46 protein-coding genes and 1 pseudogene (2 of these 47 cut by a window edge) are annotated in these 57517 nt (G+C 66.8%); 24 read left to right on the plus strand and 23 right to left on the minus strand.

Annotated features, from left to right (window positions below):
- Positions 1 to 447, plus strand: partial view of a methyltransferase gene (locus ACCD06_RS09540; protein ID WP_413340285.1) — the 3' portion only. The gene continues 576 nt to the left of window position 1, outside the view; 447 of the gene's 1023 nt are visible here — the last part of the coding sequence; its start codon lies beyond the left edge, outside the window; the stop codon is at positions 445 to 447.
- Positions 448 to 490: 43 nt separating this feature from the next.
- On the opposite strand, the gene ACCD06_RS09545 is transcribed toward ACCD06_RS09540, so the two are convergent.
- On the minus strand, positions 491 to 1474 hold the full coding sequence (locus ACCD06_RS09545) for an aldo/keto reductase (RefSeq protein WP_413340287.1): 984 nt from the start codon (positions 1472 to 1474) through the stop codon (positions 491 to 493).
- A 95-nt stretch (positions 1475 to 1569) separates the two neighbouring features.
- On the opposite strand from ACCD06_RS09545, the gene ACCD06_RS09550 reads away from it, so the two are divergent.
- Positions 1570 to 2220, plus strand: a complete 651-nt coding sequence (locus ACCD06_RS09550; protein ID WP_413340289.1) for a TetR/AcrR family transcriptional regulator — start codon at positions 1570 to 1572, stop codon at positions 2218 to 2220.
- On the opposite strand, the gene ACCD06_RS09555 is transcribed toward ACCD06_RS09550, so the two are convergent.
- The 5 genes from ACCD06_RS09555 to ACCD06_RS09575 all read right to left on the minus strand — a co-directional run bounded on the left by ACCD06_RS09555 (position 2192) and on the right by ACCD06_RS09575 (position 6708).
- Entirely contained in the window at positions 2192 to 3052 is an 861-nt protein-coding gene (locus tag ACCD06_RS09555) for a helix-turn-helix domain-containing protein (RefSeq protein WP_413340291.1), read from the minus strand. The genes ACCD06_RS09550 and ACCD06_RS09555 overlap by 29 nt on opposite strands.
- 51 nt (positions 3053 to 3103) lie before the next feature.
- Entirely contained in the window at positions 3104 to 3661 is a 558-nt protein-coding gene (locus tag ACCD06_RS09560; RefSeq protein ID WP_413340293.1) for a YbhB/YbcL family Raf kinase inhibitor-like protein, read from the minus strand.
- A gap of 91 nt (positions 3662 to 3752) precedes the next feature.
- Complete coding sequence (gene hemB, locus ACCD06_RS09565) at positions 3753 to 4757, minus strand: porphobilinogen synthase (RefSeq protein ID WP_413340295.1); 1005 nt, start codon at positions 4755 to 4757, stop codon at positions 3753 to 3755.
- 117 nt (positions 4758 to 4874) lie between these two features.
- The gene (locus ACCD06_RS09570) at positions 4875 to 5795 is read right to left on the minus strand and encodes a metallophosphoesterase family protein (protein WP_109074792.1); all 921 of its coding nucleotides are present in this window, start codon (positions 5793 to 5795) and stop codon (positions 4875 to 4877) included.
- 19 nt (positions 5796 to 5814) lie between these two features.
- Positions 5815 to 6708 carry a diacylglycerol/lipid kinase family protein gene (locus ACCD06_RS09575; protein ID WP_109074793.1) on the minus strand — a complete coding sequence of 298 codons (894 nt, stop codon included), beginning with the start codon at positions 6706 to 6708 and terminating at the stop codon, positions 5815 to 5817.
- 283 nt (positions 6709 to 6991) lie between these two features.
- Here ACCD06_RS09575 and ACCD06_RS09580 point away from each other — a divergent pair, with 283 nt between their 5' ends.
- From ACCD06_RS09580 to ACCD06_RS09610, 7 genes are all read left to right on the plus strand, one after another.
- Positions 6992 to 8053: an enoyl-CoA hydratase/isomerase family protein gene (locus tag ACCD06_RS09580; protein ID WP_413340296.1), complete on the plus strand. Its 1062-nt coding sequence runs from the start codon at positions 6992 to 6994 to the stop codon at positions 8051 to 8053.
- Between the two features lie 265 nt (positions 8054 to 8318).
- On the plus strand, positions 8319 to 8792 hold the full coding sequence (locus ACCD06_RS09585) for a MarR family winged helix-turn-helix transcriptional regulator (RefSeq protein WP_045580172.1): 474 nt from the start codon (positions 8319 to 8321) through the stop codon (positions 8790 to 8792).
- A 279-nt stretch (positions 8793 to 9071) separates the two neighbouring features.
- Positions 9072 to 10364, plus strand: coding sequence for a cation:proton antiporter (locus ACCD06_RS09590; RefSeq protein WP_413340299.1), 1293 nt, complete (start codon positions 9072 to 9074; stop codon positions 10362 to 10364).
- 210 nt (positions 10365 to 10574) lie between these two features.
- Positions 10575 to 11804 (plus strand): ABC transporter substrate-binding protein, encoded by a 1230-nt coding sequence (locus ACCD06_RS09595; RefSeq protein WP_109074806.1) that lies wholly within the window; start codon positions 10575 to 10577, stop codon positions 11802 to 11804.
- Between the two features lie 123 nt (positions 11805 to 11927).
- Complete coding sequence (locus tag ACCD06_RS09600) at positions 11928 to 12815, plus strand: branched-chain amino acid ABC transporter permease (protein ID WP_109074807.1); 888 nt, start codon at positions 11928 to 11930, stop codon at positions 12813 to 12815.
- A 4-nt stretch (positions 12816 to 12819) separates the two neighbouring features.
- Entirely contained in the window at positions 12820 to 13818 is a 999-nt protein-coding gene (locus tag ACCD06_RS09605) for a branched-chain amino acid ABC transporter permease (protein WP_413340302.1), read from the plus strand.
- A gap of 237 nt (positions 13819 to 14055) precedes the next feature.
- Positions 14056 to 14718 (plus strand): phasin family protein, encoded by a 663-nt coding sequence (locus ACCD06_RS09610; RefSeq protein WP_109074797.1) that lies wholly within the window; start codon positions 14056 to 14058, stop codon positions 14716 to 14718.
- A 116-nt stretch (positions 14719 to 14834) separates the two neighbouring features.
- Here ACCD06_RS09610 and ACCD06_RS09615 read toward each other — a convergent pair whose 3' ends face one another.
- The gene (locus tag ACCD06_RS09615; protein WP_109074798.1) at positions 14835 to 15677 is read right to left on the minus strand and encodes a 23S rRNA (adenine(2030)-N(6))-methyltransferase RlmJ; all 843 of its coding nucleotides are present in this window, start codon (positions 15675 to 15677) and stop codon (positions 14835 to 14837) included.
- Between the two features lie 70 nt (positions 15678 to 15747).
- Positions 15748 to 16431 carry a transglycosylase SLT domain-containing protein gene (locus ACCD06_RS09620; RefSeq protein ID WP_109074799.1) on the minus strand — a complete coding sequence of 228 codons (684 nt, stop codon included), beginning with the start codon at positions 16429 to 16431 and terminating at the stop codon, positions 15748 to 15750.
- 588 nt (positions 16432 to 17019) lie between these two features.
- On the opposite strand from ACCD06_RS09620, the gene ACCD06_RS09625 reads away from it, so the two are divergent.
- Positions 17020 to 18375: a tetratricopeptide repeat protein gene (locus ACCD06_RS09625; protein ID WP_109156369.1), complete on the plus strand. Its 1356-nt coding sequence runs from the start codon at positions 17020 to 17022 to the stop codon at positions 18373 to 18375.
- 15 nt (positions 18376 to 18390) lie between these two features.
- On the opposite strand, the gene ACCD06_RS09630 is transcribed toward ACCD06_RS09625, so the two are convergent.
- The gene (locus ACCD06_RS09630) at positions 18391 to 19881 is read right to left on the minus strand and encodes a hypothetical protein (protein ID WP_413340305.1); all 1491 of its coding nucleotides are present in this window, start codon (positions 19879 to 19881) and stop codon (positions 18391 to 18393) included.
- A gap of 106 nt (positions 19882 to 19987) precedes the next feature.
- Positions 19988 to 20212, minus strand: coding sequence for an anti-sigma factor family protein (locus ACCD06_RS09635; RefSeq protein WP_085089356.1), 225 nt, complete (start codon positions 20210 to 20212; stop codon positions 19988 to 19990).
- A 417-nt stretch (positions 20213 to 20629) separates the two neighbouring features.
- Between ACCD06_RS09635 and ACCD06_RS09640 the strand changes: the two are divergent.
- A pseudogene (locus ACCD06_RS09640) lies at positions 20630 to 21424 on the plus strand (SDR family oxidoreductase).
- A 133-nt stretch (positions 21425 to 21557) separates the two neighbouring features.
- Here ACCD06_RS09640 and ACCD06_RS09645 read toward each other — a convergent pair.
- Both ACCD06_RS09645 and ACCD06_RS09650 read right to left on the minus strand, forming a co-directional pair.
- Positions 21558 to 22031: a sigma-70 family RNA polymerase sigma factor gene (locus ACCD06_RS09645; RefSeq protein WP_085089358.1), complete on the minus strand. Its 474-nt coding sequence runs from the start codon at positions 22029 to 22031 to the stop codon at positions 21558 to 21560.
- Positions 22032 to 22498: 467 nt separating this feature from the next.
- Positions 22499 to 23008 carry a GNAT family N-acetyltransferase gene (locus ACCD06_RS09650; RefSeq protein ID WP_413340308.1) on the minus strand — a complete coding sequence of 170 codons (510 nt, stop codon included), beginning with the start codon at positions 23006 to 23008 and terminating at the stop codon, positions 22499 to 22501.
- Positions 23009 to 23187: 179 nt separating this feature from the next.
- Between ACCD06_RS09650 and ACCD06_RS09655 the strand changes: the two genes are divergently transcribed.
- From ACCD06_RS09655 to ACCD06_RS09675, 5 genes are all read left to right on the plus strand, one after another.
- Complete coding sequence (locus tag ACCD06_RS09655) at positions 23188 to 25686, plus strand: glycogen/starch/alpha-glucan phosphorylase (RefSeq protein ID WP_413340310.1); 2499 nt, start codon at positions 23188 to 23190, stop codon at positions 25684 to 25686.
- Between the two features lie 294 nt (positions 25687 to 25980).
- Positions 25981 to 27021 carry an aspartate-semialdehyde dehydrogenase gene (locus ACCD06_RS09660; RefSeq protein ID WP_109075713.1) on the plus strand — a complete coding sequence of 347 codons (1041 nt, stop codon included), beginning with the start codon at positions 25981 to 25983 and terminating at the stop codon, positions 27019 to 27021.
- Positions 27022 to 27164: 143 nt separating this feature from the next.
- Positions 27165 to 28772 carry a peptide chain release factor 3 gene (locus tag ACCD06_RS09665; RefSeq protein ID WP_109075712.1) on the plus strand — a complete coding sequence of 536 codons (1608 nt, stop codon included), beginning with the start codon at positions 27165 to 27167 and terminating at the stop codon, positions 28770 to 28772.
- 193 nt (positions 28773 to 28965) lie between these two features.
- Positions 28966 to 30537 (plus strand): ATP-binding protein, encoded by a 1572-nt coding sequence (locus tag ACCD06_RS09670; RefSeq protein ID WP_413340313.1) that lies wholly within the window; start codon positions 28966 to 28968, stop codon positions 30535 to 30537.
- The gene (locus ACCD06_RS09675) at positions 30530 to 30910 is read left to right on the plus strand and encodes a response regulator (protein WP_136705587.1); all 381 of its coding nucleotides are present in this window, start codon (positions 30530 to 30532) and stop codon (positions 30908 to 30910) included. The genes ACCD06_RS09670 and ACCD06_RS09675 overlap by 8 nt, the downstream gene beginning before the upstream one ends.
- A gap of 10 nt (positions 30911 to 30920) precedes the next feature.
- Here the strand turns inward: ACCD06_RS09675 and ACCD06_RS09680 are convergent, their stop codons facing one another.
- The 4 genes from ACCD06_RS09680 to ACCD06_RS09695 all read right to left on the minus strand — a co-directional run bounded on the left by ACCD06_RS09680 (position 30921) and on the right by ACCD06_RS09695 (position 40284).
- Positions 30921 to 31859 (minus strand): transglutaminase family protein, encoded by a 939-nt coding sequence (locus tag ACCD06_RS09680; RefSeq protein ID WP_413340315.1) that lies wholly within the window; start codon positions 31857 to 31859, stop codon positions 30921 to 30923.
- A 4-nt stretch (positions 31860 to 31863) separates the two neighbouring features.
- Complete coding sequence (locus ACCD06_RS09685; RefSeq protein WP_413340317.1) at positions 31864 to 34419, minus strand: circularly permuted type 2 ATP-grasp protein; 2556 nt, start codon at positions 34417 to 34419, stop codon at positions 31864 to 31866.
- A 279-nt stretch (positions 34420 to 34698) separates the two neighbouring features.
- Positions 34699 to 36735 (minus strand): di-heme-cytochrome C peroxidase, encoded by a 2037-nt coding sequence (locus ACCD06_RS09690; RefSeq protein ID WP_413340319.1) that lies wholly within the window; start codon positions 36733 to 36735, stop codon positions 34699 to 34701.
- Between the two features lie 195 nt (positions 36736 to 36930).
- On the minus strand, positions 36931 to 40284 hold the full coding sequence (locus ACCD06_RS09695) for a DUF2126 domain-containing protein (protein ID WP_413340321.1): 3354 nt from the start codon (positions 40282 to 40284) through the stop codon (positions 36931 to 36933).
- A 237-nt stretch (positions 40285 to 40521) separates the two neighbouring features.
- On the opposite strand from ACCD06_RS09695, the gene ACCD06_RS09700 reads away from it, so the two are divergent.
- Positions 40522 to 41463, plus strand: coding sequence for a hypothetical protein (locus tag ACCD06_RS09700; protein WP_109075705.1), 942 nt, complete (start codon positions 40522 to 40524; stop codon positions 41461 to 41463).
- Positions 41464 to 41494: 31 nt separating this feature from the next.
- A complete protein-coding gene (locus ACCD06_RS09705; protein ID WP_109075704.1) occupies positions 41495 to 42370 on the plus strand; it encodes a lysozyme inhibitor LprI family protein in 876 nt (291 codons plus the stop codon).
- Positions 42371 to 42414: 44 nt separating this feature from the next.
- On the opposite strand, the gene ACCD06_RS09710 is transcribed toward ACCD06_RS09705, so the two are convergent.
- Positions 42415 to 43194 (minus strand): SDR family oxidoreductase, encoded by a 780-nt coding sequence (locus ACCD06_RS09710; RefSeq protein ID WP_413340323.1) that lies wholly within the window; start codon positions 43192 to 43194, stop codon positions 42415 to 42417.
- On the minus strand, positions 43191 to 43514 hold the full coding sequence (locus tag ACCD06_RS09715) for a nuclear transport factor 2 family protein (protein WP_413340325.1): 324 nt from the start codon (positions 43512 to 43514) through the stop codon (positions 43191 to 43193). The genes ACCD06_RS09710 and ACCD06_RS09715 overlap by 4 nt, the downstream gene beginning before the upstream one ends.
- A gap of 107 nt (positions 43515 to 43621) precedes the next feature.
- On the opposite strand from ACCD06_RS09715, the gene ACCD06_RS09720 reads away from it, so the two are divergent.
- Positions 43622 to 44536 carry a LysR substrate-binding domain-containing protein gene (locus tag ACCD06_RS09720; RefSeq protein WP_413340327.1) on the plus strand — a complete coding sequence of 305 codons (915 nt, stop codon included), beginning with the start codon at positions 43622 to 43624 and terminating at the stop codon, positions 44534 to 44536.
- Here the strand turns inward: ACCD06_RS09720 and ACCD06_RS09725 are convergent.
- Complete coding sequence (locus tag ACCD06_RS09725; RefSeq protein ID WP_413340329.1) at positions 44525 to 45421, minus strand: aldose 1-epimerase; 897 nt, start codon at positions 45419 to 45421, stop codon at positions 44525 to 44527. The two genes, ACCD06_RS09720 and ACCD06_RS09725, sit on opposite strands and share 12 nt — an antisense overlap.
- Before the next feature lie 284 nt (positions 45422 to 45705).
- Here ACCD06_RS09725 and ACCD06_RS09730 point away from each other — a divergent pair, with 284 nt between their 5' ends.
- Complete coding sequence (locus ACCD06_RS09730; RefSeq protein WP_413340331.1) at positions 45706 to 48342, plus strand: serine/threonine-protein kinase; 2637 nt, start codon at positions 45706 to 45708, stop codon at positions 48340 to 48342.
- Positions 48343 to 48418: 76 nt separating this feature from the next.
- Here ACCD06_RS09730 and ACCD06_RS09735 read toward each other — a convergent pair whose 3' ends face one another.
- On the minus strand, positions 48419 to 48988 hold the full coding sequence (locus tag ACCD06_RS09735) for a peptidylprolyl isomerase (RefSeq protein ID WP_085089375.1): 570 nt from the start codon (positions 48986 to 48988) through the stop codon (positions 48419 to 48421).
- A 199-nt stretch (positions 48989 to 49187) separates the two neighbouring features.
- Between ACCD06_RS09735 and ACCD06_RS09740 the strand changes: the two genes are divergently transcribed.
- From ACCD06_RS09740 to ACCD06_RS09755, 4 genes are read left to right on the plus strand one after another with little or no spacing between them, the layout of a single operon-like run.
- Positions 49188 to 50858 carry a YdbH domain-containing protein gene (locus ACCD06_RS09740; protein ID WP_413340333.1) on the plus strand — a complete coding sequence of 557 codons (1671 nt, stop codon included), beginning with the start codon at positions 49188 to 49190 and terminating at the stop codon, positions 50856 to 50858.
- A gap of 8 nt (positions 50859 to 50866) precedes the next feature.
- Positions 50867 to 51115: a YnbE family lipoprotein gene (locus tag ACCD06_RS09745; RefSeq protein WP_109075698.1), complete on the plus strand. Its 249-nt coding sequence runs from the start codon at positions 50867 to 50869 to the stop codon at positions 51113 to 51115.
- Positions 51115 to 51483, plus strand: coding sequence for a YdbL family protein (locus ACCD06_RS09750; RefSeq protein WP_413340335.1), 369 nt, complete (start codon positions 51115 to 51117; stop codon positions 51481 to 51483). Before ACCD06_RS09745 ends, ACCD06_RS09750 begins: the two co-directional genes overlap by 1 nt.
- Positions 51480 to 53519: a tetratricopeptide repeat protein gene (locus ACCD06_RS09755; protein WP_413340337.1), complete on the plus strand. Its 2040-nt coding sequence runs from the start codon at positions 51480 to 51482 to the stop codon at positions 53517 to 53519. The genes ACCD06_RS09750 and ACCD06_RS09755 overlap by 4 nt, the downstream gene beginning before the upstream one ends.
- Here ACCD06_RS09755 and ACCD06_RS09760 read toward each other — a convergent pair.
- From ACCD06_RS09760 to ACCD06_RS09770, 3 genes are all read right to left on the minus strand, one after another.
- The gene (locus ACCD06_RS09760) at positions 53510 to 54235 is read right to left on the minus strand and encodes a hypothetical protein (RefSeq protein WP_136705598.1); all 726 of its coding nucleotides are present in this window, start codon (positions 54233 to 54235) and stop codon (positions 53510 to 53512) included. The two genes, ACCD06_RS09755 and ACCD06_RS09760, sit on opposite strands and share 10 nt — an antisense overlap.
- Positions 54236 to 54346: 111 nt before the next feature.
- Entirely contained in the window at positions 54347 to 56719 is a 2373-nt protein-coding gene (locus ACCD06_RS09765; RefSeq protein WP_413340339.1) for an LPS-assembly protein LptD, read from the minus strand.
- A 155-nt stretch (positions 56720 to 56874) separates the two neighbouring features.
- Positions 56875 to 57517, minus strand: partial view of a homospermidine synthase gene (locus ACCD06_RS09770; RefSeq protein WP_109075694.1) — the 3' end only. It continues 779 nt past the right edge of the window; the window shows 643 of its 1422 coding nt (coding positions 780-1422); the start codon falls outside the window, past its right edge; its stop codon occupies positions 56875 to 56877.

The following is a 57517-nucleotide window of genomic DNA, read 5'->3' on the forward strand; positions in this document are numbered from 1 at the left end:
CTGAAGGTGTTGCCGGAGGTGGCCTCCGGCACCCGTGTGCTGGATTTCGGCTGTGGCGCCGGGGTGATTGCGCGGGCCGTGCGCGAACGCCAGCCGGGCGCTCCGTTGACGTTGCTGGACATCGACGCGGTGGCTCTGCACGCCGCTCGCCAGAATGTTCCGGACGCCGAACTGGTGCTGAGCGACGGATTGGCCGGGCTAGGCACCCGTGAGCGCTTCGGCCTGATCCTGTCCAATCCGCCGCTCCACCGCGGCAAGGACGAGGATTTCGGCATGCTCGACGCGCTGGTCGCGGGGACAAAGCAGTACCTGAAGCTGCGCGGCACGCTGGTGGCGGTGACCCAGCGGACGGCCGGTGTCGGCAAGCTGTTCAAGACCGCATTCGGCCACAGCGACATGCTGATGGAGACCACGCAGTTCCAGGTCTGGGCGGGGACGCCGAAGTAGGGAGAGCGGGGGGCCTTGGCCGGCGAGGCCCCCCATCCTCCGTTCACACATTCACCCCCCGCATTCCCTCCGCCGTATAGCGGTCCCCCGCCGCCACGCCCGGCGGCAGCGCATCGCTCAGCGCCTTCACCTCCGCGTCTGTCAGCGTCACCGCCGCGGCGCCGACATTCTCCTCCAGGTACTTGATCCGCTTGGTCCCCGGAATCGGCAGGATCTCCGGCCCCTGGGCCAGCAGCCAAGCCAGCGCCACTTGCCCAGCCGTGCAGCCCTTCTGTACTGCCAGCGCCTTCACCTGCTCCACCAGAGCCAGATTGCGGTCGAAATTGTCCTCGGCGAAGCGCGGCGCGATGCGGCGGAAGTCGTTCTCGGCGAACTGGTCGGGGCTGCTGACGGCGCCGGTCAGCATGCCGCGGCCGAGCGGGGCGTAGGCAACCAGAGAGATGCCCAACTCGCGGCAGGTCGGCAGCACCGCCGCCTCCACGTCGCGGGTCCACAGCGAATATTCGCTCTGTACCGCGGCAATGGGGTGAACGGCATGGGCACGGCGCAGCGTGGCGGCCGACACCTCCGACAGGCCGAGCGCACGAACCTTCCCGGCCTTCACCAGATCGGCCATGGCGCCGACCGTCTCCTCCACCGGGATGTCCGGGTTCACGCGGTGCGCGTAGTAGAGATCGATGGTCTCCACCCCCAGACGCTTCAGCGAGGCGTCGCAGGCTTGGGCGACATAGGCGGGGCTGGTGTCGACCCGCCGGGCATACTCCCCGGGCTGGCGGACGATGCCGAACTTGGTCGCGATCGTCACCCTGTCACGCTTGCCGGTCAGAAAACGGGCGAGCAGCGATTCGTTGTGACCGCTGCCGTACATGTCGGCGGTGTCGTAATGGGTGACGCCAAGCTCCAACGCCCGTTCCAGCGTGGCGAGCGATTGAGCGTCGTCGGTCGGGCCATAGAACTCCGACATGCCCATGCAGCCGAGCCCGATTTCGGAAACCGCGAGAATACGACCGATATTGCGCTGTTTCATCGCTTTACCCCTCCCGTGCCGCGGCCGGGCGGATTACCCTGGGAGCCTGCGGCAACAACTACACTACACTGTGCAGTGTACTTAGAGGGTGGGGAATGTCAACGTCTCAGACGGGAGGTGGCGCGCGCGGTTCGGCGAAGCGGGATGCTGTGGTGGAGGCGGCAACCCGCGCCTTCCTGACCCACGGGTACGAGGCGTCGTCGATGGATGCCATCGCCGCCGATGCGAATGTGTCGAAGCGCACCGTCTACAACCACTTCCCCGGCAAGCGCGAGCTGTTCCAGGCCGTGGTGTCCGGCCTGTATGAGGGGTTCCGCAGTGCCGACGGCCAGAGCCTGCTCTCCCACGACCAGCCGCCTGAGAAGGCCCTGCCGGTCTTCCTGCGCTCCCTGCTGGTCCATACAGGGCGGCCGGAAGTGCGTGGCCTGCTCCGCCTGGTGATCGCCGAGCACCAGCGCTTCCCCGAACTGTCGCAGGACTATCTGGAGGGCGGGAAGAGCCAGGCTTATGCGCTGCTGGACGACTATCTTGCCGCCCAGCATGCGCGCGGACGCCTGAACGCGCCGAACCCGCATGTGGTGGCGACCCAACTGCTCGGTGGCATGAAGGAGGTGCTGTTCTGGCCGACCATGCTGGGGCTGCCGGTCACCGCCGATCCGGAGCGGGTGATCGCCGATTCGGTCGCGGCGCTGCTTCGCGCCTATGGCACCGAGCCGGTCAGCGCCCCCGCAGGCCCGAAGGGTTGACGCCCACCGCCGTCCGGATGCGGCGGGCGAAATGGGACCGGTTGGCATAGCCGCAGGCCTCCGCCGCCTCCTGAACGCTCAGCCCCTCGCCCTGCAAAAGGTCGCGGGCGTGGGCAACCCGCTCCTCCGTCAGGATGCTGCGGACCGAGCAGCCCTCTTCCGTCAGGCGGCGGCGCAGAGTGCCGGTGCTGAGATGGAGCGCGCCGGCCACGCGCTCGGCGGTCCAGGGCATGTCGGGCTGGGTACGCAGGAGCTGACGCACCGCATCGGCGATTCCCATCGGGGCCACCGGTCCCAGCCACCAGACGCCGTCTTCCAGAAGTGCCAGCAGGACCTCCATGCAGCGATGCTCCGCCAGCTTCGCCGGCAGCGGCGGATCGGCGGTCAGGCCAGTGGCGGCGTGCTGGATGGCGTCGGTCAGGGCCGGCGTCAGGGCGACATGCCAATCGCCGGGCCGGGCGCGCGGTGCCAGTCCATCGGTGCCATGGGCGCGCAGAAGCCGCCGGACCATCTCCGCTGGGAACTCCAGCACCAGGGCGCGGTAGCGGCCACCGGAGCCGGGATCGTTCACCACCGATCCGCACCAACCCGGAGGCAGCAGCATGGCGCTGCCGGCCGGGAAGCGGCGGGTGGTGCCGGATGGGTCGGTCAGCTCCTTGGTGCCCTCCAGAACCGCGATGAGGGCGGTGCGTTCGATCCGCACCTCGGCCAGCCGTTCTCGGTCATGGGCGACGAAGGCCCACAGCTCCGGCCGATGCGGGCGGTCGCCGCCGCCGGGACGCAGGTCGCGGGCGGCGAAGCGGGACAGGCGGGCGAGCAGATCCGGACCCATGGCGTTCATCCTCTGGCCTTCGTGCATCCTAGGACCGGCCGGCGCGACCGATCAACGGCCGTAGCGGGCCGTCAACGTCGCCTTGCTCAGGCTGGCGGCGTTCAGGTTGAAGCCGACCATGGCGCCGGACGCATCGGCCGGCAGCGGCAGGCTCTCCACCTTCAGCGCGTGGACGGTGACGACATAGCGGTGCGGCTTGTCACCCTGCGGCGGACAGGGACCACCATAGCCGGGGGTGCCGAAATCGGTGCGGCTCTGCACGGCGCCGGCGGGCAGGGTGGGCTTTTCCGGATTGCCGGCCCCGGCGGGCAGACCGCGGGTATCGGCCGGCAGGTTGAACACCACCCAATGCCACCATCCGCTGCCGGTCGGCGCATCGGGATCATAGATCGTGACGGCGAGGCTGCGGGTGCCGGCCGGCGGCTCCGTCCAACTGAGGGCCGGCGATTGGTTGCCGCCGCTGCAACCGAAACCGGCGAACAGATTCCGTTCCGGGATCGGTGCTTTGTCGGTGAAGTCGGGGCTGCGCAGTTCGAACGCGGCAGCGGGGGAGGCGGCCAGCAGCACGGCGGCGACCAAGGCCGGGCGGAAGGGGATTTTCGGGCTCATCGGGGCGTCTCCGTCGATTGGAATGCCCTGACGATAAAGGGCCGCGGATTTTCCCGCGGCCCTGAACGGCTCAAAGATGGCCCCGAACTGCTCAGCCCTGCTTGAGCAGCTTCGCCGCGTCCACCGCGCCATAGGTCAGGATGGCGTCGCAGCCGGCGCGCTTGAAGCCCATCAGCGTCTCCAGCAGCGCCTTGTCATAGTTCAGCCAACCGTTGGCGGAGGCGGCGCGCAGCATCGCGTATTCGCCCGACACGTGATAGGCGAAGGTCGGCACCGCGAACTGGTCCTTCACCCGGCGGATGATGTCGAGATAGGGCAGGCCTGGCTTCACCATCACCATGTCCGCCCCCTCCTGCAGGTCGCAGGCGACCTCGCGCAGGGCCTCGTCGGTGTTGGCCGGGTTCATCTGGTAGGTGGTCTTGTCGCCCTTCAGGAAGCCGCCGGAATTCACCGCGTCGCGGAACGGGCCGTAGAAGGCGGAGGCGTATTTCGCCGCGTAGGAGCAGACCCGGGTCAGCTGGTAGCCGTCCTTGTCGAGCGCGTCGCGGATGGACCCGATGCGGCCGTCCATCATGTCGGACGGCGCGACGATGTCGACGCCGGCCTCGGCTTGCGACAGCGCCTGACGAATCAGGACCTCGACGGTCTCGTCGTTCTGGATGTAGCCGTCGCGCAGGATGCCGTCATGGCCGTGGGTGGTGTAGGGGTCGAGCGCCACATCGCCCAGGATGCCGACCTCCGGCGCCGCCGCCTTCACCGCGCGGATGGCGCGGTTCATCAGGTTGTCGGGATTGTAGGCTTCCGCCGCGTCTTCCGACTTCGCGTCCGAGCCGACGACCGGGAACAGCGCGATGCAGGGAATGCCCAGCGAGCCGGCCTCCGCCACCGCCTCGCACAGCAGGTCGATGGTCAGGCGCTCCACGCCGGGCATGGAGGCGACCGGCTCCCGCCGGTTCTCGCCTTCGACCACGAAGACCGGCCAGATCAGGTCGTCGACGGTCAGCGTGTTCTCGGCGACCAGACGACGGGTCCAGGCGTCGGCGCGGTTGCGGCGCAGACGGGTGCGCGGGAAGGCGGCGGGCAGGGTGATCGGCATCGGTGAGACCATGCACTTAGAACGAGTGCGGCGATCCTACGCCTTCCCGCATAGTGAACTCAAGGCGCGGCGGCGGCTCCAGTCCTTTGGGACCGGGCCGGCTGCCTTGCGCAGGTCTCATGCCCCGCCGTGGGCCTGCCCGCTTGCATGCCGGGCGACCTTGTCCCAATGGGTGACGGGATCGCCCGTGGCCGCACCGCCGTCGACGGGCCGGAAGCCGGTGTCCTGTCCCTGCAGAGTCCAGCGGTGCCCCTGCTTGCGATAGCTGGATACCAGCCCGCCGGTGAAGGCCGCCCCCTCCCACGACCGCACCTCGAACGTCACCGAAGGGTGATCGACGGTGATGAGATTGTAGGCGTTGGTTTCGTTCCGCAGCCGGGTGGAGGTGGCGGTGGAGGCCTGGGCGACCAGGATGGACCGGGCGATCTGGGTGTGGAAGCTCATGATGTCGCCGGAATAGGCCTTGTGCAGATGACCGGCCAGCAACAGGTCGACGCCGCAGCTTTCCAGCGCCGGTAGGGCCAGTTTGTGGCGGCCGACCAGCTGCGTCTTGGGCAGGTCCGGTGGCGGCAGGAAGGGATGGTGGGTGAACAGCACCTTGAACACGGTGTCGGGCATGCCGCAGAACACCTCGCGCACCCGCGCGATCTGGCGCCGGTTCATCCGCCCTTCGGAAAAATCCATGATGACCGGACGGGCGGTGTTGATGCCGAGCACCGCGATCTCGTCATCGACATGCAGCGGGCTGAAGTCGCTGGTGATGTAACGGCGATAATGGCCGAACGGGTCGGTGAAGCGCTTGAACACGTTATAAACCGGGATGTCATGATTTCCCGGTACCGCCATGTAAGGAAAGGGTAATTTCTCCAGAAAGGCGCGAGCTTCCTGGAAATGGCGCTCTTTGGCCCGCTGCACGAAGTCGCCGGAGATAACGATCAGGTCGGGGGCCTGTGCGGTCAGGTCGGCCAGTAGACCGTCCACCACGCGCTGGTCGATCCGCCCGAAATGCAGGTCGGAGATGTGAGCGAGCCGTTTCACGCCATCCTCATCCTTTTTCTCAGCCTGGTGCCAGAACCTTCAGAGCCCCCGGGAGAATCCGGTAGTGAAGCGGCGCATGCAGCTTCCGGATCTCGCCATCGTTGACCATCTTCAGGTGGTGGCGGCGACTGTGGACCGTCAGGCTGGTCACCGCATAGGTTTCCAGCGCTTCGTCCTGTTTCCAGGAACCGGCAACCAGCCTTCCCATCAACCGCAGCATCGCGAATGCGTTCCGTTCGCGGGCCACATAGACCCCGAGCTTTCCTGCGTCGAGCGACTGACGGGACAGGACGAGACCGAACCCGTCGTCATAGACGTTGTTGGAAACGACCAGGATGGGCGTGCGCATGCGGCGCGGACCGTCGCCCCAATCCAGGCGGACATCCAGTAGCGGGAGCCGGTAGAGCGTTTTCGCCATGGCCACCGCGGCTCCCGGCCATTTCAGCAGCCGGTGCTGCTTGCGCTGACGCTCGCGCTCCTGGACCACCTGCGGATAGAAGCCGAGGACGGAGCTGTTGGTGTAGGGCTCCCCATTCACCTCGGCGATGTCGATGACCCGAACCCGCCCGGCGGCCAGGGCCTCCGCCGCACCCTCCAGTTCAAGTGGAATGCGAAGATCGCGGGCCAACAGATTGAGAGTGCCCAAGGGAATGACGCCCAACGTCTTGCCTGTCGGCAGCGCCAGCTTCACCGCGCTGTGCAACGTGCCGTCACCGCCGCCGACCACCACCGTCTCGGCATCGGAGTCCAGCACCCGCCGGATCGTGTCGGTGCATTGCGCACCGTCGACCGTGTGCAGGTCCACCGTGGCGCCGTGCCGTTGGAAGGCGTTGCGGATCGCCGCTTCGGCGCCGTCGATGGGGCGGTCGACCAGCGAGCCCGCCTGCCGGTTGAGAATGATTCCAACCTTCATGCGTCACCCGGCAGGATGTGGAGCGGCATCGGCATCTGACCTTCCGTAATGCTTCAGAGGAGGAGCCGTTCTCAGATGAGAGCGTGACCGCAACGGTCCAAGAGGGGTGTTGTTCCTAATCTGCGGATCAGCGAACATCCGGATCCGTATGGTAGGTTTGACAGCGCCGCCGGCTCCCGTATCATCGCGGTGGGCCGGTCTCCACGCCCTGGAGCATCGCGGGGATGGAACAGACTGCTCACCACCGCCCGATTCGCAACGATAACCGAGAAAATACAAGACGATGAGCGACGTTGCTGAGATTCTGTTCGAACGTCGGGGCGCGATCGGCCTCGTCACGCTCAACCGCCCCAAGGCGCTGAACGCGCTGACGCTGGGCATGATCAGGCTGTTCGATCCGCAGCTCCGGGCGTGGGATGCCGATCCGGAGGTCAAGGCCGTCGTGATTCGCGGTGCCGGCGAAAAGGCGTTCTGCGCAGGCGGCGACGTCGTCAGCCTGTACGAGGCCGGCAAGGCGGTGAAGGAGGGACGCGGCGACACGGGGCCGATCCGCGCCTTCTTCAGCGAGGAATATGTGCTGAATCGGCGGATCAAGCGCCTGTCCAAGCCCTATGTCGCGCTGATCGACGGCATCTCCATGGGCGGCGGCGTCGGCCTGTCGGTCCACGGCACCCACCGCATCGTCACAGAGCGCACGATGTTCGCCATGCCGGAAACCGGCATCGGCCTCTATCCCGACGTCGGCGGCACCTATTTCCTGCCGCGGCTGCCGGGGCAGGTCGGCATCTGGCTGGGGCTGACCGGCGACCGGCTGAAGGCGGCCGACCTGCTGGCCATCGGCGCCGCCGACGCCTTCGTGCCGAGCGCCGGGATCGAGGCGTTGATCGACGATCTCGCCGCCGGCGTCCCGGCCGACGAGGCCATCGCGGCCCATCGCGGCGAAGCCGGCGAGGCGGCGGTGAGCGCCATCCGCGCCGCGGTCGACCGCTGCTATGCCTTCGACAGCGTGGAGGCCATCGTCAAGGCGCTGGAGGCCGAGGGGACCGACTGGGCGGCCGGGCAACTCGCCACCCTGCGCCGGGTCTCGCCGACCAGCCTGAAGGTGACGCTGGCCGCACTCCGTCGCGGCGCCAAGCTGGATTTCGAAGGTTGCATGGTGCAGGAACTGCGCCTCAGCCTCGCCTGCCTTGCCGGCGATGATTTCTACGAAGGCATTCGCGCGGTGCTGGTCGACAAGGACAAGAACCCGAAATGGAAGCCGGCGGAACTGGCCGATGTCGGCCCGTCCGATGTCGAGCGGCACTTCGCCGAACCGGCGGGCGGCGATCTGGTGTTCCGCGACTGAGGAACCGTCGTCGGGGAAAGATCCCGGGGGAATGGTCGCGCAGGCGGTCGCGGGACCATTCCTTTCCGCTTATGCCGGTGGTGCCGCCCGGCCGAAAACCTTGGTGTGGGGACACCCGGCGAAAGGCCCCTGTACAGACGGGTTGTGCCAGACTTTTTCTGGAATTATTAGGATGATTGCCGACGAATGATCGGTTAATCTCGCTTTAAGGTCCCGGTATCGTCCTTGCGCGGGGAACGGCCGGTTAGAGCCAAAGGAGACCGCGGTGCGCAAACCCTATTACGAGAGCATTCTGTTGATCGAGCGGCTTCACCGCCACTTTCTTGAAGTGCTCAAGACTGAGTTGGACCGGCTCGGGATCCAGGACATCAATAACGTCCAGAGCCTGATCCTGTACAACATCGGCGAAGATGAGATGACGGTCGGCGAACTGACCGCGCGCGGTTACTATCTGGGTTCCAACGTCTCCTACAACGTCAAGAAGATGGTCGAGAACGGCTATCTTGGCCAGGAACGCTCCCCGCACGATCGCCGGTCGGTCCGTGTCCGCCTGTCGGAGAAGGGCCTGGACCTGCGCGAAAAGATCAGCGTCATGTTCGAACGTCATCTGACCGCCCTGGAGAAGGCCGGCTTCAGCGACGAGGAACTGACCAAGGCCAACGAGACCCTGCGCAAGCTGGAACGCTTCTGGTCGGCGTCGCTCGACTACAGCGGCTTTCCGATGACCTCCGCGGCCTGACCGGCCGTTATTTGCGAGGCCCCCGCGGTTCCGGCTCCCGCGGGTGGCATCGGGGTCCCGCTTCCCATCGGCCTCCACCCTTATCGTGGCCGGCAGGGAATCGACGTCGAGCGAGCCGGCACCTCCGCCAACCATTCCGCATCGTTCCTGCATCCGCCCTGAACCCATCGGCGCCTTCGCGTGTTGACCGGGATTGGCCTTCGCGCGGCCGCAGTTGGTCCGGCCGGACGATTTCCGGCCGCCGAGCCGTGCCGAAGGCGTCACGGCAACGGGCGGCTTATGTCTTATATCGTCATGATGGTGGGGCTTGGGGTCCTGATCCTGTTGGTGGCCTGGCTGCCGATGGTGCTGAAGGAACTGCCGCTTTCGCTGCCTATCATCTGCGTCGGGCTTGGCTTCGCGGTCTTCAGCACCCTGCGGCTGGAGAACCCGGAGCCGCTGGCCTTCCCCCAGGCCACCGAGCGGCTGACCGAACTGATCGTCATCGTCTCGCTGATGGGCGCGGGGCTGAAACTGGATCGCCGCATCGGCTGGCGTCGCTGGATCATCACCTGGCGGCTGCTGGGCATCACCATGCCTCTGTCGATCCTGATGATCGCCCTGATCGGCTGGTACTGGCTCGATTTCCCGTTACCGGCGTCGATCCTGCTGGGGGCCGCGCTGGCGCCCACCGATCCGGTCCTTGCCTCCGACGTTCAGGTCGGTCCGCCCAAGTCCGGCGAGGAGGATGAGATCCGCTTCAGCCTGACCTCCGAAGCCGGACTGAATGACGGCTTGGCCTTTCCCTTCGTCCATCTCGCGATTGGGGTCGCGCTGCTGAACGGCAACCCGCCTTGGGACATGCTGCAACATTGGGTGCTGCTGGATGTGGTGTGGAAGCTGGGGGCCGGCGTCGGAGTCGGCTGGCTGGTCGGACGGTTCCTCGGCTATGTCACCTTTCGGGTGCCGAATCGGGCGAACCTGTCACGGACCGGCGACGGCTTCGTGTCGCTCGGCATCACGCTGATTGCGTATGGCCTGACGGAGCTGGTCAGCGGATACGGCTTTCTCGCGGTGTTCGTCGCAGCGCTCGCATTGCGCGATGCGGAACGGAACAGCGAGTATCATGAACGCCTGCATGATTTCGTCGAGCAGACCGAGCGGCTGATGATGATGATGATGCTGGTGCTGTTCGGCGGCACGCTGGCCCATGGATTGATCGACGCCTTGTCCTGGAGTGCCGTCGGCGCCGCGGCCGTCATCCTGCTTATGGTGCGTCCGGTCGCCGGAGTGGTGGGGCTGGCCGGCGTGCCGATGCCGGTCGGCGAGAAGCTGGCAATCGGCTTCTTCGGTATCCGCGGCATGGGCAGCATCTATTACGTCGCCTATGCGCTGAACGCCGCGGAATTCGACGTGTCCAACGCCCTGTGGGCGGTCACCGGCCTGATCGTGCTTCTCTCGATTCTCGTCCATGGCATCAGTGTGACGCCGGTCATGCGGCGGATCGACCGGCGCCGGCAGGCTGCGGTGGCGTCACCGCCGCCCTCCATACACCGCCGAATGGAAAAAGCGCGCGTTTCGGCCGACTCTTGATGAAAATTGTTGGTGAAGCTGAATTTCCGCTTTCCGTACAAGGTGATGCGCCTGCATAGTGGTCGGGAAGGGGCGGCGTGGACGACCTGACGGTTTCGAATGAAACCAAATGGGCAGGCCGACACGACCACCCGGGAACCGCCGGACGAACCGATCCGGACGGTCATCCGCAATCTGCGCAACGCAACGCTGATGGGGAGGAATTCACGTATGATCGCACGTCTTCTGGCCGGTGCCGCCCTTGCTGCCCTGACGATCGGTGTCATGTCCACCGGGCCCGCCATGGCCCAGCAGGGCAAGCTTTCCGGCGATGTGGTCAAGATCGGTGTACTGAATGACCGCTCCGGCCTCTATGCCGATCTCGGCGGCGAGGGGTCGGTTGTCGCCGCCAAGATGGCGGCCGAGGAGTTCGGCAACAAGATTCTCGGCAAGCCCATCGAGTTCGTCGCGGCCGACCACCAGAACAAGCCCGACATCGGCGCCAACCTTGCCCGCCAGTGGATCGACCAGGACGGTGTCGACGTGATCGTCGACGTGCCGAATTCCGGCGTCGCGCTCGCCGTGCAGGAGGTGACGAAGGAGAAGAAGAAGATCTTCCTGATGGAAGGTCCGGCGACCTCGCGCCTGACAGGCGACGCCTGTTCCCCCACCGGTTTCCACTGGCCCTACGACACTCATGCGCTGGCCGTCGGTACGGGACAGGCCATGGTTAAGGAGGGCGGCGATAGCTGGTTCTTCATCACCGCCGACTATGCCTTCGGCCATCAGTTGGAGGCCGACACCTCCGTCGAAGTGAAAAAGGCCGGCGGCAAGATTGTCGGTTCGGTGAAGGCACCGCTGAACACCGCCGACTTCTCCTCCTTCCTTCTGCAGGCCCAGGCCTCGGGCGCCAAGGTCGTCGGTCTCGCCAATGCCGGCGGCGACACCATCACCTCGATCAAGCAGGCGGCCGAATTCGGCCTGACGCAAAGCGGTCAGCAGAAGCTGGCGGGCCTGCTGATCTTCCTGTCGGACGTGCACGCGCTCGGACTGCAGGTCGCCCAGGATCTGGTGCTGACCACCGGCTTCTATTGGGACCGCGACGACGAGACCCGCGCCTGGTCCAAGAAGTTCTTCGACCGCTACGGCAAGATGCCGACGATGGTGCAGGCCGGCAGCTATTCCGCCGTCCGCCACTATCTGAAGGCGATCGAAGCGGCCGGGACCGACGACGGCCCGACCGTCGCCGCCAAGATGAAGGAGATGCCGGTCAACGACATGTTCGCCAAGAACGGCACGATCCTGCCGAACGGCCGCATGGTCCATGACATGTATCTGGCCCGCGTGAAGAAGCCGTCGGAGTCCAAGGGCGCTTGGGATTATTACCAGATCCTGCGCACCATCCCCGGCAAGGACGCCTTCGCCACCTTCGAGGAAAGCGGCTGCAAGCTGCCGAAGTGATCGCGTCGGTAGACAGGACGACGGGGCAAAAGCCGTGACGTGACGGAGCGGCATTCCCGCCAGGGCGGCGGTTTTCGGACCAATGCCGCGGCGGGGATGCCGCTGAGGAGAGCGACGCTCATGATGGGAACGATTTTCGGCATTCCGCCCCAGGCGCTGTTCGGTCAGCTTCTGCTGGGGCTGATCAACGGATCGTTTTACGCGCTGCTCAGCCTGGGGCTGGCGGTGATCTTCGGCATGTTGAACGTCATCAACTTCGCCCATGGCGCGCTCTACATGATGGGCGCCTTCGTGGCATGGCTGCTGCTGAACCAGCTCGGCATCGGCTATTGGTGGGCGCTGCTGCTGGCGCCGCTGATCGTCGGCGCGTTCGGGGTCGTGTTGGAAAAGACGCTGCTGTCGCGGCTCTACAAGCTCGACCATCTCTACGGGTTGCTGCTGACCTTCGGGCTGGCGTTGATCGTCGAGGGGGCGTTCCGCCACCAGTATGGCGTCTCCGGCCAGCCTTATCCCATTCCTGCCGAACTCAGCGGCGGCCGGAACCTGGGCTTCATGTTCCTGCCCAATTACCGCGGCTGGGTGGTTGTGGCGTCGCTGATCGTCTGCATCAGCACCTGGATCGCCATCGAGAAGACGAAGCTGGGCGCCTATCTGCGCGCGGCGACCGAGAATCCGGTGCTGGTCCAGGCCTTCGGCATCAATGTGCCGCGGATGGTCACGCTGACCTACGCCTTCGGCGTGGCGCTGGCCGGGCTCGCCGGCGTGCTGGCGGCACCTATCTATCAGGTATCGCCGCTGATGGGCTCGCACCTCATCATCGTCGTGTTCGCGGTGGTGGTGATCGGCGGCATGGGCTCCATCATCGGCGCCGTCCTGACCGGTTACGGGCTGGGCCTGTTGGAAGGATTGACCAAGGTCTTCTACCCGGAGGCCTCGAACATCGTGGTCTTCGTCATCATGGCGGTGGTGCTGATGGTAAAGCCCGCCGGTCTGTTCGGACGGGAGAGGTAAGCGCATGAGCCTTCATTCGCAGAGCAGCGGCCGGGCGTCCGCACAGACCGCCGGCGCACCGGCGACGGCGGGCCTGACCATGGCGAGAGTTGGCGCGCTGGTGGTGTTGGCCGCTCTGCTGGCGGTGCCGTTCGTGCTCTATCCGGTCTTTTTGATGAAGGTGCTGTGCTTCGCACTGTTCGCCTGCGCCTTCAATCTGCTGATCGGCTTCGGCGGGCTGCTCAGCTTCGGTCATGCGGCATTCTTCGGCAGCGCCGCCTATGTCACCGCCCATGCGGTGAAGGAGTGGGGATGGTCGCCTGAACTGGGGATCCTGCTGGGCACCCTGGCCGCGGTCATTCTGGGGCTGGTCTTCGGCCTGATCGCCATCCGCCGGCAGGGCATCTATTTCGCCATGATCACGCTTGCGTTGAGCCAGATGGTCTATTTTCTCGCCCTGCAACTGCCCTTCACCCATGGCGAGGATGGCATTCAGGCGGTGCCGCGCGGCGTCCTGTTCGGCGTCTTCGACCTGCACAACCCGCTGGCGATGTACTACACCGTGCTGGGCGTCTTCCTGATCGGATTCGCCATCATCTGGCGAACGGTGCATTCGCCCTTCGGGCAGGTGCTGAAAGCGATTCGTGAGAACGAGGCGCGCGCCATTTCGCTGGGCTACCGCACCGACCGCTACAAACTGCTGGCCTTCGTGCTGTCGGCGTCGCTGGCCGGGCTGGCGGGCGGCACCAAGGCCATCGTCTTCCAATTGGCGACGCTGACCGACGTGACGTGGCAGATGTCGGGCGAAGTCGTGCTGATGACGCTGCTGGGCGGAATGGGCACGCTGAGCGGCCCGGTCATCGGTGCCGCTCTGGTGGTGACGCTGGAGAATTATCTGGCGGCGACCAGCCTGCCGGTGCCGGTCGTGATCGGCTGCATCTTCGTCGCCTGCGTGCTGGTGTTCCGTCGGGGAATAGCCGGGGAAATCGCGGCGCGTTTTGGAAAGCACAGCCAGAATAGTTAAGTCACTGCACAGAAAAACAGCAAGCACATTAAGGATGGTTTCGTTCTTAAGACACTATGGTTGCAAAAAAACTGCATACCCCGAAAGAACGGGTGTGCGGTTATTATTTTGCGTCCTGGAACGTTTTGCTTTCTGGGTGTTATAGGTCTCAACGCGTGCGGCGGTGCAGCAAAATGACCGACGCGAGGTTTGGGAAGAGGCGTCCACCCGGATGAACGTATTCGAGGAGCATCCCGCATGGCTATGGACAAGGATACCACGACCAGCGCGCGTGAAACCGCTGACCGGGCGAAAGGCACGGTGGAGGACATGACGCGCGCCGGTGAGGCCACCACCCGCCGCGCCGCCGATGCCGCCCGCTCGATGGGTGAGAACGCGGCAGAGACCGGCCGGGAGGCCGCCGATGCCAGCCTGAACGCTGGTCAGAAGGCAATGGGGGCGGGTGCCGACATGACCCGCCGCAGTGCTGAGACTGCCGGCACCATGATGAACAAGGCCTCCGATGTCGCCGGCCGCACGACCGAGCAGCTCCAGCGCGCGCTGGGCCTGTCGAAGGAAGCGCAGGGCGCGGTCGCCAGCCAGACCCGCGAAACGATGGACGTCATGGTCCAGTGCGGCAGCGTTCTGGCCGACGGCTGGCAGAACGCTTGGCGCGAATGGATGGGGCTGGCGCAGGACGTGGCCTCGCGCAATGCCGAGGGAATGAACGCGCTGATGCGCAGCCGGACCGTCCCCGATTTCTACGCGGCGCAGAGCCGTATGCTGAAGGACAACATGCAGATGGTCCTCAGCCGCAGCGTCAAGATCTCGGAGATGTCGGCGAGCACCGCCAACACGGCGATGGGCAAGCTGAACGCCCGTCTGGAAGGTGCGGCGCAGCAGACGGAGCGCCGCTTCTGAAGACCTGGCCGACTGCACCGGCACGCCATCGATAACGAACGATCTCCATCCTGACTGAACCCCGGCCCGCAAGGACCGGGGTTTTTTCTGTGCCGGACACGCCGCCTGCCAGCCGGTTAGGGCGCTTCAGGCGTGAGCCAGCTCACCGCGGCCCCGCCGCCGGTGGAGGGCAGGGCGTCGTGCAGGGCCGGCAGCATCTCCTTCAGCGTCTCGTCGAGCTTCCAGGGCGGATTGACGATCAGCAGGCCGGAGCCGTTCAGCCGCAGATGGGTGTCTTCGGGATGCCAGGTCAGTTCGGCGATCAGCACCTTGGGGATGCCGGTCTTCTCCACCGCATCCTGGAATCGCCAGACCGCCGCACGCTCCTTGATCGGATACCACAGGGCGAAGATGCCGGTGGACCAGCGGCGGTGCGCCTGCGCCAGCCCCTCCGCCATGCGGGCGAACTCGTCGGGCTGCTCGAAGGGCGGATCGATCAGGACCAGCCCACGCTTCTCCTTGGGCGGCAGATGGGCCTTCAGCGCGGTATAGGCATCGGACTGGTGGACGGCGACGGAGCGGTCGCCGGCGAACTCCGCCTTCAGGCTGACGGCGTCGTCGGGGTGCAGTTCGACCAGCACCATGCGGTCCTGCGGGCGGAGCGCGGCACGGGCGATTCGCGGGGAGCCGGGATACCAGCGCAGGGTGCCGTCGGGGTTCAGCGCCTGGACGGCATCCAGATAGGGCGCCAGTGCCGGATGCGGCAGGGGATGGCCGAACAGCCTGCCGATGCCCTCGTCGCTCTCACCGGTCTTGCGGGCCGCCTCGGCGGTCAGGTCGTAACGGCCGATGCCGGCATGGGTGTCCAGCACGCAGAAAGGCGTCGGTTTGGCGCGCAGATGATCCAGGATCAGCGCCAGCACGGCGTGCTTCATCACGTCGGCCGGGTTGCCGGCGTGGAAGATGTGGCGGTAGTTCATGCGTCGGGGTTTACCCGATCACGCAACGCGGCGCCAGCGCTCTTGCCGGCGCGACCGGTCGGCGGACGGATCAGTTGATCGCCGCGACCTGCTGTGCGTTGTGGAAGCTGCGGCGGGTGCGCGGAGCGACGCTGACGGGATCGGTATCCTCGCAGCGGGAAGAGGCCAGCAGCTTGGCGCTCTGCGTGTCCAGTTCGCCCAGGCTCTGCCAGATCTTGCAGACATAGGCCTGGGCGCGGCGGCCGGAGCTGCCGTTGTAGCGGGCCAGCGCGGTCTTCCAGTTGCCTTCCTCGCCATGGAAACGGACGAGAAGCTGGCCGGCGTAGAACACGTTGTCGCGCGGCTCGACGATCTTCTCCAGCGGCTGGAACTCGCCACGGTGGGTGGCGACCGACAGCTGCATGCAGCCGACATAGGTGTTGGAGCGAAGCTGGCCGCGGTGATCGCGAAGATGACGGGCGGCGTCACTGACGTTGCGGGCGTAGTAGGGTCGGCCCTGCACGCTCATGGCGAAGGGGTGGGGGGTGCCGTCCTGGCCGCTTTCGACCAGGGCGATGGCCACCAGCATGCCGGAGGGAATGCCGAGCTTCTGTTCGGCCTCCACCGCGTGGGTGACGCAGCTTTCCTTCGAAACGGTCTGGGCCTGGGCGGTTCCGGAAACGGAGAGCGCCACCAGGGGAGCCGTCAGCAGTCCCGCAGCCAGTGCGAAGCGTCCACACGTTGTGGCGCCTGCGCGCTGATTTCGTCCCCGCATCCCAAATCTCCTTCTGCTGTCGCCCCGTCTTGTACGGCGGCTGTTTGACCCCCCGCGCGGGGCCGTTGTTCCGGTCACCGAGTCGCTTACGGCGACCGCCTCCTACCCAGATGTTCAGCGCCTCCCGATTGGGCGCCGCGGCAACACTTCCAAAAATTTGATCCATCGTCAACCCGCTTGCGCCCTGGTAATACCACAGCTTTCGTCCGTCAGATGTCACTCAGGCTCGCCGAACGGACGGCTTAGGCGCTTCGGTTAGGTTCATAAGCCATTGAATCGCCACATTTGCTGGCAAAATCGATTGGGGTGGTACTGCTGCCTCTCTTGACCCTTCGGATGGGGGACAAAAAAAGGGCTACTGCGACCGCGTGTCGCCCGAATCACACTTCGGAAGGATTTTCGCGTCCCCCTTGCGCGGCGCAGCATGTTGGGGCAGTAAACTCCGCCGCCCTGTTTCCCTGGACTCGGTTCCCTGGGTCAAGTCGGTGCCGCAGCGACGCCCGGGACGGCCCGATGGCGAGCGGAGGCGGGCTATCCGGGCCGGCGGCATTCCCCTGGTCGAAGCCCGCGATCAGAGGAACTCCATCCGTGTCCGCGGATCCCTCCATTGGCGACGAGCCGCAAATCTACAATCTCGATCAAATGTTCCGGTTCGGTTACGACCGGCTCTACGCGGGGGACAATGCCGGAGCCGCCCGCGCATTTCGCGCCGGCGTCGCAGTCGACCCCTCCCATGCGGAGGCATGGTCGGCACTGGCGGAAGCCGGCGGCGGGACCGATGCGGCAGGGCAGGCGGCGGCCTGTTTCCGGCGCGCCGTCACTCTGGAACCGGGAAATTGGGGCTGGCGGCTGATGCTGGCCGATGCCCTGCGGCAGTGCGGCGAAACCGATGCTGCACATGCGTTGTTCCAGTCCCTAGCGGCGGAGCGGAGCGATTCGGCACAGGCACGACTCGGACTCGCCCGTTGCCTCGCCGCTGCCGGCCGCCGAGAGGAGGCGCTCGAGGAGTACCGGGAGGCGGTGGCGCTGCGCCCCAACGACCGCGATGCCGTCCTCGCGCTGGCGGATGCGCTGGCTCTGTCGGGGGATGCGCTGGCGGCGGTTGAACTGCTTCAGCCGCTGGCCCGGCGGCTTGAGGATGATGCGTCCGTCCATCACGCGCTGGGCCGCAGCTGGCTTGCCCTGCGCGAACCGGTGAAGGCGCTGACCGCGCTACGCCACGCCGCAAGAACCGCCGAAGGGGACGAGGCGGCGGCGATCGAACGCCTGATCGCGGCGCTGGAGGCAGGGGAGGGTGCCGACCTGTCCGCCTCCTATGTCCGCGCCCTGTTCGACCGCTACGCCGACCGCTTCGACCAGGATCTGGTGGGCAAGCTCGGCTACGCGGCACCCGAACTGCTGCGGTCGGCGGTGGACCGCATCACGCCCGGCGCTGCGGGATTGCGCATCCTCGATCTCGGTTGCGGCACCGGACTGGCGGGCGTCGCCTTCAAGCCGCTGGCCTCCCGGCTCGCCGGAGTCGATCTGTCGCCGCGGATGGTCGAGAAGGCGCGGCAACGCCGGCTCTATGACGAACTGACCGTCGGCGACGTCGTTGAGGCGATGGAGCGGGCGCCCGGCGGCTGGGACCTGCTGGTCGCCGCCGACGTGCTGGTCTATATCGGCGACCTCGCCCCCGTCTTCGCGGCGGCAGCCCGCGCCCTTCCGCCGGGAGGCCGTTTCGCCGCGACCGTGGAACGCCTGCCGGGCGAAGCAGCCTCGCTTACTGGCGGGTCATTCGTGCTTGGCGCGACCCGCCGTTATGCCCATGCCGAACATTATGTCCGGGCGACGGCGGAAGCGGCCGGCTTCCTCATCCGCCTGATGGAACCCTGCAGCCCGCGACGGGAAAAGGGCATACCGGTTCCTGGCCTCCTGTTCGTGGTGGAACGGGCGGCACGGTAGCGATCCGGTTGCGGGTCAGATCGCCTGCGTATAGCGGCCGGTATCGCCGGGCAGGCACCAGCGTGCATGCAGTTGCCCCTTGGCGTCGAAGCTGCAGGCGATCCAGCCGGAACCGTACAGCAGGCGTCGCCCGCCCTCTGCGAAGGGCGGCATCTCGAACCGGTGGGCGGGCAGGGGATGGTCAGGGCGGGTCGCCAGCGGCTCCGCCAGCCGCGACTTCCATCCCCCCGCCGGGGTGGCGGACTTGGTGAAGCGCGGCGCATAGAGCTGCCACATCTCCAGTCCGCCGCCGCGCAGCACGCCCCGCGCCGCCGCTCCACCGGCGATTCCCCGCGAGGCGACCGTAATGCGGCAGCCGCTGCGTCGGGAGAAATCGGCCAATGTGCGGACCATCCGCTCCCATTCGGCATGGCGGCCCGGTGCCGCCCAGTGATCGCCCAACCGGCCGCGCAGCCGGGAAGGGAGCACGCCGCCCAGCCGGTCGAGCAAGGCGGCGGCCGGGGTCAGCAACGGCCCGCCGCTGACCAGGATCAGGTGACGACAGGCGGCGAAGCGGTCGAGCCAGTCCGGCAGCATGCTCCAGCCCCGTTCCGACAGCATGCGCCGGCCGTTGCGGTCGCTCCAACTGTCGAGCGTCAGCAATCCGACTTCGCCCATGGTGAAACCTTGGGCCAGCGTTCCGCACGTCGATCCCCACAGGCAATCGGGCGGTCTGTCGGCGACGGAACCGGTCTGGAAGAGCTGGACCTGCCGGCGGGTCGCCGCGAACAGCGGGCGCAGGCTGCGCGAGGCGGCGTCGCCCTCCTCCCGGCCGCCCCAGGCGCCGGCCAGCAACCGGCCGAGATCGCTGCCGTCCCACACCATTACCGAGGGGATCGACGCCAACGCCGACGCCGCGGCGGCACTGCTCCAGGTCCGCAGCATACGGTCGAAGCCGGCGGCCATCAGCTCTTCCGCCACGTTGGGCAATGCGGGGCCAAGCCGGCGGGAGACATCGGACAGCAGGCCATTCGCCTGGGGAGCGGCGGCCGTCACGGCGTCGCCGTCGATCTGTCCGCCGGCCTGGACCATCAGGTGATAGCGGTCGGTGGACTGCCGGGACAGCAGATCGGACCAGAGGGCCGGTGACGCGCCGGTAGGGCCTTCGGCCTCCGGATCGCTACCGGCCGTCATTCCGCTCCCGTAAAGGATGGCCATGCGTGGGAGTGAATGACGACTCGGAACGACCACGGTCCAGCGGGGGCCGTCGGGAAATCCGTAGGTGACGTCGGTGTCGCGCATGCCGCGCGGGACAGCGAAGTCGAATCGCCAGAGCTGGCGGTGGCGCCAGTGCGTCAGGTGGCGCGGCGGGACGGGCAGGGTGACGCCATCCACCCGCAGATCGTCGGGTTCGACCTCTCCGTCCAGAACGAACAGTGCCGACAGCCACCAACGATCGCGCTGCTCACCACGGAAATACAGGATGGGACCGAGCAGGATGCTCGGTTCCGCTCGTCTCGGCGCCATGCTTCATCCGTCCGAACCGGCCCTTCCCCCAAAGATGGGCCTGCCGCATGAAATAGCGCAAGGCGCCGCCGGACGGCGAAAAAATATCGCGCTCCGAGACGTACGGTCAGCCGTTCCGCTTGCGCAACAGCTCCAGCATTCGGGGCGGCACCTCTTCGTTCAGGACCGGGTCGTACAGGCGATGAAGCTCCTCCACATGCTGGCGATGCTGGGCGAGCAGCGCCTTTGCGTCGGGATCGCTCTCGACCACGCTTTCGAATTCTGCGCGCTCCCGCTCGTCCAGGGCGCCGTCCAGATAGGCGTTGATATCGGTCATCGTCACACGCTTCATCTCTGTCGTTCCCGGATGGGTCGCCGGGGTTCTCCCCTGGGACACGATCAACCGTGACACGTCCGGTGGCCCCGCCGTTCCCGGAAAGCTTGGCCTAAAGGACGCCTACCCCATCTTATGGGCATGATCCTGAGCCATACCAGTCCGACAAACGGCGCGATCACTGCTCACTTTCGAGGCGAGCAAACCGGCACTGCCATCCTCTTTCGCGTCGCCCGGCCAAGTAACAGAGCGGTGCAGCTGATTGTTCCGATTTCCGTTGGTGCGGAACGCCGCGCAATAGGGACTGTTGTGATTGTGCAACTCACCCCATGCGCGCCCCGACAGGGTTGCCGAAGAAGGAGAATGCCAATGGCGCAACAGGAGGGCAGACAACCGCCCCAGCACCAGAACACGCAGCCGGGCCATCAGGCGCCCATGACTCCCCAGCCTTCGGAAACGCGCCCCGCCTACCGCGGCAGCGGCAAGCTGCGCGACAAGGTGGCGTTGATCACCGGCGGCGACAGCGGCATCGGCCGGGCCATCGCCGTGCTGTACGCGCGCGAAGGCGCGAAGATCGGCATCCTGTACCTGAACGAGGACGACGATGCCCGCGAGACCCGCCGGCTGGTCGAAGCCGAAGGCCAGCCCTGCACCATCCTGAGTGGCGACGTCGGCAGTGAGGAAACCTGCAGAAAGGCGGTGGAGCGCATCGTCGGCAAGCATGGCCGCCTCGACATCCTGATCAACAACGCGGCCGAACAGCATCCGCAGAAGTCGATCGAGGACATCACAGCCGAGCAGCTGTAGCGGACCTTCCGCACCAACATCTTCGGACAGTTCTATATGGTGAAGGCCGCCCTGCCGCACATGCAGGAGGGTGCCTGCATCATCAACACCACCTCCGTCACCGCCTACAAGGGCAGTCCGGAACTGCTGGACTATTCGGCGACCAAGGGCGCCATCGTCGCCTTCACCCGGTCGTTGTCGATGGCCCTGAGCGACCGCGGCATCCGCGTCAACGCGGTGGCTCCCGGTCCGATCTGGACCCCGCTGATCCCCTCCACCTTCGACGAGAAGAAGGTCGAGAACTTCGGCGGCAATGTGCCTATGAAGCGGGCCGGCCAGCCGGACGAGGTGGCGCCGTCCTATGTGTTCCTGGCATCCGATGACTCTTCATATATGTCGGGACAGGTGCTGCACCCGAACGGCGGCACGGTGGTGAACGGCTGAGCGGACTGGCTGACCGGAAGGGCAGCCCTCACAAGGTGGCCCCATGCGAAAAGCCCCCGTGCAGGGTGCACGGGGGCTTTTCATTCGTGGAGTGTTCGAAGCTGGCCGGCGGGCCATCAGGAAAGGTGTCGGATCAGGCGGTCATCAGGTTGTTCAGCCGCTCCCGCGCACGGCACAGGCGGGAACGGATGGTGCCGATCGACACGTTCAGCGTCTCGGCCGCTTCCTGATAGGGACGCCCCTCGATGGCGACCAGCTTAACGACCTTGCGCTGGCTGGGGGTGAGCGAGGAAAAGGCGCGGTCGACATCGCGGAAGACCAGACGCGACATCTGCGCCGCATCGACCGACATGGCGCCGTCCCACAGCTCCACCTTCGTCACATGGCGGTCACGCTGCAGGTTGTTGAAATGCAGGTTCTTCAGCATGGTGGTCAGCCACGCCTGCATATTCGTGCCGGGTTCGAAACGATGTTGGCGCGACAGGGCGCGGGCCAGGCAGTCCTGCAGCAGGTCCTCTGCGGCGTTGGCGTCACGGGTCAGCTTGCAGGCATAGCGCTGCAGGTTCGGCATGCAGCGGATCAGTTCGTTTTCGAACGAGTACGCCATGGTCTTTCCTTCCTCCACGGTCTGTGTACGTCTCCCGCCGGCCAGGTGAACGGCAGCGCCCTTCGCGGTACGGGCGGGGCGCAGGGCGGGGACGGCATTGGGCTTTCCGGCGCGCAATGGCGGCGCCACCGGTTCGAAGGGCTGACAGTGTCTTTGCGGTCTTGAGCGCTCAGTATGCCCTGGCGGTCGTCTCCAGGGCGCTTCCGGCCCGGCCCGTCATCCGGTGCGGGTCGGCGGTCCCTGGGGGGTGTTGCGGAACGATCCGGTCGGCGGTGGCGTCATTGAGGCGGTCCCGTTGTTGCCCGTCGTTGATCGTGTCGGGAGCTAAACGCGCCGTCCGCCGCGGATGTTCCACCGCAGGATCCGGAAAGAGTGACATCGGTGGCAGATCGCGGAGATTCCGGTCCCGCCTCCGCTTGCCGGGCTTACCACCATCGAACGCGCCCGCCGGTGCGCCGCTGCAACACTCAGTCGTCGGAAAACAGAGGCTTTTCCAGGCGAAGTGCCGCCATTCCATCCTCGTAGTAATCGGGATATTCCGCGAAGCGCCGATAGCCGGCCGCGGTATAGAGCGCGATGGCGGCGGCATTGTCCGCCCGCACCTCCAACCTGATGCCGACGCAGCCATGGGCGGCCGCGGCTTCTTCCAGCGCCGCCAGCAGGCGGCGGCCGATCCCCTGTCCGCGGTTGCCCGGCGCCACCGCGAAGGAGGTCAGGCGGGCGAAGCGCGTGCCGGCATGGAAACCGACCACCCCATAGGCAAGTGGCGGCCCCTCCATTTTCGGCACTTGGCGGTATGCCACCAGCACCACACCTTTTGCCTTCCGGATCGCATAACGGAAGTTGCGCTGCGTCATCCGGTCGGTCGGGAAGCTTCGCTCCTCTATCGCCAGCAGCGCGGCTATGTCGGCCAATTCGGCATGGCGGATGCGGATGCATGCTGCATCGCAGTGGACAGGATCGGATTCGTGAAGCATCGTTGACGGGAAAAAGGGGAGGGGACGACAGCCTACTCCCTTTTACCACAGCGAAACGATGGTGCGTTCCATGTGGGGAAAGCTTTGCTTAACCAACAGGGCAGACACTTCCGCCATAATTGGAGCGCCGTCCTTCCAGCCGCCCGCTCCTATTGGCCTTTCACGCAGAAAGTCAGGACATGGACGCTCGGTTTAAATCTCGCGACATCGAACGCCGCAGCCTTGATGTCGATGGCCTCAAACGGTCGTTCCTGGAATGGCTGGTCTATTCGGTCGGCAAGGATGCACGCGCCGCCACGCGCCGCGACTGGTTCCACACCGTGGCGCTGGCCGTTCGCGACCGCGTCGTCGACCGCTGGATGGACACGACCCGCAGCTATTACCAGGAAGACGCCAAGCGCGTTTACTACCTGTCCCTGGAATTCCTGATCGGGCGGCTGCTGACCAACAGCCTGTCGAACCTGGGCATCATGGACGAATGCCGTCAGGCGCTCGACCGCCTCGGCCTGTCGATGGACGACGTGGTCGATGCCGAGCCGGACGCGGCGCTGGGCAACGGCGGCCTCGGCCGTCTGGCCGCCTGCTTCCTTGACAGCATGGCCTCGCAGGGGCTGCCCGGCTACGGCTATGGCATCCGCTACGAGTTCGGCCTGTTCGAGCAGCGCTTCGAGAATGGCTGGCAGGTCGAATATCCCGAGCAGTGGCTGCAATTCGGCAACCCGTGGGAGTTCGCACGGCCGGAGGTGCTCTACCCGGTCCAGTTCTATGGCCGCGTCGAGGAGTTCCGCGACAGCGTCGGCGAGCGCGCCTATCGCTGGGTCGATGCCGACCGCGTGCTGGCGATGGCCTATGACACGCCGGTCGTCGGTTTCGGCGGCGAAACGATCAACACATTGCGCCTGTGGTCGGCCCGCGCCACCCGCGACTTCAACTTCGGCCACTTCAACGACGGCGCCTATATGAAGGCGGTCGAGCAGAAGATCCTGTCGGAGAATCTCAGCCGCGTCCTCTATCCCAACGACGCGACGGAGACCGGCAAGGAACTGCGGCTGAAGCAGGAGTATTTCTTCACGTCGGCCTCGCTGCAGGACATCCTGCGCCGCTATCTGCAGCATCACTCCACCTTCGAGAATCTGCCCAACAAGGCGGCGATCCAGCTGAACGACACCCACCCGGCCATCGGCATCGCCGAGCTGATGCGCCTGCTGGTCGATCAGCACGCCCTGCGCTGGGACGATGCGTGGGAAATCACCCGCGCCACCTTCGCCTACACCAACCACACCCTGCTGCCCGAGGCGCTGGAAGCCTGGCCGGTGCGGATGATCGAGCGGGTGCTGCCGCGCCACATGCAGATCATCTACGAGATCAACGCCAAGTTCCTGAACCGCACCAAGGCCAAGGCGGACGGCGACAATGTCAAGCTGTCGCGACTGTCGCTGATCGACGAGCGCGGCGAGCGTCGGGTCCGCATGGGCAATCTCGCCTTCCTCGGCTCGCACAAGGTCAACGGCGTGTCGGCCCTGCACACCGAACTGATGAAGCAGACGGTGTTCGCCGATTTCCACGAGGAATTCCCGGACCGCATCAACAACAAGACCAACGGCATCACCCCGCGCCGCTGGCTCAAGCAGGCCAACCCGGCCCTGTCGGAGCTGATCACCACCCGCATCGGCGAGGGCTGGATCTCCGACCTGTCGCAGATCGCGGCATTGCGCGAGAAGGCCGACGACGTGGTGTTCCGCGAGGAGTTCCGCCGGGCCAAGCGCAAGAACAAGAAGCGTCTGGCCGCCTACATCGCCCGCCAGACCGGCGAGGAGGTGCTGGTCGACAGCATCTTCGACGTGCAGGTCAAGCGCATGCACGAGTACAAGCGCCAGCTGCTGAACGTGCTGCACACCATCGCGCTCTACAACGAGATGCGCGACAATCCGACGGTCAGCTGGGTCCCGGTGACCAAGGTGTTCGCCGGCAAGGCGGCGCCGTCCTACCACATGGCCAAGCTGATCATCAAACTGATCAACGACGTCGCCAAGGTGGTGAACCACGACCCGTCGGTGCATGACAACCTGAAGGTCGTTCTGCTGCCGAACTACAACGTCACCGCGGCCGAGATCATCATCCCCGCCGCCGACCTGTCGGAGCAGATCTCCACCGCCGGCATGGAGGCGTCGGGCACCGGCAACATGAAGCTGGCGCTGAACGGCGCCCTGACCATCGGCACGCTGGACGGCGCCAACGTCGAGATCCGCGAGCATGTCGGGCCGGACAACATCTTCATCTTCGGCATGACCGCGGAGGAGGTGAACGACCTGCGCGCCAGCGGCGGCTTCAACCCGCGCGATGTGATCGCGTCGAACCCCAGCCTGAAGCGGGCGCTCGACATGATCTCCACCGGTGCATTCTCGCCGGACGATCGCAACCGCTACCACCCGATCGTCCAGGCGCTGACCGACGGCGGCGACCATTTCCTGGTGACGGCGGACTTTGCCGACTATTGCCGGGCGCAGGACGCCGCGATGGAACTGTACCGCGATCCGGAGGAATGGACCCGCAAGGCGATCCTGAACACCGCCAACATGGGATGGTTCTCGTCCGACCGTACGGTCAACGAGTACGCCCAGGAGATCTGGGACGTACACCCGGTGAAGCCGAGCCATGACGGCGAGGGGTTCCGGTAATCTCCAAGCCCGGCAATCTTTGATCAGGCGAATGCGCAGGCGCTTTACAATGCCTGCGCATTCGGATAAGAAGGCCCCATGAACCGCAAGGCCATCACCACCACTACGACCAAAAAAGCGACTCGCTTCGGCGGGCAGCGGCGTGGTGTGTGCTGATCGGATCGACCAGCGTTTCTTCCACGAGGCAGGCCCCGCCGGACAACGGACGGGGCCTCGTCGTATCCGGGGTCCGCTGTCCGAACGACCGATAGGCCGGTCCGATCAACAGTGCGATAGACAGGACGGAACCCCGCCATGAGCAGCAACAACGCCTCCGCTTCTTCCAAGTCCCTCCGCGTCGCCGTGGTCGGCGCCACCGGCGCCGTCGGCCGCGAGATGGTCAAGGTCCTGCACGACCGCAACTTCCCGGTCGCCGAACTCGGCCTGTTTGCTTCCGAGCGCTCCGCCGGCAAGGTGCAGGAGACCCCCTATGGCGCCCTGACCCTGCAGGCCTTCGACGCCGCGGTGGTGAAGGGTTATGACGTTGTCCTGCTGGCGGTGTCGGGCGACTTCGCCAAGGCGCACGCCAAGGATCTGGCCTCGGCCGGCGCGCTGGTGATCGACAACAGCTCCGCCTTCCGCTACGACGCCGACATCCCGCTGATCGTTCCGGAAATCAACGCCCACGTCTTCCGCGAGGCGTACGCCGCCGGTTCGCGCCTGATCGCCAACCCGAACTGCACCACAGCCATCGCCGTGGTCGCGCTCGGGCCGCTGCACAAGGCCTTCGGCATCAAGCGCGCCATCGTCTCCACCTATCAGGCCACCAGCGGCGCCGGCGCCGAGGGCATGGCCGAGCTGGAGGAGCAGACGCGCAACCAGCTGGACGGCAAGCCGGTCACCAACAGCGTGTTCCGCCACCCGATCCCCTTCAACCTGATCCCCCAGATCGATGCCTTCCAGGAGAACGGCTACACGAAGGAGGAGATGAAGGTGACGTGGGAGACGCGGAAGATCATGGAGGTCCCGGACCTGCTGGTCAGCTGCACCGCCGTGCGGATCCCGACCTACCGCGCCCATTCCGAAGCCATCACGCTGGAGACGATCCAGCCGGTCACGCCCGACGCCGCCCGCGCCGTCCTGGCCGATGCCGCCGGCGTGAAGGTGGTGGACGATCCGGCCAACGGCGCCTACCCGATGCCACTGAACGCCACCGGCCAGTATGACGTCGAGGTCGGCCGCATCCGCACCAACCTGGTGTTCGGCGATCATGGCCTCGACCTGTTCGTCTGCGGCGACCAGCTGCTGAAGGGCGCCGCCCTGAACGCCGTGCAGATCGCCGAGCTGGCCCTGTAAGGTCCAGGGCAAGGCTGGACCCAAGGATCTGGAATCCAAGGGCCGGCACTGCTATGTAATGCGACGGGGGCCGATGGGCGTGTTTCGCCTGTCGGCCCTTTCGCCGTTCACACGATCACCTTCTCTTGTCACGGGACCCGCGCATGTCCGAACTTCAGGACGCCGTCTCCCGCCGTCGGACCTTCGCCATCATCGCGCACCCCGACGCCGGTAAGACCACGCTCACGGAAAAGCTGCTGCTGTTCGGCGGCGCCATCCAGATGGCCGGTGCCGTCAAGGCGCGCGGCGAGCAGCGGCGCGCCAAGTCGGACTGGATGAAGGTGGAGCGCGAGCGCGGCATCTCGGTGACCGCCTCCGTCATGACCTTCGACTTCGACGGGCGCACCTTCAACCTGCTCGACACGCCGGGCCACGAAGACTTCTCTGAGGACACCTATCGCACGCTGACCGCGGTCGACAGTGCGGTGATGGTGATCGACGGTGCGAAGGGCATCGAGGCGCAGACGCTGAAGCTGTTCGAGGTCTGCCGTCTGCGTGACGTGCCGATCATGACCTTCTGCAACAAGATGGACCGCGAGGCGCGCGATCCCTTCGACCTGATCTCGGAGATCGAGAGCGCGCTGGCGCTGGAGGTCACGCCGGCCAGCTGGCCGATCGGCATGGGCCGCGACTTCCTCGGCTGCTACGACCTGATCCGCGACCGGCTGATCCTGATGGACCGCAGCAAGGGCGACGAGATCGACGAGGGCATCGAGTGCAATGGTCTCGACGACCCCCGTCTGGACGAGTTGCTGCCCGCCCACGCCGTCGCCAAGCTGCGCGAGGAGGTGGAGATGGCGCGCGGCCTGATGCCGGCCTTCGATCTGGAGGCCTATCGCGCAGGCCACCTGACTCCGATCTATTTCGGCTCCGCCATCAACAATTTCGGCGTGCGCGAATTGCTGTCCGGTCTGGCGGAGAACGCCCCGCCGCCGCGCCCGCAGCCGGCCGATCCGCGCACCGTCCAGCCGGACGAGGACAAGGTCACCGGCTTCGTGTTCAAGGTCCAGGCCAACATGGACCCCAACCACCGCGACCGCATCGCCTTCGTCCGCCTCTGCTCCGGCCGCTACAAGCGGGGCGCTAAGCTGAAGCACATCCGCTCCGGCAAGCTGATGGCGGTGAACAACGCCGTGCTGTTCCTGGCCCGCGACCGCGAGGTGGCGGAAGAGGCGTGGCCCGGCGACATCATGGGCATCCCCAACCACGGGTCCTTGCGCATCGGCGACACGCTGACGGAGGGCGAGGATCTGCGCTTCACCGGCGTGCCCAGCTTCGCGCCGGAACTGCTGCAGCGCGTCCGCCCGGACGATCCGATGCGGGTGAAGCATCTGCGCAAGGCGCTGGAGCATTTCGCCGAAGAAGGCGCCTCCCAGGTGTTCAAGCCGCTGACCGGCGCCGACTGGGTCGTCGGCGTGGTCGGACAGCTGCAGTTCGAGGTTCTTGCCTCGCGCATCGAGGCGGAATACGGTATCGCCGCCCGCTTTGAGGGCGCCGGTCTGGACGCCGCCCGCTGGGTCGAAACCGACGACAAGGTCCAGTTGGAGAAGTTCATCGAGCTGAACCGCTCGGCGCTGGCGGAGGACCATGACGGCGCCCTGGTGTTCCTGGCCCGCAATGCCTGGCACCTGAACCGCGCGCAGGAGGATTTCCCGGCGCTGCGCTTCCTGAAGACCCGTGAGCAGAACCGCAAGGTCCACACGGCCGCATGAAATCGACGCCCGCCACCCGGCACAGGCCGCGGGCGGGCGTCTTTCCATGAGATAAATCTGTACAGCTCGACCCGAACGGACTGACGGCTTGACGGCGTCGGTCCGGTGGCGGACCTTGTGCGGGTGCGTGTGATAGTTTCGACACTTAAGCGATGGCCTCCGTCGGACGGGTATGGTCGGAAAAGAGGCGGACATGGCACTGGGATTGGACGAGCTTCTGGATAGCGGCGGGTTCATACCCCATGGGGTCTGCCTGCTCTGGCGCCCCGATATCCTGATGCTGCATGTCGGGTCCGATATTCTGATCGGCCTGTCCTATTTCTCGATTCCTGTGGCGCTGACCTATTTCGTCATGCGGCGCCGCGACGTGGCCTTCGGTTGGGTGGCGCTGCTGTTCGCGCTGTTCATCATCGCCTGCGGCACCACCCATTTCCTGTCGGTCTGGACGCTGTGGACTCCCGACTATGTGCTGGAAGGGCTGGTGAAGTTCATCACCGCCTTGGCCTCGCTGGCGACGGCGGGGGCACTCTGGTGGCTGATGCCGCGCCTGCTGGCCCTGCCCAGCCCACGTGAACTGGAGGCCAGCAACCGGGCCTTGGCGCTGGAGGTGGCGACACGGCGGGAGATGGAAACCCGCTATTCCGGCTTCTTCAACAATCTGGCCGAGGCGCTGTTCATCGTCCAGGTCCTTCCGGACGGTGATTTCGCCTACGAGGCGATCAACCCGGCGCTGGCGCGGATCGGCGGCCTGGATCCTGAGCAATTGCGTGACCGCCGTGTCCGGGATGCTGTGGCGCCGGAGTTGGCCAACCTGGTAATTCCCCGGTACACCGCCTGCCGCGATAGCGGTAAGACCATTGATTACGAAGAAACGCTGGACATGCCGGCCGGTCAGCGTGTCTTCCACACCATGCTGGTGCCGGTGAAGGATGCCGCCGGACGGGTAATCCAAATTCTTGGCAGCGGCCGTGACGTGACCGAGCGCAAACGCCTTCAGGAGGAGGTGATCCAGACCTCCAAGCTGGCGACGCTGGGCACGCTGGCCGCCGGCATGGCGCACGAGATGAGCCAGCCGCTGAACGTCATCCGGCTTTGGACCGAAAACACCCTGAACCGCCTGCAGGAGAATCTGCTCGAACCGGCCCGTGCCGAAAAGGCCTTGAAACTGGTGATTGAGCAGACCGAACGCATGGGCAAGCTGATCGACCATGTCCGCACCTTCGGTCGCCGGGACGGCGGCGGCATGCGGGCCTTCCAACCCGCCAACTGCGTGCAGAGTGCAGTCGAGCTTGTGCGCCATCAATATGCGCTGGAAGACGTCGAGATCGTCGAAAGCTCAGGCTCGGCGCAACTGCCGGTAACCGGACGCCCCCTTGAATTGGAGCAGGTGATACTCAACCTGTTTTCGAACGCGCGCGATGCTATCGTCGCGCTTCGTGCAAATGGTGGGAAGGCGGGACGCATCATGGTGGCAGTCGGCGACGACCCGGACAGACAGAGCGTGGTCATCCAGGTGACCGACGACGGCGGCGGCATCGATCCCACGGTGTTGCCGCATATCTTCGATCCCTTCTTCACCACCAAGGAAGTCGGGAAGGGATCCGGCCTCGGCCTGTCGATCGGCTACGGCATCATCGACGGCATGGGCGGACGGATCGAAGCCCGCAACGTCGAGTTGGAGGGCGGAAGCCGCGGCGTCCGCTTCAGCATCACGCTGCCGAGCCAGCCGGTCTCCTCATCCGACAGGGAGTTCTCGCATGCCTGATCCGTTGCACATCCTGATCGCGGAGGACGAGGTGCTGGCGGCGATGGCGCTTGAGGATTTCCTGACCTTCAAGGGCTTCCGCGTCACCGTCGCCGCCAACGGGGTGGAGGCGCTTGAACGCTATGCCCGCGAGCGGGTGCACGCGCTGGTGACCGACCTGCGCATGCCGCGCATGGACGGCGAGACGCTGATCCGGGAAATCCGCGAACGGGATGCCACCCTGCCGGTGGTGGTGATGACCGGTTACCTGACCCAGGACAGTGACCTGAAACACGAGCGCTGGAAGCCGCTGGAGATCTTCAGCAAGCCCGTGAATCCGCGCACCATCTGCAACACGCTGCACCGCATGCTGGGCTTGCCGCAGGAGGCGTGAGCGGGATCGCTCAGTCCTCCAGCGGTTCGACGTCGACGCTGACGGTCAGGCCATGGCCGGCCCCGCCGACCAGCACGCCGCGGGCCGGGCTGACATCGTCGTAATCGCGCCCCCAGGCCACGGTGATGAAATCGCGGTTGGCGACGCAGGCGTTGGTCGGGCAGATGTCCAACCAGCCGGCGGCGATCCCGCACCAGACCGATGCCCAGGCATGGCTGACGTCGGCGCCGACCAGCCGCGGCTGTCCCGGCGGGGGCAGGGTGCGCAGATAGCCGGAGACATAGCGTGCGGGCAGGCCGACGGCGCGGGCGCAGCCGACGGCGATATGGGCGAAGTCCTGGCAGACGCCGCGGCGGTTGCGCATCACCGCCGCCAGCGGCGTCGCCACCGTCGTCGCGGTGGGATCGAAGGCGAATTCGCGGTTGATTCGGTTCATCAGGTCGATGGCCGCCGCCACCGCCGGACGGCCGGGGGTGAAGCTGCCCCGGGCATACTCCAGCAGCTCCGGGCTGGAAGCGACGAGCGCGCTGTCGAAGCAATATTGCGTGATCTCCGCCCCGTCGTCCGGCCCGGTCAGACCGCGCAGACTGTCGCGCACCTGTTCCCACGGCTGCGATTCGTTCGGAGCCAGTGCGGGCGGCTCGAACACCTCCACCTCGCTTTCGGCGATCACGGAGAAGGTCCGGTGCGGTTCCTGAACCGCGACATAGGTGACGGTGTTGCCGAAATAATCCACCCGCTCGGCCCGCACCGCCGGGACCGGATCGATGGTCAGCAGGCTGCGCCGGATGCGCTGGCGCGGGTGCGGCCGGGCGCTGAGATGCAGCAGATGGTGGGAGATCGGCACATCCTCGCCATAATCGTAGGCGGTGGCATGGCGCACGCGATAGCGCGTCGAAAGGCCGCCACTGCTGGGGAAGGGGCCGGGAGCGGGGGAAGGGGGCGTCATCGCGTCAGGCCGATCGTGCGAAGGCATGGCTGAAATAGGCGTGCGCCAGGAAATTGGAGACGTCCGGCAACGACATCGCCAGCGTGTCGAGCAGCGTGCGCAACCCCTCGCCGGACGCCATAGCGTCGGTCCGTTCCAGGCTGTTGCGTGCGGCGGCGACGATGGCCAGCGCGCCGCCGGTCGGGTCCGTCCCGGTGCCGACTCCCTGGCTGGGCAGCGCCCGCATGTGACGGTCCAGCGCCGCAAGCTGGAAAGCCAGCGCGCGGGGATTCGCCTCCTCCCCCAGCAGCAGGTCGAGCACGGGTGTGCGCAGCACGCTGGTCAGGTGGCGCGCGCGGTAGGTCATCACGCTCTCGCCCAGTTCCAGCAGCACCGACAGGGTGGCGGCCTGCACCGACTCGTCCTCTCGGTCCAGGTCGGCGACATGGACCCCGCGCATCAGCGCGATCATGTGCAGCGAGCGTTCGATCCGCCGTCCGATGTCGAGGAAGCGCCAGCCGGCGCCCCGCGTCATGCTTTCCTGCTCGAGGCCGGAAAAGGCGGCCAGCGTGATCATCACGTCGTCCAGCCGCAGCAGCAGCGAGGCCGCGTCCATCCGTCCCTTCGGCGGCTGGGTCTGGCGATCGATCGCCGACACCACCCGCCACATGTCCATCGACAGGCGGTCGCGCACCGAATAGGCGGTGCGATGCAGGCGAAGCACCTGGGAACGCAGGCTGTTGGGATGGTCGGGGTCCGTCACCGCCGCGTGCAGCGCCTCGCGCAGACCGCGGTTGGCGCCGCTCTCCGTCACCCGCGCCATCTCCGCCGGAATCATGCTCTGCGAACTGAGCAGGTCGAGCAACGGGCGAAGCTGCAGGGTGGCGCCCGGCATGTTGCTGTCGATCAGCCGACCCTGGGTGGCGCGCAGCAGGCGCAAAGCGCCCTCCGCCCGCTCGGCGTAGCGGCCGAGCCAATAGAGGCCGTCGGCGACGCGGCTGGGGAGGTCGTTGGCGGACGGGCGGGCGCCGCTGGCCGTCGGCTCCGTCGCCAGCGCCGGGCGCGGCTGGGTGGAGGCGACGTCGGCCCGGCGCGGTGCCAGGATCCAGGTGTCCTTGCTGCCGCCGCCGCTCTGCATCGACACCACCAGACGGCCGGATTCGCTCGACACGCGGGTCAGGCCGCCGGGCATCACCGCATAGCCGCCGCTGGGGGTGGCGCAGAGGAAGACGCGCAGCACCAGCGGGCGCGGCTGCAGCCGGCCATCCTGCCAGACTGGCGCGGTGGAGAGCGCCATCTGCTCCTGCGCCACGAAATACCAGGGGCGACGCTTGATTCGCTCGACAAGGACGGAGCGCTCGGCAGCCGACAGCTGGGCGCCGAAGATCGGCTCGAAGGACAGCGACGGGAAGGCCGGCTTGACCACCAGCCCGTCGAGATGGTCGATGACGTAGGCGCGTTCCGCATCGTTGCCGCACCACCAACTGGCGACGCCGGGCAGCCGCAGTTCCTCCCCCAGCAGATGGCGGCAGAGCGTCGGCAGCGACGACTTCATCGCCATCGATTCCATCAGGCCGGAGCCCAGCGCATTGGCCATCACGACATTGCCGGCCCGCACCGCCTCGATCAGCCCGGCGACGCCCAGCGAGCTGTCGGCGCGCATCTCCAGCGGGTCGGCGAAATCGGCGTCGAGCCGGCGCAGGATCACGTCCACCTGCTCCAGCCCCGACAGGGTCTTCAGATAGACCGTCCGGTCGCGCACCGTCAGGTCCGCCCCCTCCACCAGCGTCAGGCCGAGATAGCGGGCGAGATAGACGTGCTCGAAATAGGTTTCGTTGTAGGGACCCGGGGTCAGCAGGACCACGCGCGGCAACCGGCCGGCGCCGCCGTTCCGCGGCGCGATGGACAGCAGGGTTTCCTTGAAGGTGTCGAAGAAGCCGGTCAGCCGCTCCACCTGGCAATGGCGGAAGCTGTCGGGCAGCACCTTGGCGATCACCGCGCGGTTTTCCAGCGCATAGCCGCTGCCGCTCGGCGCCTGGGTGCGGTCGGACAGCACCCACCAGCGCCCGTCGGGGGCGCGGGCGAGGTCGACGGCGTAGAAATGCAGATGCACGTCGTTCGGCACCCGGATGCCGTGGACCGCGCGGCGGAAGCCGGGGTCGGCATGGATCACCGACGGAGGCAGCCGGCCGTAACGGGTCAGCGTCTGCGGCCCGTACAGGTCGGTCAGGATGGCGTTCAGCAACGACGCCCGCTGGATCAACCCCGATTCGATGGCCTTCCATTCATGGGCCGGCAGCAGAAGCGGCATCATGTCGAGCGGCCATGGCCGCTCCATCCCATTGGGATCGCCGTAGATGTTGTAGGTGACGCCGTTCTGGTGCAGCAGCCGCCGCGCCTCCTCCCAGCGTTGCGCCATCTGTTCTGCGTCGAGGGGGCCAAGCGTGCTCATGAAGGTCTGCCAGTGCGGCCGAAGCCGGCCCTGGCCGTTCACCATCTCGTCATAGACCTGGCCCGAGCCATAGCCGATGGCGTCGGCCTCGCCGAACAGCGATCCCTGGGTGAAGGGAACCGGCGGCATCCCGGACGGGATCACGGATGCCGGCGCGCGGAATGGCTGGTCGGATTGGGACAAGGTCGGACTGGTGCGTATTGCCTATGAAGGAAGCAACAGTCTGAACGTCCCCGCCCGGTGATGCAAGGCTGGCGGCCGGGCGATCCATCCGAAAGAGGAAAGATTCCGCCCATATCCGTTCGCAGCCGCATGGGCCATGGGTGACCCTTGCGAATGAAAAAAAGCCGGAGCGCCGCGGATGGCGACGCTCCGGCTTGCCGGATGCAGCGGAGATCCCGGAAACGGTCAGAGCGTCTTCAGGTATTCCACCAGCTGCCAACGCTGGTCGTCGGTCAGGCCGGCGCCGAATTCGTGGCCGCTGTTGTGGTTGCCGGGCTTCGTCGTGTCATAGACGAAGGTGGCATCCTTGGCGGAGGAATCCACGCCGACCTTGACCGGGTCGATGGAGGTGCTGCCCATGCGGAAGGTCACCGACCGCTGGGACGCCGGCAGCAGCATCTCATACAGGTTGGGCACCGACCCGTTGTGCATAAAGGGCGCCGTAGCCCACACGCCGTCCAGCGGACGCGCCTTGTAGGCCAGCAGCTGCTTGATGGTGCCGGCCAGCGCCTCCTCGTCGGCGGTCGCCCCTCCGGAGGTGGACTTCGCCGGAGCGGCAGCCGCCTTCGCCGCACGGCCACCGGCGGGAACCGCGCCGACGGCCGGCTTGCTCTCGCCGCGGCCGGTCAGGGCGGCGATTACCTTCTGGTGGTCGGCGGTCATCCTGGCGCCCGGCTTCACGAAGGGCGTGGTGTCGAGCGTGCCGCCCTTCGTCTGCGATTCGGGCGACCAGCCGGCCGGCGCGCTGGCGGTCAGCCACGGCGCCGGGGTGTTGTCGCCCTTCAGCAGGTCGGCCAGCAGGCCCTGTTCACGCACCAGATCGCCGAAGATCGCGCCGATCACCGCGTTGGACAGCAGATTCGCCGCCAGATCCGGGTTCTTCAGCGGCTTGCCGCCCAGCAGCTGCGGCGGCATGGCGACGTTGGCGAGGACGCCGGTATCGACCTGACGGCACAGCGCGTCGACCGCCATCTTCGGATCGGCGGCATAGTTGACCGTCACCATCCCGGCGGAGACGGCGGCATCGACGCCCTTGGTGCAGATCGTGCCGAAGGCCGCGATCACCGCCTTGGCATCGTCAGGCTTCGCCCAGTTGAACAGCGGCACCATCTCGATCGGCGCGGTGGTGTAGGTCTCGCCGCGCGGCAGGACGGCGTGGCAGCTCTGGCAGCTTTCCTTGTAGATCGTCTCACCGGCCGCCGCCTTGACGATGTCGACATTGCCGGCAAGGCTGTCCGGCCACACCGGCGAGCGCAGCTTGCGCAGCTGGTTTTCCATGTCGACCAGATTCCGGCCGCGGACCGTCGACTTGTAATAGTAATGCGCGGCGTCGGCCGGCGGCTTCAGCGCCACCTTGCCGAACACGCCCAGCACCTCGCCGGCATTGCGGCCCAGTGCGTCGAAGGCGGTGGCGTTCGGCAGCAGGCCGTTCCATTGCACCCGCGGCTGGTGCGGCGCATCCCACAGGAAGGGATAGCTGACCGGGGCGTTCGGCGCGCGGTTGTTCTTGGGCAGGTTCAGGTCGATGGCCGAAACCCGGTTGAAGATCATGCCGAAGGCGTCGGTACGCATCGACCCCCAGGGCGTGTCCGGGGTGCTGGCGGCGACGAAGGCGGCGAAGGACTGGTCGAAGGCCTTCAGGTCGTTGTACAGCGCCAGCTTCTGCTGATCGGTGGCGCCGGCGCCCAGCACGCGGGTGGCGAAGGGCTGGAAGGCCGCGTCGCTGGTCACGGTGGTGTGGACCGCGCCGCTCAGCCCGCTGATGAAGCCATAGAGATCGCCGGTGGTGACCGCGCCGTCGATGCGCATGGTCTTGCCGTTCACCGTCACATCGCCGGTGTGGCAGGCGGCGCAGGTCATGCCGAACCAGGTGGTCTTGTCGGGATCGGTGTCCTTGACGAAGCCGACCGGCAGCAGATCGGGGTTCCAGCTGCTGGCCGTGCCGGCGGCATAGCCGTAGCGGGTGATGCTCTTGACGAAGGGCTGCTTGGTCTGCGGATCCTCCAACGCCATGAACCAGTCATAGCGCATGATCTGCGAGCCCTGCGTGGTGTTGTAGTACCACTGGCGGGCCTCGTCCGACCAACCCTGGTCCAGGTACCACAGCCCGTTGACCTCGACCGGCGGCTTGACCGGCACCGGACGCGGCGGCTGCGGCGGCTCGGCGCAGGAGCTGAGCATCAGCGCAGTGGCCGCCAGCGTCGCGTAGAAGGGCAGCTTCATCCCTGTTATTCCCTCATCTGGTGTATGGTGCTTTGGCCTTCGACCGATGAGGGTAAATTCGATAACCGTTATACGGGTAGTGCTATCGCGTTATGACGCTGAAAAATGGATGACGGTCCGGTCATAGGCTCGTCCCCCTCTCTGGCGAGAGAAGGGGACAGTGCCGGTGGACCAGCCCCAGTTACCCCGACGTTGTTATCCCCGCCGCAGATCCAGGGTCATCGGGAACTGCGGGTTGCGTTCCTCCGCCGGGGCGTCCATCGGGCCGGGGGTATGGCCGAAGGGGAAGAAGCGGGCCAGACGGCGGCCCTCCGCCTCGTTGGCGTTGACCGGGAAGGTCTCGTAGTTGCGGCCGCCCGGATGCATGACGTGATAGGTGCAGCCGCCGATCGACCGGCCGGCCCAGCTGTCGAGGATGTCGAAGATCAGCGGGGTGTGGACGGGAATCGTCGGGTGCAGGCAGGAGGGCGGCTGCCACGCGCGATAGCGCACGCCGCCGACGAACTCGCCCTCCACCCCGGTGGGGATCAGCGGCACGCGCCGGCCGTTGCAGGTGATGACGTGGCGGGCGTCGATCAGGCCGGTGACGCGCACCTGCACCCGCTCCACCGAGCTGTCGACATAGCGCACCGTGCCGCCGCCGCCCGGCTCCTCGCCCAGGACATGCCAGGGCTCCAGCGCCATGCGCAGTTCCATGGTGATGCCGCGCTGGCTGACATGGCCGTAGACCGGGAAACGGAAGTTGAAATGCGGCGCGAACCAGCTGTCCTCCAGCGGATAGCCATGGTCGCGCAGGTCCTGCAGCACGTCGGCCATGTCCTGCTGGACGAAGTGCGGCAGCATGAAGCGGTCGTGCAGCTCGGTGCCCCAGCGCACCAGCTTGCCCTTGTAGGGATGCTTCCAGAAGCGCGCGACCAGCGCCCGCATCAGAAGCTGCTGGGTCAGGCTCATCTCCGCATGCGGCGGCATCTCGAAGGCGCGGAACTCGACGAGGCCGAGGCGGCCGGTGGAGCTGTCCGGCGAATAGAGCTTGTCGATGCAGAACTCCGCCCGGTGGGTGTTGCCCTGCACATCGACCAGCAGGTTGCGCAGCACCCGGTCGACCAGCCAGGGCGGGCAGTTGCCATTCGCCGCCGCCTGATCGATCTGGTTGAAGGCGATCTCCAGCTCATAGAGCTGGTCGTCGCGCGCCTCGTCCACGCGCGGAGCCTGACTGGTCGGGCCGATGAACAGGCCGGAGAAGACGTAGGACAGGGCAGGGTGGTTCTGCCAATAGGTGATGAGGCTGCGCAGCAGGTCGGGCCGGCGCAGGAAGGGGCTGTCGGCCGCGGTGGCGCCGCCCATCACCACATGGTTGCCGCCGCCGGTGCCGCAATGGCGCCCGTCGATCATGAACTTTTCCGCCCCCAGGCGGGACTGGCGCGCATCCTCGTACAGGGCGATGGTGTTGCGCACCAGATCGTCCCAGCTGTGGGCGGGGTGGATGTTCACCTCGATCACGCCTGGGTCGGGGGTGACGGCCATGGAGTTCAGGCGCGGGTCCTTCGGCGGCTGGTAACCCTCGATGACGACCGGCATCTCGAGCTCGACCGCGGTCGCCTCGATCTCCACCAGCATCGCCAGATAGTCCTCCAGCGTGCTCATCGGCGGCATGAACAGGTGCAGGCGGCCATTGCGCGCCTCGCAGCTCAGGGCGGTGCGCACCACCCACCAGGCCGATTTGCCTTCCTCCGGCAGTTCGTCACGGATCTCCGCCATGATGCGCTGGCGCTGGGCGATCCGTTTGTCGGTGTGGACGCCACGGTCGGATTCCTGGACGGCACCGCGAATCTCCTGCCGGCGCTGCACCGGATGAGGCGGAAGCGGGCCGCGATCCTCGAACGGGTCGGTTTCCCAGGCATAAGGATAGTCGGACTTCGACACCCAGGGCAGCGAGCCCAACGGCAGGCGGTAGCCGACCGGGCTGTCGCCGGGGATCAGCAGCAGCTTCTCCTGGCGCAGCGGCCATGTGCTGGACAGCCAGACCGGCCCCTGCTGGGTCATGCGCCGGTTGATCGGCATGACGAAGCCGACCGGCTCTGCCAGACCGCGGGTGAAGACGCGGGTCAGCCGCTCGCGCTCCTCCTTGTCATCCAGCTTGCTGTTCAGCGGATCGACATTGATCGGAAGCTGCGATTCCTTGCGCAGATAGTGCCAGGGGTCCTCATAGGCGCCGAGCACGAGGTTCGGGTCGAGGCCCAGCCTTTTTGCCAGCGCCATCAGGAACACGCCGGCATCCTGGGAGGTGTGGCCGTAATCGGTGTCCTCGCGCGCCAGCAGGTCGCGGTTGGCCCACAGCGCCTCGCCGTCGCGGCGCCAGTAGAGCGTCATCGCCCAGCGCGGCAGCGATTCGCCGGGATACCATTTGCCCTGGCCGAAATGCAGCAGGCCGCCGGGAGCGAAGCGTGCCATCAGCCGGTGGATCAGATCGGCAGCCATCTTGCGCTTCTGCGGACCCAGCGCGGTGGTGTTCCACTCGGCGCCGTCCATGTCGTCGATGGAGACGAAGGTCGGCTCGCCACCCATGGTCAGGCGGACGTCCTCGGTCTTCAGATCCTCGTCGACCCGGTGGCCCAGCGCTTCGATCGCCGCCCATTGCTGTGGGGTGTAGGGCTTGGTGACGCGCGGCGCCTCGTAGATGCGGGTGACCGACATCTCATGGCCGAATTCGACCTCGGCCTCGTCGACGAGGCCGGAAATCGGGGCGGCGGAGGAGGCGTCCGGTGTGCAGGCCAGCGGAATGTGCCCCTCGCCCGCCAGCAGGCCGGAGGTGGGGTCCAGCCCGACCCAGCCGGCGCCGGGCAGGAACACCTCCACCCAGGCATGCAGGTCGGTGAAGTCGCTCTCCGGACCCGACGGGCCGTCGAGCGCCTTCTGGTCGGCGGTCAGCTGGATCAGGTAGCCGGAGACGAAGCGGGTGGCCAGACCCAGGTGACGCAGGATCTGCACCAGCAGCCACGCCGAATCGCGGCAGGAGCCGGTGCGCCTGGTCAGCGTCTCCGCACAGCTCTGGATGCCGGGCTCCATCCGGATGACATAGCCGATGTCCTGCTGCAGCCGCTGGTTGACCGCGACCAGGAAATCGATGGTCGGCGTCCTTTCCCGCGGAATGTCCCTCAGATAGGCGATCAGTTCCGGCCCCGGCTCCTCCGTTTCCAGGTACGGGCGCAGTTCGCGCTGCAGCCAGTCTTCGTAGGCGAAGGGGATATGGCTCGCCTTCTCCTCCAGGAAGAAGTCGAACGGGTTGATCGCGGCGATCTCGGCGACCAGATCGACCTCGACGATGAACTCGCGCGTCTTTTCCGTGAAGACGAAGCGGGCCTGGAAATTCGATTGCGGATCCTGCTGCCAGTTCAGGAAATGCTGTTTGGGCGTGACCTTCAGGGAATAGCTGAGGATCGGTGTCCGGCAATGGGGCGCCGGCCGCAACCGGATGATCTGTGGGCCGAGCGACACCGGCCGGTCGTAACGATAGATCGTCTTATGGTTCAGCGCGACGTGGATCGCCATGGAAAACCCCGCCTCATGCCTGTTCGATGATGTTCGCGCCCCGGTTTGGTCCAGGGTCGCCGATGCAACGGTAACACCGTTGAATCGGACCCGACAGAGCGCCCCAGCACCGATCCTACCGCAGTTGCGAAAAAGTCACGAAGTTGCGAATGACGCGCGCTGCGGCTTTCTTCCGTTCGCGTTACCCTTTATATCCTAAGCGATCGGAGTATCGCGGCGGCGGGAATTCGCGTCTGGATGGTGTCGGTGGCGGCTTCTTCACTCATGGGCGGCAACCGCGGTGCGGGCGGTTCGGGCGATGCCGGCCCCGGCGGCGCCGGACGGGGCGTCGTCACCGGAAAATACTTCAACTTCAAGCCTCTGCCTCCGTCGGCCGACATTCTCGGCAATCCGCTGATCGTCCCCAACCTGCCGACGCACAAACTGCCGAAGGAAACCTTCGGCAGCCGTGTGAAGCGGTTTTTTGCCCGCATGAACCTCGGCAGCCAATCGGCCGACACCAAGCTGCGCTGGAAACTGCACGACACGATCCAGGCGACCATGGCTTCGCTGTCGCCCGCCGTCACGCTGGTGGCCGAAAAGCGGGCGCCGGCGAAGAACAGGAAGCTGTCTGTTCCGGTCGTCGTCGTGCGTCATCCCTATCACCTGCGCCATGTGTTCGAGATGCTGCCAACCATCCCCGACAGGTTCGCGGTGGAGCGGCGCTTTCTCGAACTGCTGATGACCCGTGCGCTGAAGCGGTACGGCGAGCAGATGGCCCTGATCAAGGGCAGCGCCTTTTCCTTCGAGCACGAGGCACGGGAGTATTTCTTCGCCGGATTCCGCCTGGAAAAGCAGATCAAGAAGGTCAACAATCCGGACGAGCGGTTTGCGGCGCTGCAGGCGATCCACACCAACTATTTCCATGGCCGCAACTATTATTACTTTGCGTTGCTGCGGCGGGAGAAACTGGCGCCGGACAACAAACTGTTCATGCTGTTCGCCCGCGCGGTCTATTTCATGGCGCGGGTCGACTGGAACGGCGAACTGCTGGAAAAGCCGAATCCGCGCATGTTGCCAAGCCGCGACGACATGCTGTTTTTCGTGGAGCGTGACAAGTCGGTCGTGACGCGCTATCGCACCGACCAGGATTTCCAGCGTCAGGTCAAGGCCGTGCTGGAGGCCTTCCCCGCTTCGTGACGTTCCGCTTCCTTATCCAAGGTTTCCTGCGATGCGCGCCCTGTCCCTGGTTGGCGGTTTCCTGGCTGCCGGCTCCCTGTTCGCGGTGATGGCCGCGGTCCCGGCCCTTTCGGCTCCGGTGGACACTCCCCCGCCGGAGGCCGCCGCTCCCGAGGCGGCGGCGCGCGGTTGCGAGGCGGCGGAGACGCCGACCGCGCAGCTGATGTGCGGCGATGCGAAGCTGGCGGCGGCCGGTGCGGCGATGGATGCGGCGCTGGCGGCCCTTGGCGCCACCACCGACGACAGCGGCCGTGCGGCGATCGAGGATAGCCAGACCGTCTGGCGGGCAAAGCGGGACGAATCCTGTCCGGTGACCGCGGCCGATCTGGCCGACGCGAAATTGGCAAAGACGCGCGCGGATTGCCTGGCGCGTGTCATCCGCAAGCGCACGGCGGCGCTGGAGGCGGAGCGGCAGTCCCGGTCCCGGCCGGTCGGCGATCTGCCGCTGTCCGTCACTGGCGCCGCGGCCCGCCGGTTCGCCGCACCCCAGCCGCCGGTGCCGCCGATCAGCCGCAAGGTCTCGCTGGAGACTCTGGCCGGCCGCTGGGCCAAGGCCGATCCGGGCGACCGCACCGCCATCGACGATTGCCGAAGCTCCTATCTGGACATCGGCACCGACCGCAGCCTCCACGCCGTGGAGCCGCGGCTGCAGCTGTTCCCGTTGGATGGCACCCTGGCGGCCGACGGCGACCCGGTGCAGGGGGTGGCGCTTCTGCCGGCCGCTCCGTCGGAAGGGGCTCAGGCCCAGGCGGCGGCACCGCTGGCGACCCTGCGGCTTCTGCCGGCCGATTCGCCGCGTTTCGACCGGCTGATCCTGCGCATGGAACCGCCGGCCAGCTTCGCGGCGGAATTCGTCCGCTGCCGCTGAGGGGGCCGGCGACGGCCGGCTTCGCTCGTACTGTCGGTCACGCGTCACACGGTCGGAATGGTACCGCCGTCGATGACGTATTCGGTGCCGGTTATGGTCTTGGCACGGTCGGAAGCGAGGAACGCAATCAGGTTGGCGACATCGTCCGGCTTCGATGGCCCGCCGATGGGAATGCCGCCGAGCGAGTCCATGATGATCCGCTTGCCGCCTTCATAGTCGGTGCCGGCGTCCCTCGCGAGCCGCTCGGCCAAACGTACCGCCGCCTCGGTCTCGATCCAACCGGGCGAGACTCGCACCACGCGCACGCCTTTGGGCGAAACTTCCTTGGACAGGCTCTTGCTGTAGGTCGAGAGCGCGGCCTTCGCAGCGGCATAGGCTGTCGTCGACTGCGGTAAGGGCAGCTCGCGCTGTATCGAGGTCACGTGGATGACCACACCATGGCCCTGCGCCACCATCGCCGGCACAAGCTCGCGGTCGAGCCGGATCGCGGGCATCAGATTCAGGTCGAGTTCCCTGCTCCAGACTTCGTCGTTCAACGCAGAGAATCCGCCTGTGGGAGCGGAGGAACCACCCAGCATGTGAACGATGACGTCGATCCCGCCCAAGCGTTCGCGCGCCGCCGCCGCGAGCTTGGCACACCCGTCCGGGGTCGTCAGATCCGCGGAGACGAACATCGCCTCGTCCATCCCGTCCGGACGCGAGCGGGCTGCCGTCAGCACACGGGCCCCGAGTTCGCGAAACAGCGCGACGGTGGCCGCACCGGCGCCGCGGGTGCCCGATGTGACGAGCGTCCGCTTGCCGCCCAGGTTGATGAAGGGGCTCATGGGGTGATCTCCAGCCCGACAATCCGGCTGCCCTCGACCCGGAACGCAAAAACCATCCTGGCGGGACTGCCGGGGAATTGCCCAGTCACGTTCATGAGAACTCTGGTGGTCTGGCCGTCTTCAGTCGATTCGAGCGGTTCGATCACGTGTTGGTACTTGGCCTTTGCAGCCCGCCACCACGCGCCGATCGCTTTTTTGCCAAAGTGAGTGCCGTCTTCATCCTTGACCGCGGCGTCGGGCGCGAAGGCATCGATCAGCGCAATGCCGTCGTTCCTTCCGTCTGCATCGATGCAGGCCAAGACCGGTGAAGGGAGTGTCATCGCGTCATTCCTCCTGATCGAAGTTTCCTGTCCTTTCCAAACTAAGTTTGGACATCTGTTTCGATAATCGGGATAAAGCGGGATGAGGGGTTTTGATTGGCGGGACAATGCGCGAGGCTGAACTGAACGATCTGGATGCGGTCATCGCCATTGCGCGACGGGGCACCTTTCGCGCAGCGGCGCTCGACCTGGGCATGTCGACGACAGCGCTCAGCAATGCGATCGGCAAACTCGAAGCGGGCCTTGGCGTTCGCCTGTTCAACCGGACGACACGGAGCGTCTCGCTCACCGATGCCGGGCGGGTGTTCGTCGAGCAGGTTGGTCCGGCATTGCAGGATGTCCACGGCGCCTTGGAAGCCGTGCGGTCGCAGCAGATCATTCCGTCGGGCACACTTCGCATCAATGCCTTCGCCACAGCGGCGCGCGAACTCCTCTCGCCTCTGGTGCTGGAGTTCCTGCGCCGTCATCCGCAGGTCCATGTCGACCTCGTCACCGAAGGGCGGCTGGTGGATATCGTCGCCGAGGGGTTCGACCTTGGTGTACGTGCGGCCGACCTAGTACCGAGCGACATGATCGCGGTTCCCCTGGGTCGGCCGCAGCGTTATGCGGTCGTCGGGTCGCCGGCATATTTCGCGGCGCATGAGCGGCCGCGCCTGCCGCCCGACCTGCTCGTTCACCCGTGCATTCGTGTCCGTCTGCCGAACGGTGCCCTATTCCGGTGGCAGTTCGAGAAGGACGGGCAGTCGGCACAGATCGAGGTAAATGGACCGATCACGCTGGACGAGGCCAGTCTGGCGCGAATCGCCGTCCTCGAAGGCGTAGGCCTAGGCTTCTTCATGGAACCGGACGTCCGGGCCGACATGGAGGCGGGGCGTCTCGTTCGCGTGCTCGATGACTGGACGCCGCCGCGTTCCGGGCTCTGCCTCTACTATTCCGGACGGCGAAACCCGTCGGCCGCCTTCAGGGCCTTCATCGGCCTTGCTCGCGAACTCGGTACGACAGGCGGCGCTCTAGGATCGTGACACGAGGAATCGGACGGTCATCGACAGCCGTTCACCCGGCGGCAGCGCGATCACCCCAGCACCGGGTTCCTGCGGACGGTTCAGCGCATCGGTCATGTGGGTGACCGGCTCCAGGCACAGATAGGGTTCGCCGGGCGGGGCATAGACGATCAGGTGTCCGACCGGCCCGTCGGCCAGCATGGTCAGGCGCAGCCGTTCGCGCGGGCGGTCCAGCGTCGCGGAGCCGTTCCAGCCGGTAAAGCAGTTGTCCAGCTCCACATTGTCCATCGTCACGCCTTGGCTGAAGTCCCAGGCGGCGGGCACCGGACGATTCCGGCAGGGCAGGATGGTGTCGTCATTCTCCCAGACGGTTTGGACGCCGGCGGTCACGCGGCTGCCCGGCGACCTGACCAGATAGGGATGCAGCCCCAGTCCGGCCGGCATGTCGCTGTCCGAGTCGTTGATGAGGTCGAGCGTGACGGTCAGCCCTTCGCCGTCCAGCGACACCGTCTGTGCCGCGCGATAGCTCCAGGGCCAGTCGTCTGCCCGGTGGGCGAATGCCATGCGCAGGGCGTCGTCGGTGACGGCCTCCACGCTCCAGGGGGATGACCAGCCATGGCCGTGGATCCTGTGGGGTGATCCGGGATCGGTGGCGAGCACGACCTCGCGGCCCTGGAAGACGAACCGGCCGCCGCCGATGCGGTTGGAAAAGGGGACCAGAGGGAAACAGGCCATGTCCGGGGCGAAATTCCCGGCCAGCGCGTGGTCGGAGGCTCGCCGGAACAGCTCGACCGGGCCATCGGCGGTGGACAGGCTCCAGCTCGCCAGCGAACCGCCGCATTGGGGGGCCGCGGTGAGCGTCATCGGTCCGTGCCGCAACGCGATGATGGTGCCCGTCCGGATCATGCGTTTCTCCCATCGTCGGCGTCACGATTCTTATCGCACATGCGAAGGCCGAAGGAAACGGTCGCCATCGGCAAGGCGCCGACTGCCTCGACGCTGACACAGTTCACCTGTTTTTGTCGAAAAATGTGGGTATCGTACACTCGTCATTTACCCTCCTTGCGCGACGATGCCGGTCCGGCCCCGCTCCCCGGCGGGTGCGGAATGCCGGTTGTATCGACAACGCGGAAGGGGCGCCGGTGTTGCAGCCCGGCCGCGCAATCCGTCACGTCCAGGAAAGGCCCGGAGTGTCCACTCCCCAACTCAGCCGCGCGATGCCGACTCCGTCGTCGGCCATGGCCACGCTCGACGAGGTGGAGCCGTGCGACTCGCTGCCGGACTACCACGCGCTGCCGGCGCGGCTGCTGATCGGCACGGTGCTGCGGTCTTACCTGGACCCGCTGTTCCTGACCCCGACGGAGCTGATCCATCTGCCCAAGCCGCTGAAAGCCTGCCTGGAACAGGGGACGCTGATCGAGGCGGCCCTGAGCAAGGTCGCGGCGGCCCAGGCGCGTGCGCCGGGACAGGAGCAGCAGACGCGCAAACGCGCCATCCGTGCCGCGTTGGACGAAAGCTGGGCCAAGGCGCGCGCCGCCCAGGCCGCATTCGCCGCCATGCCGCGCGGCCGAAAGCCGGTGGACTGGCTGCTCTCCCAGGGGGCCAAGACCCCCACCGGCGATGCGGAGTACGACCTGCGTGTCGCCATTGCCATGGAACTGGTGGAGATCAAGAGCTGGAACGGCAAGCTGGACCGCCTGCTTGAACTGCACCAGTGGGACCGGGACGAGCGGCTGGCCGCGGCGGTCGATGGGGTGATCGGCGATGTCCTGGCCTCCGCCGCCGCCGGTGCGGAGCTGTTCGGAACCAATCTGCTGCCGGGAACGTTGCTGTCCAGCCTCTGCGACATGCTGTTCGGCCGCATCGGCATGGAGGCCATCGGGCCGAACCGCGTCGGCGTGCTGAACGCCCTGTTCCGCCAGGGCAAGCTGCCCCATGCGAAGGCCGCCGTCCTCGACCGCATCCGCCGCCAGTTGAAGGCACCCCAGCCGCTGGGCCGCGGCGCCTTCGACCAGGAGGCGGAGATGCTGAAGACGCTGGTCGGGCATCTGCTGACCCGCGACGGGCTGGTCGGCGGTGCGGCCATGGCCGACGCGCTGACCGTCCGCTATTCGCGCCGGCTGGAGCAGGGTGGGGCCAGCGCCTATCGCCGCTCCATCATCGGGATGGGCGAAGGGCAATCGGACCTGATCTGCCGCATCCATTACCTGACCCGTGTCGCTGCCGCCCCGGCCGCCGAACGGCATGCCGACGAGATCCTCGCGTCGCTCGACGCGGCGGTCTGCAACGAGTTGCTGATCGAGAACATGCTGGTGCAGACGCCGGACACCGCCTTGCTGGAGCGAGATTTCGCCCGCGCACTGGCGGCCATCCGCGCCGCACCGCTGCCGGCGGACGCCTGCGAGCGGATCGCCGGACGGGCAGAGCGCGCGGTCGACGATTTCGTGAAGACCGGGCAGCTCGCGGTTCGTCTGAAGCAGGTGGAACCGGTCCTGCGCCGCCGCACCGTCCGGCTGGCGGAGGTCGCCTGTTCGGGCCTGATCCGCGAGGACGGCGCCCTGCCGCTGATGCGCCAGCACATTCTGGAAATCGTCCGCCAGCCGCAATTCCAGGCCGAACTCGCCCAGCCCGAAAGCGAGGTCGCCCAGGCGGAGGTGAGAAGGCTGCTGGAACTGCTGGATCGGCTGCGCCAGATGGCGACCGCACCCGCACCCCCGCCCGTTCTGCCGCCCGCTCCGCCGGCCACCGTGGAAGTCGCGCCTCCGCCGTCCCTGGCCGCTCGCAGCGCCGACACGGTTCTTCATCCGGCCAGCCAGCAACGGGGTGTGGCCGGCACCATCCCCGCGGTCGCCGACGATACGGCGGGGCTGTGCCCAAGCTGCTATTCCGCGAAAGGACGGTCGGAGACCTGCGGCGCCTGCGGCTTCCCGGCCAAATCGGACAATCGGCCGGGCGTGCATCTGGTGCCGGGGACGCTGCTGCATGGCCGCTACCGTGCCGGGCGCGTGCTGGGGCAGGGCGGGTTCGGCGCCACCTATCTGGGATGGGATGATCGGCTGCAGGTGAAGGTGGCGATCAAGGAATATTATCCATCCAACCTGATCTCCCGCGTTCCCAACGCCGCTGCCGTCTCCCCCTTCTCCGACGAGCATGCGGAGACCTTCGCCGCCGGCCTCGCCAAGTTCCTGGAGGAGGCGCGGACGCTCGCCCGCCTGCGCGAGGTGCGCGAGATCGTCGGCATCCAGGATTTCTTCGAAGAGAACGCCACCGCCTATCTGGTCATGGAGCTGCTGGAAGGCCGCACCATGAAGAAATATCTGGCTGATTGCGGCGGCCGGATCGACGTGAAGCGGACATTGTCGGTGGTGATGCCGATCGCCAAGGCGCTGCAGGCCATCCACGAGCAGGGACTGATCCACCGCGACATCAGCCCGGACAACATCTTCCTGACCAACGCCGGCGACCGCAAGCTGCTGGATTTTGGCGCCGCGAGGCAGACGGCCCGTCCGGGCGCCGGCCTGACCGTGATCCTCAAGCCCGGCTACGCCCCGCCGGAGCAATATTCCAACGAAGGGCGGCAGGGCCCCTGGTCGGACGTCTATGCGCTCTGCGCCACGATCTATCTGGCGCTGACCGGCCGCACCCCGCCCGATGCCACCGCCCGCTTCATGAACGACAAGGTGCCGAAGCCGTCCGAACTGGGCGTGGCGCTGCCCCCCGGATTCGAGAAGGTGCTGCTGTCCGGTCTGGCCATGCGCTGGCAGGACCGGCCGCAATCGATGAAGGACCTGCTGCGCGCCATGACCAATTCGCTGGCGGGCGGTTGACCGACGGAAATCGCTGCCAAGAAAAAAGGGACCGGCGCACCGGTCCCCCTTTCCCTGAACGGCTGCGGAGGCGACGTTACTTTACGTCGGCCGCGACCTGCATCTTGATGATCTTGTCCGGGTCGGTGACCTGTCCGTTGCGGGACTGGCTGCCCTTCTTGATCATGTCGACGAATTCCATGCCCTCGACCACGCGGCCCCAGACGGTGTACTGGCGGTCCAGGAACTGGGACGGGGCGAAGCAGATGAAGAACTGGCTGTCGGCGCTGTCCGGATCCTGGGCGCGGGCCATCGACAGGGTGCCGCGGATGTGCGGAGCGCTGGAGAACTCGGCCTTCAGCTTCTTGCCGGAGCCGCCCATGCCGGTGCCGGTCGGGTCGCCGGTCTGGGCCATGAAGCCGTCGATGACGCGGTGGAAGACGACGCCGTCATAGAAGCCCTGGCGGGTCAGTTCCTTGATGCGGGCGACGTGGTTCGGCGCCAGGTCGGGCCGCAGTTCGATCACCACGCGACCGTCCTTCAGGTCGAGGTAAATGGTGTTTTCCGGATCCAAGGCCTTCGCCTCCCCTTGAGAAACTGTAAAGAACGAGACAGTGAAGATTGTGGCGAACAGGGCCGCCAGCAACGCGCGGGTCCACCGCTTCATGCGAAACACTCCGATGAGCCGAAATCCGCGCCACGGACCATAGGGGAAAAGCGCGGGAATGCAAAGCCGCGCTGGCGGGGATGGCGATCCGCCAAAAGTCACGGATGACGGCCACTCGTCCGGGTGTTCATCCGGACATGGACGTGGCATGGGACGTGGCATGCCGGTCATGACGGGACGTTGGGGAAAGGACAGGGGCTTGAGGCTGGGACGGGCGATAGCCGGCACGGTGGCGGTCACGGTGACCTTGGCCGTGGTCGGGCTGGGCGGTGCGATCCTGACCGGTCCGGCGCTGATCGGTAGGACGGCGACGCAGACCTTGCGCGATGCCGGCTTCACCAAAGCCGCGGTGACCGTCACCAGCCTGCGCATCGCCGATGGCTGGCGCGGCCTGCGGCTGGAGTTTGCCGTCGACAGTGGCCCGCTGGAGGCCGCGGCCAAAGCGCTCGACCTGCCGATGGCGGGGCGCGTGACGCTGTCCGGCGCGCTGGTGGTCGGGATGGACGGCGGCGCGGTGACCGTCGCCCCCGCGGGCTGCCTGCCCGCCAAGGCGGAACGGCTCACGGTCGCCGGGCAGCCGCTCGGCCTGCCGCAGGGGGCGACGCTGTGTCCGGTGGGGGAAACCCCGCTCCTGCGCTGGTCGTCCGATGCCATGACGGTCGTGGCGGAGCTGCAGGCGCCGCGCCTGGAGGCTCCCGCCAGTGACCTGCGCGCCGACAAGGTCGTGCTGCGGCTGGCGCAGGATGGCGACGGTCGGCGGGCGGACGCCGTGGTCGCGCAATTGACCAACACCACCAAGCCCGCGCCTGTCGTCCCGCTGGCGGTGACAATGCAGGCGGTGCAGGCAGGGCAGGGGCCATGGGCGATCGACGGCACCGCCAAGGGCGCAAACGGCCTCCTCACCGTCACGCTCGACGGCACCTATGATCAGACCGCCGGTGCCGGGAAGCTGGAGGCGGTGGCGAAGCCGTTCCGCCTTGCCGCCGATGGCCCCGGTCTCGCCGCCGTTTCGCCGCTCGCCGCGACCTTCCTCGAAAAGGCGTCGGGCACCCTGTCGGGCAAGGCGACGGTCGCTTTGACCGCGAAGGGCATGACCACGGCCGGACAGGCGGTGGTGAAGGGGCTTGCCGGTGCCGCCGGGCCGGTGACCGTCGCCGGGGTCAGCGGCACCATCGCCTTGTCCAGCCTCTCGCCGCCGGTGATCCCGGACGGGCAGAAGCTGTCCATCGGCCTGCTGGACGTCGGCATTCCGCTGACGGACGGCACGCTGCTGTTCGGCTATGGCCGTGACGGGCGGCTGGATGTGGACCGGGCGGAATGGAACTGGGCCGGCGGCCTTCTGCGCGCCGACCCGTTCGAGTTGTCGCCCGAAAAGCCCAAGGGGCGGGTGACCCTGCATGCCGACCGGATCGACGCCGCCAAGCTGCTGAACCTGATCGCCGTCGACGGGCTGGCGGCCAGTGGCAAGCTGGCCGGCACCCTGCCGGTGGTGTTCGCCGGCGATAAGGTGACAATCGACGGCGGCGTTCTCAAATCGTCCGGTCCCGGCACCCTGCGCTACGACCCGGCCAAGCCGCCGCCCGCCCTGAAGGGGGAGGAGGGCAGCCCGACCGCCATGCTGATGGGGGCGCTGACCGATTTCCATTACGACACGCTGCGGATCACCATCGACGGGCAGGCCGGCGGCGAACTCAGCGCCGGCTTCTCGCTGCGCGGATCGAACCCGTCATTCTACGATGGCTATCCGGTCGCGCTTAACCTTAAGCTGTCCGGCGCGCTCGACCGGATTCTGCGCCAGAACCTCGACGTCTACCGGATTCCCGACACGCTGCGGGACCGGATGACCGGCTTCGACCAGAAGGACCCCTGACCGCCATTATGCTTACCAGATTCCCATCTACCGGCCTTGCGGCTGCTCTGCTGATTTCGGCCGCCGCTGCCGCCTGCGCCCCGACGGTGAAGATCGAAGCGCCCGACAAGCCCATCGAGATCAATCTGAACGTCCGGATCGAGCAGGAGGTGCGGGTCAAGCTGGAACGCGACGTCGACGACGCCATCCGCAACGACCCCGCCCTGTTCGGCCTGCCAACCGACTCCACGACCTCTTCCACGAAGGGGAAGAAGTGATGAAGACCGCTTCCATCAGCCGCCGCCGTTTCAACCGGCTCGCCCTGTCCGCGCTGGCCGCCGGACTGCTGGTGTCCGCCATGCCGCAGCTGGCCTTGGCGCAGGATGCGCTGGCCGCCGCCAAGGCTGCCGGCCAGCTGGGTGAGCGTCCCGACGGTATGGTCGGCGTCGTCCCCGACGCACCGGCCTCGGCCCAGGCGCTGGCGCAGCAGGTGAACGCCCAGCGCCTCGCCCGCTATCAGGAGATCGCCAAGGGCAACGGCACGGCGCTGGACAAGGTCCAGGCGGTCGCCGGCCAGCAGTTGATCGAGCGTACCCCGGCCGGCCAGTTCGTGATGACCGCCGCGGGCCAGTGGCAGCGCAAGTGACCTCCGCGTCCATGTCCGGCCAGCGCGCCGTCGCCGATCTGCGCCGCCGTCTGGCCGGCAAGCCCGGCGACGGTGCACTGCTGTCGGCCCTGTTCTCGGCCCTCGACACGCTGGGTATGGCCGGCACGCCGGAGGAGGCGGTCGCCCGCTCCAACCTCGGCGAGGCGTTGCGCCGCCAGGGCCGCCTTACGGAAGCGGAATCGCATCACCGCAAGGCGCTGGACTGGCTGCCGGATTTCGGCGGCAACCACTACAACTGGGGCGTGACCCTGCAGGCGCTCGGCCGCCCGGCGGAGGCTGCTGCCGCCTATGGCGAGGCCGCCCGGCTGATGCCGCAGTTCGCCCCCGCCCCCTGCAACCAGGGCGTCCTGCTGCGCGAGCTTGGCCGGCTGGACGAGGCCGAACCTGCCTTGCGCCGGGCGCTTGCGCTCGACCCCACCCTGGTGCCGGCCCGGCTGGCCCTGGCCGCCCTCCATCGCGATCGCGGTGACCTGGACAGCGCCGTCGCCGGCTTTCGTGCCTGCCTGAGCCTGCGGCCCGATCTGGCGGAGGGACAGGCGAACCTCGCCCTGACGCTGAAGGAACGCGGGCAGCGCGGCGGCCCGGCGGAAGACGGCGCGGCGAGCATCGTCGGCTTCGAACGCGCTATGCGCATCGGCCTGCCCGACGCCGGCGGGGTGCTGGCCCAACTGGTGCAACAGTGCCGCCACCTTTGCCGCTGGGACGGGCTGACCGCTCTGTCGGGCAGGCTGGTCGAGCTGGTGCGGGAGGGGCGGACGCAGCAGGCCCATCCCTGGATCTTTCTCGGCGAAGGGGCGGGACCTGCACTGGAGCGCGCCTGCGCCGAACGCTATGCCGCCTGGAAGACGCGCGGCATCCGGCCCGCATTTCCGACCCGCAGCATCCGCGGATCGAAGCTGCGCATCGGCTATCTCTCGGCCGATTTCCACGAACATGCGACCGCGGTTCTGATCGCCGAACTGATCGAACGGCACGACCGCGACCGCTTCGAGATCGTCGGCTGCTCCTATGGTCCCGACGACGGCGGTCCGTTGCGACGCCGGCTGGTCGCCGGGTTCGACCGCTTCATCGACCTGTCCGCCCTTACCGACGAGCAGGCGGCCGGCCTGATCCACGAGGCCGGCATCGATATCCTGGTCGACCTCAAGGGCCACACCCAGAACGCCCGCCCTGGCATTGCCGCCCACCGGCCGGCACCGCTGCAGGCGCAGTGGCTGGGCTACCCGGGCACGCTGGGCAGCCCGGCCATCGACTATGTCATCGCTGATCCAATCGTGGTCCCGGTCGATCACCAGCGCTTCTACAGCGAGCGAGTCGTCCATCTGCCCAACAGCTACCAGCCGAACGACCGCAAGCGCGCCATCGGCCCGGTGCCGGCCCGCTCCGACTGCGGGCTTCCCGACGACGGCGTGGTCTTCTGCGCCTTCAACGCCTCATACAAGATCGGCCCCGAGCTGTTCGGCCGCTGGTGCCGGATTCTGGAGCGCGTTCCGGGATCGGTGCTATGGCTGCTGGACGGACCGGCGGAGGTCGCGGTCAATTTGCGGCGCGCGGCGGCAGAGCGGGGAGTGGCACCGGAGCGGCTGGTCTTCGCCCCGCGCCTGCCGGGTCCCGCGCATCTGGCGCGCCACCGGCTGGCCGACCTGTTCCTCGATTCGAGCCCGGTCGGCGCCCACACCACGGCGAGCGACGCGCTGTGGGTCGGCCTGCCGGTGCTGACGGTCCTTGGCCGCTCCTTCGCCGGGCGGGTGGCCGCCAGCCTGCTGCACGCGGTCGGACTTCCGGAACTGGCGGTGTCGGACTGGGACGCGTATGAGGTGACGGCGCGGCGTCTGGCCGGGCAGCCCGCCGAACTGGCGGCATTGAAGCTGCGGCTGGAGCAGGCGCGGGCGACCGCCCCGCTGTTCGACACCGGCCGCTTCACCCGGTCGATCGAAGCGGCCTATGCCACGATGTGGGATATCCACGCGGCAGGCGAGCCGCCGCGCGGGTTGGCCGTTACGCCTCAGGGATAGGCGCAACGGTCGGCGGTGACCTCGACGAAGGAGCGCTGGGCAGCGGCGATGGTGAAGCGGTATTCGCTGTTGTCTACCACCAGCGACTGGTGCAGCGGCAGGACGCCGCTGACCGTGGTGCCCTTGCCGCCCATGCCGGTGATGCGAATCGTCACCGGCTGGCCCGGATCGAACCAGCTTTCGGCGTTGCCCTGAGGATTGTGGGCCGACTGACCCTCGCCGGTGACCGTGACGGTGCCATTGCCGAAAGTAACGCCGCGAGCGCCGCCCTTCAGCAGCGGCGTGCTGAGCGTGAAGCGCTTGGTGTCGGTCGGCTGGCAATTGCGCGGAATCTGCGCCTGCGAAATGACGAAGGCGAGGCGGTTGGCGTCCAGCCCACCCTTCAGCCGCTCCGCAACCAGTTGGGTTAGCTTGGCGAGGTCGCCGGTCGGCACTTCGCGCTGCAGGCGGCCTTCCAGCTCGCCCACCCGCGCCTCCGCGGTGCGGGCGGCGTGCTGCATCTGGCTGGCCAGCAGTTCCAGCTCGGCCTTCTGGCGCGACAGGGTGGCAATCTCCTCCCGCAGGGTGACGTCACGGCCTTTCAGCTGCTCGATCCCCATCTGGTAGGAAAACAACCCGACACCGAGCACCAGTGCCGCCAGCAGCGCGAACTTGATCACGCCGGCCCGCATGCGTTTGCGGTAGCGTCTTTCGTAGTCGTAACGTCCCAGGGTCATGATTCCGGTCGCGGCGGGCTGTCTCGTCGGGCGTTAATGGCTAACGGCAACGGCCAAGGGATGCAACCCCCTGGCCGTCGGTGACCGCCGCCTTTTCCCACCGACCCGCGCTTACTGGTTGGCCGAACCGCCGCCCAGGAAGCTGGCGTTGATGCCGGGGCTCTTGAACTCGCCGACATTCTTGAAGACCAGACGGAAGAAGATGGTGTTGCCGTCCTTCTCACCGGTCGTGCTGACGGTGTAATCGCGGCGCGCGATGGTCTGGAAGACCAGGCATTCGTCGGAATAGGACAGCACGGCAAGGCTGGAGCGCGGACCCGGCTGCGGCTCCATCGCCTGGGTGTGGCTGACGCCCAGGCTCCAGTAATCGGTGAACTGCGACGACACCCCGAAGCTTGCCTGCTCCACCCGGTTGCGGGTGACCGCGTTGCGCGCGGTCGTCTGGTCGACATAGGTGTAGGAGGTCGACAGGCGCAGCAGCGGCACGCCGGCCGTCGCGTTCAACGAATGGCGACGAGGGCGGAAGGTCTCGTGATCGACGCGGAAGCCGTAATTGACGTCCAGCCAGTCGGCCGGCTGCAGGTCCAGGCGGCCGACATAGTCGGACACCCGCTCTTCCAGGCCGGAATCGCCGGTGAAGCCGACATTGCTGTCGGTCAGGCGGATGCTCTGGCCCAGGAACAGGCTGGCCGACCCCTGGCTATTGCCATAGATCGCCGTGCGCAGGCCGTAGGTGAAGCGCATGCCGTCGTCCAGCCGGTCGATGCCGGTGAAGCGGTTGGGCTGCAGCAGGTTCACGTCGTCGAACTCGACGTCCAGGCTGTCTTCGTTCGGGAAGACGCGGCCGTTCGGCAGCTTCGGCGCGAAGGTCAGCTGGCCGATCGGCTCCACCAGTTGGGACGAGCTTTCGCCGTAGCGGACGAACGGATAGCGGACGGTGGCCTGCCCCTGCGGGAAGAAGCGGAAGCGGCTGATGTTGTCGTTCCCGCGGGTGGTGGGGTCGGCCGTGTTGAACTGCTGCGCGGTATAGCCGGCGACCAGCACGCTGCCCGACAGGGTGGTGACGAAGCCGGCGTTGGAGACGATGTTGCGCTCCCACCCCGGCTGCGCCATGAAGCGCTGCGTGTCCGGGCCGGCATTCTTGAAGCGGGACACCGCCAGCAGGCTGGTATCGAACGACCAGCGGCCGCCGAGCAGGCTGCCCGGCTCGCCCAGCGCGTTGTACTGCGCATAGGGCAGGGCGACCGGCTCGGGAACGGAGTTCCCGTACCGCATGTCCTGGAAGCTGTAGCCGGTGATCGCCGCATAGTTCCGCCCGCGGAAGCCCTCCACGTAGGCCTTGCTGGTCAGGTAGTCTTCGCGGAAATCGTAATAGCGGCGCAGGAAGGTCGGGTCGCTGGCCCGCTTCACATCAAAGCCGGCGCGCCAGGTCTCGTCGATGTCGAACAGGCCGCGCGCCGCGACATAGCCGCGGGTGCGCGTTTCCTTCGGCACGATGGTGGTGTTGGCCACGTCGCCGCGGGTGATGGCGCCTTCCAGTTCCAGCCGCCCGCTCTCGAACCGCTTGCGGTACTGGCCGCCGAGCAGCGGCCCCTGCTGCGAATAGTAATGCAGGTCGAAGGTGGCGTCCTGGTCCGGCGCGATGTCCCAGTAGTAATGGGTCTTGAGGATCGCGCCGAGATTGGAGTTGTTGCCGAAGGACGGTGTCAGGAAGCCGCTCTTGCGGTCCACCGATGGATCGGGATGCGACAGGTAGGGCGTGTAGGCGACGGGGATCCCGAAGATCTCCATCGTGGCGTCCTTGTAGCGGACCTCGTGCTCCTCGTTGTCGTGAACGATGCGCACGGCGCGGATCTGCCACAGCGGCGGACGGGTCGGGTCTTCCTTGCACAGGTCGCAAGGGCTGTAGACGCCGCGGTTGACGCGCGTCAGGCGGCCCTCGCGCCGCTCGCCCTCATTGCCGGCCATGCGGCCGTTGTCGGTCATCAGGACGCGGATGTTCTCGATGAACACGTCCTTCAGATTGTCGGTCAGTTCGGCATAATCGGCGAAGATGATGTCGCCCGACGGTTCCACCAGCCGGATCTTGCCTGTGGCGGTGACGACCTTGGTCTTCTGGTTGTAGGTGATCTTGTCGGCGCGGACGCTGCGCTTGCCCTGCGCAAGTTCCACATTGCCGCTGGCGGTGACGACGCTGTTCACCTCGTCGAAGGTGACCTGATCGGCGGTCAGCAGGACCGGTTCCTGCTTGGACGCGGTGGCGGTGGCGTTTCCCTGGGCGGCGCTTCCCTGCACGGCCGCGGTATCCGGCTTCGTTCCCGGAGCCTGGGTCGCGGGCGATTGGGCGTTCGCCGGATCCGGAATGGCCAGATCCACGACGGCAATCCCGCAAGTAACCATGAGCCCGACGATGCCGGAGCGCATGACGAGGGTGGCGGCGGTCGGAGCTTTGGCGCGGGCGCGCCGGGAGACGTGCTTGGGCATGGCTGAACGATTGGGGGAAGCGAAAGCCCAAGTCAACGGTTTCAGAGCCCTTCGGCGGGCAATGTCACCGTGTCGCCATGCGCCCTGTGGCAGCACTGCCGCAGCCGACGCGGCCCGATGGGCGGCGACGGCTGCGGTCCTTCATCCGATTTCTCTCAAACGACCCGGAAGTTCTTGAACTGCCAAGGGTCATCCTCGTCGATGTCCTCAGGGAACAGGACATTTCGGTCCTGCAGCGGCGTCCAGTCGCCATAGGCGCCGACCACCTCGCCGAGATAGGGGGTGGCAATGTCCAGCACCCGGCGGAAGTCCACCTCGTCCGGTTCCACGAGGCCCCGATTCGGGTTCTCCAGCGTCCAGACGATGCCGCCCAGAACGGTGGAAGTCACCTGCATCGAAGTCGCGTTGTTGTAGGGGGCAAGCGACCGTGCCGTGTCGATGTCGAGCCGCGAGCCGTACCAGTAGGCGCCCTTGGGATGACCCATCAGCAGGACGCCAAGCTCGTCCATGCCGCCGGAGATCTCGTGCATCATCAGCCGCTGTTCGGCCTGCATGTTGAAGTTCTTGCCGGCCAGTTCATGCAGCGACATCACCGCGTCGTCGCAGGGGTGATAGGCATAGTGGCAGGTCGGGCGGTAGACGACGGTGTCGCCCTCGCGCACGGTGAAATAGTCGGAGATCGAGATCGACTCGCTGTGGGTGATGAGGAAGCCGTGGAACGGCCCCTCCAACGGGGTCCAGGTGCGCACGCGGGTGGCCGCACCCGGCCGCATCAGATAGATGGCGGAGTCGCAGCCG

Origin of the sequence: Azospirillum sp. CT11-132 (assembly GCF_047302835.1) — a bacterium.
In the GTDB taxonomy this organism is placed as follows: Bacteria; Pseudomonadota; Alphaproteobacteria; order Azospirillales; family Azospirillaceae; genus Azospirillum.

Excerpts from the sequence above, each read along its gene's own strand:
- ACCD06_RS09630 (WP_413340305.1), bottom strand. The coding sequence starts at position 19,881 with ATGGCGCCGAGACGAGCGGAACCGAGCATCCTGCTCGGTCCCATCCTG.
- ACCD06_RS09745 (WP_109075698.1), top strand. The coding sequence starts at position 50,867 with ATGCTTACCAGATTCCCATCTACCGGCCTTGCGGCTGCTCTGCTGATT.
- ACCD06_RS09700 (WP_109075705.1), top strand. The coding sequence starts at position 40,522 with ATGGTGTCGGTGGCGGCTTCTTCACTCATGGGCGGCAACCGCGGTGCG.
- ACCD06_RS09650 (WP_413340308.1), bottom strand. The coding sequence starts at position 23,008 with ATGCTTCACGAATCCGATCCTGTCCACTGCGATGCAGCATGCATCCGC.
- ACCD06_RS09710 (WP_413340323.1), bottom strand. The coding sequence starts at position 43,194 with ATGAGCCCCTTCATCAACCTGGGCGGCAAGCGGACGCTCGTCACATCG.
- ACCD06_RS09765 (WP_413340339.1), bottom strand. The coding sequence starts at position 56,719 with ATGCCCAAGCACGTCTCCCGGCGCGCCCGCGCCAAAGCTCCGACCGCC.
- ACCD06_RS09695 (WP_413340321.1), bottom strand. The coding sequence starts at position 40,284 with ATGGCGATCCACGTCGCGCTGAACCATAAGACGATCTATCGTTACGAC.
- ACCD06_RS09605 (WP_413340302.1), top strand. The coding sequence starts at position 12,820 with ATGAGCCTTCATTCGCAGAGCAGCGGCCGGGCGTCCGCACAGACCGCC.
- ACCD06_RS09665 (WP_109075712.1), top strand. The coding sequence starts at position 27,165 with ATGTCCGAACTTCAGGACGCCGTCTCCCGCCGTCGGACCTTCGCCATC.
- ACCD06_RS09655 (WP_413340310.1), top strand. The coding sequence starts at position 23,188 with ATGGACGCTCGGTTTAAATCTCGCGACATCGAACGCCGCAGCCTTGAT.
- ACCD06_RS09725 (WP_413340329.1), bottom strand. The coding sequence starts at position 45,421 with ATGATCCGGACGGGCACCATCATCGCGTTGCGGCACGGACCGATGACG.
- ACCD06_RS09760 (WP_136705598.1), bottom strand. The coding sequence starts at position 54,235 with ATGACCCTGGGACGTTACGACTACGAAAGACGCTACCGCAAACGCATG.
- ACCD06_RS09750 (WP_413340335.1), top strand. The coding sequence starts at position 51,115 with ATGAAGACCGCTTCCATCAGCCGCCGCCGTTTCAACCGGCTCGCCCTG.
- ACCD06_RS09550 (WP_413340289.1), top strand. The coding sequence starts at position 1,570 with ATGTCAACGTCTCAGACGGGAGGTGGCGCGCGCGGTTCGGCGAAGCGG.
- ACCD06_RS09575 (WP_109074793.1), bottom strand. The coding sequence starts at position 6,708 with ATGAAGGTTGGAATCATTCTCAACCGGCAGGCGGGCTCGCTGGTCGAC.
- ACCD06_RS09675 (WP_136705587.1), top strand. The coding sequence starts at position 30,530 with ATGCCTGATCCGTTGCACATCCTGATCGCGGAGGACGAGGTGCTGGCG.
- ACCD06_RS09595 (WP_109074806.1), top strand. The coding sequence starts at position 10,575 with ATGATCGCACGTCTTCTGGCCGGTGCCGCCCTTGCTGCCCTGACGATC.
- ACCD06_RS09735 (WP_085089375.1), bottom strand. The coding sequence starts at position 48,988 with ATGAAGCGGTGGACCCGCGCGTTGCTGGCGGCCCTGTTCGCCACAATC.
- ACCD06_RS09610 (WP_109074797.1), top strand. The coding sequence starts at position 14,056 with ATGGCTATGGACAAGGATACCACGACCAGCGCGCGTGAAACCGCTGAC.
- ACCD06_RS09600 (WP_109074807.1), top strand. The coding sequence starts at position 11,928 with ATGGGAACGATTTTCGGCATTCCGCCCCAGGCGCTGTTCGGTCAGCTT.
- ACCD06_RS09545 (WP_413340287.1), bottom strand. The coding sequence starts at position 1,474 with ATGAAACAGCGCAATATCGGTCGTATTCTCGCGGTTTCCGAAATCGGG.
- ACCD06_RS09615 (WP_109074798.1), bottom strand. The coding sequence starts at position 15,677 with ATGAACTACCGCCACATCTTCCACGCCGGCAACCCGGCCGACGTGATG.
- ACCD06_RS09560 (WP_413340293.1), bottom strand. The coding sequence starts at position 3,661 with ATGAGCCCGAAAATCCCCTTCCGCCCGGCCTTGGTCGCCGCCGTGCTG.
- ACCD06_RS09660 (WP_109075713.1), top strand. The coding sequence starts at position 25,981 with ATGAGCAGCAACAACGCCTCCGCTTCTTCCAAGTCCCTCCGCGTCGCC.
- ACCD06_RS09555 (WP_413340291.1), bottom strand. The coding sequence starts at position 3,052 with ATGGGTCCGGATCTGCTCGCCCGCCTGTCCCGCTTCGCCGCCCGCGAC.
- hemB (WP_413340295.1), bottom strand. The coding sequence starts at position 4,757 with ATGCCGATCACCCTGCCCGCCGCCTTCCCGCGCACCCGTCTGCGCCGC.
- ACCD06_RS09590 (WP_413340299.1), top strand. The coding sequence starts at position 9,072 with ATGTCTTATATCGTCATGATGGTGGGGCTTGGGGTCCTGATCCTGTTG.
- ACCD06_RS09690 (WP_413340319.1), bottom strand. The coding sequence starts at position 36,735 with ATGAAGCTGCCCTTCTACGCGACGCTGGCGGCCACTGCGCTGATGCTC.
- ACCD06_RS09720 (WP_413340327.1), top strand. The coding sequence starts at position 43,622 with ATGCGCGAGGCTGAACTGAACGATCTGGATGCGGTCATCGCCATTGCG.
- ACCD06_RS09680 (WP_413340315.1), bottom strand. The coding sequence starts at position 31,859 with ATGACGCCCCCTTCCCCCGCTCCCGGCCCCTTCCCCAGCAGTGGCGGC.
- ACCD06_RS09580 (WP_413340296.1), top strand. The coding sequence starts at position 6,992 with ATGAGCGACGTTGCTGAGATTCTGTTCGAACGTCGGGGCGCGATCGGC.
- ACCD06_RS09645 (WP_085089358.1), bottom strand. The coding sequence starts at position 22,031 with ATGGCGTACTCGTTCGAAAACGAACTGATCCGCTGCATGCCGAACCTG.
- ACCD06_RS09670 (WP_413340313.1), top strand. The coding sequence starts at position 28,966 with ATGGCACTGGGATTGGACGAGCTTCTGGATAGCGGCGGGTTCATACCC.
- ACCD06_RS09705 (WP_109075704.1), top strand. The coding sequence starts at position 41,495 with ATGCGCGCCCTGTCCCTGGTTGGCGGTTTCCTGGCTGCCGGCTCCCTG.
- ACCD06_RS09635 (WP_085089356.1), bottom strand. The coding sequence starts at position 20,212 with ATGAAGCGTGTGACGATGACCGATATCAACGCCTATCTGGACGGCGCC.
- ACCD06_RS09620 (WP_109074799.1), bottom strand. The coding sequence starts at position 16,431 with ATGCGGGGACGAAATCAGCGCGCAGGCGCCACAACGTGTGGACGCTTC.
- ACCD06_RS09685 (WP_413340317.1), bottom strand. The coding sequence starts at position 34,419 with ATGCCGCCGGTTCCCTTCACCCAGGGATCGCTGTTCGGCGAGGCCGAC.
- ACCD06_RS09715 (WP_413340325.1), bottom strand. The coding sequence starts at position 43,514 with ATGACACTCCCTTCACCGGTCTTGGCCTGCATCGATGCAGACGGAAGG.